A 45,865-nucleotide genomic window follows, 5' to 3' on the forward strand; every position below is an offset into this window, starting at 1 on the left:
TGCTTTAGAAGCCTTGCCTAGCAACATATTTGGAGAATTCTAGGCCGCTAGTCCACTTAAGCAGATAAGCAGTACATACTTTCGAAAATAGTCGTGCGAGAGCGGTGGTAGGAGGCTGGTCATGACTGCGGCTTTCGCCCCCGACCACCGGCAAGAAACCCGTGCTGAGCAGCTCGAATCGTTGCGCCGTCGAATGGCCGTGATCACCGGGAAGGTGCCGGGGCCCGCATCCGGCCAAGCCTCTTGTGCCGACGACCTGCTGCCGGAATCGGAATCCCAGCTGGCGCTGCCGCGGTGGCTGGCGGAGGCGCTGCCGGCGCCCCTGCCGCGCGGGACGGTGGCGGTGCTCTCGGGCGCCCGGTCGCTGCTGCTGGGCATGGTGGCCGCGGTGACGGCGGCGGGCGGCAACGTGGCAATCGTCGGCCAGCCGGATATCGGGCTGCTGGCCGCCGCGGAGATGGGGGCGGATCTGAGCCGGCTCGCGGTGATACCGGATCCCGGAACCGATCCGGTGGAGGTGGCCGCGGTGCTCGTCGACGGCATGGATCTGGTGGTCCTCGGCCTGGGCGGGCGCCGGGTGCCGCAGACCCGGGCGCGGGCGGTGGTGGCGCGGGCCCGCAACAAGGGGTGCACCGTGTTGGTCACCGACGGTGACTGGCAGGGGGCGCCAACCCGGCTGGAGGCCCGGGTCTGCGGTTATGAGCTCACTTCAGGAAGCCGCCCCGGCTTCGGCCGGATCAGCCGGGTGCGGGTACAGGTCAGCGGGGTGTGTGCGGGCCGACGGGTGACCGCCCGAGCGCGAGCCGGGTGAATTCCGTTGGCATCCCGGGTGTTGGCCATCTGGTGCATGGACTGGCCCGCGGTCGCGGCGGCCGCGGGCGCCGGCCTGTCCGCGACCGCCCCGGTGGCGGTCACGTTGGCCAATCGGGTGATCGCCTGTTCGGCGGCCGCGCGTGCGGCGGGAGTGCGGCGGGGGCTGCGGCGCCGGGAGGCGGCGGCCCGGTGCCCGCAGCTGCACGTCGGGACCGCCGACGCGGACCGCGACGCCCGCTTCTTCGAAGCAGTCATTGCGGCGGTGGACGACCTGGTGCCGCGCGCCGAGGTGCTGCGGCCCGGGCTCCTGGTGCTGCCGGTGCGCGGGGCGGCCCGCTATTTCGGTTCCGAGGCCGACGCCGCCGAGCGGCTGATCGACGCGGTGGCTGTGAGTTCAGTGGCCGGCGCCGAGTGTCAGGTCGGGATCGCCGACCGGTTGTCCACCGCGGTCTTCGCCGCGCGGGCGGGCCGGATCGTCCCGGCGGGCGGCGACGCGAAGTTCCTGTCGGCGCTGTCGATCCGCCAACTCGCCACCGAGCCGAGCCTGTGCGGTCCGGGACGGGAAGAGCTGACGGACCTGTTGTGGCGCATGGGAATTCGTACCATCGGGCAGTTCGCCGCGCTGTCGGCCACCGACGTGGCGTCCCGGTTCGGCGCCGACGGGGTGGCCGCGCACCGGATGGCCCGCGGTGAACCCGAGCGGGGGCCGTCCGGGCGGGAGCCGCCGGAGGAGCTGGAGGCCGTGCTGGACTGCGACCCACCGATCGACCGGGTCGATGCCGCGGCCTTCGCCGGGCGCTCGCTGGCCGGCGCGCTGCATTGGACGCTGATGGCCGCCGGGGTGGGCTGCACCCGGCTGGCCATCCACGCCGTCACCGCCAACGGCGAAGAGCTGCACCGGGTGTGGCGGTGCGCCGAGCCATTGACCGAGGACGCCACCGCCGACCGGGTCCGCTGGCAACTGGACGGCTGGTTGAGCAGTCGGACCGCGCGCAACCCCCGCCCGACGGCGGCGGTGACGCTGTTGCGGCTGCAGGCGGTCGAGGTGGTGTCGGCCGAGGCGCTGCAGTTGCCGCTGTGGGGTGGCTTGGGCGAGGAGGACAGGCTGCGGGCCCGGCGGGCCCTGGTGCGGGTGCAGGGCCTGCTCGGCCCGGAGGCGGTGCGGGTGCCGGTGCTGTCCGGCGGGCGCGGGCCCGCCGAACGCATCACGTTGACCCCGCTGGGTGACGAACCGGTTCCACGGGCCGACCCGGGCCTGCCGTGGCCCGGCCGGCTGCCCGAGCCGTCACCGGCGGTACTGCTCGACGATCCGGTGGAAGTGCTTGATGCCCAAGGGAACCCGGTGCGGGTGACGAACCGGGGGCTGTTCTCCGCCGACCCGGCGCGGCTGACCGTGCACGGCCAAGACGAGCGGCTGGACTGGTGGGCCGGGCCGTGGCCGGTCGACGAGCGATGGTGGGATCCCGACGTGGGAAAGGGCCGCACCGCCCGCGCGCAGGTTCTGCTGGAGGGCGAGCGGGCGTTTCTGCTGTGCTACCGCCAGCGGCGCTGGTACCTCGAGGGCAGCTACGAGTAGGCCAAACGAGCCGTCGCCTAGGCCCGCCCGGCGCGTACCGCCTGCGCCTGAGCCATCAGCCCGGCGCCCCCGGGAAGCGCGCCCACGACCGTGCGGGCCAGCCGATCGCGCCCGCGGACGCCGTCGGTCCTGGCCTGGCCGGCGCGCAGGTGGCGCCAGCCCAGGGTTGCCCACGACGCCGCGACGGCGGCGTCGGTCACCCCGCCGCGAGCCCGGCGCCGGTCGACCACGGCCAGGCCGAGCGCGGTGACCGAATGCACCGCGTCTACCCAGACGCCAGCCGCCAGCACCTCCGGGCCGGGGTTGATTCCCGACAGCAGCGCCTGGACGAGATGACGCCCGCCCAGGATCCGGGTGACGACGAGCGCCTTGCGATCGACCTGCACCCCGTGAATGTGGTCCAGCACCTCGGACGGGGCGCTCAGTAGCGCGGCGCCCCAACCCGCGCGCAGGACTTCGATGAGACGAATCTTCATGAGGTATAGGCTTACCCGCGCGCGAAGAGCCCAACCCGTTCGATGAACCGGTCGAAGAAGGCCGCCGCGTCCACGTCAATCCCGATCAGCGCGTTCGGTTCTCGCCGCCCCGACCAGTCGGTCACCGTCATGGCGCGGGTCAGGGTCCCCGTCAGCTCGATGTCCACCGTCGCCGGACGGGTGGTGACGAGCCCCGGGTCCAGCGCCACGGCGGCGGCCAGTGGATCGTGCAGATGCGCCTGGTACCCGTGGCCGACGTCGTGGTAGGCCTCCAGGTAGAACCGCATCGCATCCTCGATCACCCGAATCAACGGGTTGGACGCCGTCGACCGGGTGCCGGGCTCGTCGCCCGCGCTCATCGGTGTCGCCGTCGATTCGGCGGCGGCCGCCAACCTGGCCAGGTGGTCCGGCGTCATCGCCACCTTGCGAGTCAGGTCCAAGCCGCACAGGATCGGAAGGCGCTCTTGGCCAACGGTTTCGGGGCTCCATGCGGCCAGAACCTCGGCCGCGGCCTCGGGGTCCACGCTGATGTTCCATTCCGCCACCGCGGTGGTGTTGCCCCGGTGATCGTAGGAGCCGCCCATGACGACCAGCCGGCGCATCAGCGTCGGCAGCGCCGGTTCGGCGCGCAGCGCCAGCGCCAGATTGGTCAGCGGGCCCGTCGCCACGCCGATGAGCTCACCGGGAAGGGCGTGTGCGGCGCGCACCCAGGCGGTCGCCGAGTCGTGGCTCGTGAGCCGGCGATCGGTGGGCGGCAGGTCGGCGTAGCCCAATCCCCGGGGGCCGTGGACCTTCGATGGCAGGCGCATCGGCCCGGTCAGGGTCTCGTCGGAGCCCTTGGAGACCGGCACGCCGGTGACGCCGCACAGCTCGAGCAGGCCCAGGTTGTTCTCGCAAACCTGCTGCACCGCAACGTTCCCCCCGGTGGAGGCGATGCCGACCACGTCCGCGTCCGGGCTGGCGAACAGGTACATCAGCGCCAGCGCATCATCGACGCCGGTATCGACGTCGACGAAGACGGGCGACTTCATTGTGTCCAAGATACTCAGAACGGCGATTAGGCTGTCACGATGCCAACGACGTCGGAACCCCCCGAAGGGACTGATTTAACGCCGCACTTCGACGATGTGCAGGCCCACTACGACTTGTCGGACGACTTCTTCCGGCTGTTTCTCGACCCGACCCAGACATACAGTTGCGCCTATTTCGAGCGCGACGATATGACGCTCGAGGAAGCGCAGATCGCCAAGATCGATCTTGCGCTGGGCAAACTCGGACTGCAGCCGGGCATGACGTTGCTCGACGTCGGCTGCGGCTGGGGCGCCACCATGATGCGCGCCGTAGAAAAGTACGACGTCAACGTCGTCGGCCTCACCCTGAGCCGCAACCAGGCCAATCACGTCGAACAGCTGGTCGCCCAGTCCGAAAGCCCTCGCTCCATGCGGGTGCTACTGGAAGGCTGGGAGCAGTTCGATGAACCCGTCGACCGGATCGTCAGTATCGGCGCCTTTGAGCACTTCGGGCACGAGCGCTACGACGCGTTCTTCACGCTGGCGCATCGCCTGCTGCCCGCCGATGGGGTCATGCTGCTGCACACCATCACCGGGCTGCACCCGACAGAAATGGTCGAACGTGGCATGCCCATGTCGTTCACGTTCGCGCGGTTCGTCAAATTCATTGTCACCGAGATATTTCCGGGCGGGCGGCTGCCGTCGATACCGATGGTGCAAGAGCGCGCCACCGCAGCCGGATTCACCGTGAGCCGCGTTCAGTCGTTGCAGCCGCACTATGCGAAAACGCTCGACCTCTGGTCCGCCGCATTGCAGGCCCACAAGGATGAGGCCATTGCGCTGCAATCCGAGGAAGTCTACGAGCGGTACATGAAATACCTGACCGGTTGCGCCGAGATGTTCCGCATCGGATACATCGACGTCAATCAGTTCACGCTGCAGAAATGACTACCAGTGCACCCCGGGCACCAGGCGCACCAGACGTTTGACCGGTCGGGGGGTCCGCAGGCCGCGGGTGACGGCCCGCGCCGGGCGCCTCGGCTTGCGTCGGGGCGGGGCGGCCACCGGTTCGGTGGGCAGCCCGCGGGCGGCGGCCGAGTCGGGGTAGCCCAGGTATAGCTGGTGCAGGATGCGCCGGGACGTCCGCGGCGCGAAGTAGTTGCCGACTTCGGCGAGCGTGCCCAATGGGGTGTCGATGCGCGCCGGCTTTTCCACCAGGCCGCGCACCACCATCGCGGCCGCACGCTCCGGGCTGATCGCGGGCACCGGGTTGAGCCGGTGCGACGGCGCGATCATCGGTGTACGAACCAGTGGCATATGGATATTGGTGAACGTGACGTGGTCGGACAGCGTCTCCGAACCGACCACGTCGGCGAACGCGTCCAGCGCCGCCTTGGTGGGCAAGTACGAGCTGTACTTGGGGTTGCGCGCCTGCACGCCGGCGCTGGAGACGTTGACCACGTGACCGAAGCGGCGCTCGCGCCAGTGCGGCAGCAGCGCCAGCACCATCCGCACCGCGCCGAAGTAGTTGACCGCCATCACCCGCTCGTAGTCGTGCAGGCGGTCGGTGGAGTTGACCACCGAGCGGCGGATCGACCGCCCGGCGTTGTTCACCAGATAGTCGACGTGGTCGAAGCGGCCCAGGATGTCCTTGATGGTGTGCTCGACTGAGGTGGAATCGGTGACGTCGCAGGTGAAGGCGTGGGCGTCACCGCCACCCGCGCGGATGTCGGCGACCAGTTGGTCCAGCGCGTCGGCGTTGCGGGCCAGGGCGAACACCGTCGCCCCGCGCTCCGCGACCGCGATCGCCGCCGCCCGGCCGATGCCGCTGGACGCGCCGGTGATGATGACGTGCCGGCCGTGCAGTGGCCCCTGCGGATCGTCCCGGCGCGCCCGGTCCGGGTCGAGGTGCTCGGCCCAGTACCGCCACAGCACGGGCGCGTAGCCGGAGAACTCGGGCACGCCGATACCCGTGCCCCGCAACGCTTTCCGGGTCTGGTCGCTGATGAAGGTGGGCTTGAGGTCGACGAGGTCGAAAACCTCGGCGGGGATGCCCAGCTGGGTGGCCGCCATGTTGCGCAGCACCCTGGCCCGCCCGCGCACCTTCAGCACCGGCGCGGCCACCGAGCCGGGCAGCGACCCGCGTGCCGGCGGGAGCCCGGCCGCCTTGGCGACGCCGCGGTAGATTCCGCGCAGCCCAACGGTTTTGGGGGCGGTGAGGTGGAACGTGCGGCCGTCCGGGCCGTCCGCGTGCATGAGCGCGACGAGCGCGTCGACGACGTAGTCGACCGGCACGATGTTGGTGCGGCCGGTGTCGGGCAGCAGGATGGGCGTCAACTTGGGTAACACAGCCAGCTTGGCCAGCACGCCGAAGAAGTAGTACGGCCCGTCGATCTTGTCCATCTCGCCGGTGCGCGAGTCGCCCACCACCACGGCCGGGCGGTAGATCCGATAGCGCAGGCCGGGGGCCGACCGCACCAGCAGCTCGGCTTCGAATTTCGTCTGGTGGTAGGGGGTCGGCAGCTGCTGGCCGACGTCGAAGTCGTCCTCGGTGTACTCGCCGGGGAAGTCGCCGGCCACGGCGATCGAGGAAACATGATCCAGCGTCGCGCCCAGCCGCCGCGCCAGCTCGATGACGGCGCGGGTGCCCTCGACGTTGGTGGCCCGCTGCTCGGCTTCGCCGGCGGTGATGTCGTAGATGGCCGCGCAGTGCACGACATGGTCGACCCGGCCCAGCTCGGCGAGGGCCTCGTCGGTCAGCTCCAGCTCCGGCAGCTCCGCGACCAGCGGCTTCGCCCGCTCACCCCACTCGGCCGCGAGCCGTTCGAAGCGGCCCAGCGACTGCCGCCGGACCAGCACCCACACCTGCGCATCGGGGCGTGTTTCCAGCAGACGATCCACGACGCGACGACCAATAAACCCAGTACCGCCGGTAACGACATACCGCATGCAGCCATCGTTGCGGCTGGCAGCCGCCCGCGTCAACCGTGCCGATGGTGATAGTGGCGACCCGCCGCGCTTGCGGTCGCCACGTGATCAGCTGTGGAAGTCGCGGATGCCGTCCCAGTCCACCAGGGTCCAGCCGGTCAGTGGATTGCCGGTGATCACCACGCGCCCGATGTTGGGCAGGGGGTGGCTGCTCAGCAGCGTGTCCTTGGCGTTCTTCGTGTTCATCAGCGTCCAGTACTCGATGGCGAATTTGTGCGAGAACACCACCGGGTTGTGCTGCCCGCTGTTGTAGATCTTCTGGACGGCGGCGGTGAATTGCTCGTTGAACTGCTTGCCGCTGATCGACCCGGGGATGCTGTCTTGCACGTCACCCCTGAGCCAGTCCGCCGGCGCCAGCAGGTACGTCGCGCCCTCCTGGGCAACCGGTTTGCCCTCGAACCAGCCGGCGTTGATCTCCTGGATGCCTTGCAGCACCTCGACTTGCTTGCCCAGCTCCGAGGCCAACGGCGCGGCGGTCTGCTGGGCTCTGGCCATGGTGGAGGCGTAGATGCCGTCGTAGTCCTTGCGGCCCGCCTGGTGGGCAACCTGTTGTGCCTGCCCCTTGCCCTCGGGGCTGAGGCCGGGGCCCGGCACCGAGGTGTCGATGATCCCGCTCGCGTTGGATTCGGACTCCGCGTGCCGGATGAACGTCACCGTGATGCTGCGCGCCTGCGGTGATCCGCCACAGGCGCCAACGATTACGACCGCGGTGAGCGCCGCGACTGCCTTCGACACGTTCCGGATCAAGCTGCGCTTCGGCATGGGAGATAGCCTGCCCTGCCGACGGCACCGGTGGGAAGGGTTTGCGATGGTTAAGTGGAGAAAATACTCGCGAAGGAGACTCAGATGGCGATTGACCCGAGTGCCGTCGGCGCGGTGACCGAACCGATGTTGTTCGAGTGGACCGACCGGGACACGCTGCTGTACGCGCTGGGCGTCGGCGCCGGCCTCGACGACCTGTCGTTCACCACCGAGAACAGCCACGGCATCGACCAGCAGGTGCTGCCCACGTACGCGGTGATCTGCTGCCCGGCGTTTGGAGCGGCCGGCAAGGTCGGAACGTTCAACTGGGCCATGCTGTTACACGGCTCGCAGGAGATCCGGCTGCACGCGCCGCTGCCGCCCGCGGGGAAGCTGTCGGTGGTCACCGAGGTCGCCGACATCCAGGACAAGGGCGAGGGCAAGAACGCGATCCTGGTGTTGCGCGGCCGGGGCACCGACCCGGACTCGGAGAAGCTGATCGCCGAGACGCTCACCACCTTGGTGATCCGGGGCGAGGGCGGGTTCGGGGGTGTGCCGGGGCAGCGGCCGGTGGCCCCGGAGATCCCCGACCGCGAGCCCGACGCCCGGGTCGCGCTGCCCACCCGGGAGGACCAGGCGCTGATCTACCGGCTCTCCGGTGACCGCAACCCGCTGCACAGCGATCCATGGTTCGCCCGGGAGATGGCCGGGTTCCCCAAGCCGATCATGCACGGACTGTGCAGCTATGGGGTGACGGGCCGCGCGCTGGTCGCCGAGCTCGGCAAGGATGTCGCGGCCAACGTCACCTCGATCGCGGCGCGGTTCACCTCGCCGGTGTTTCCCGGCGAGACATTGACCACGCTGATCTGGCGCACCGAGCCGGGCAAGGCGGTCTTCCGCACCGAGGCGTCGGGGGCCGAAGGCGCCGGCACCCGGGTGGTGCTCGACGACGGCGCGGCGGAATACGTGCAGGCCTAGCGGGCCAGCTGCCGCGCCAAGCGGGCGGTGAACTCACTGGCCTGCGCGGGGTTGTCCAGCGCGAACCGCGCTGCGGTGGCGCGGTCGCCGTCGTCGTTGTGCCGCACCAGGATTGGCACGCCGCCATCGTGGACCGCGTCGAACGCGTCCTCGTCGGTGATGTCGTCGCCGAGATAGACCGGCGTCCGCGGGCCCGACTCGGCCTCGGTCAGGTGATCGAGCACCCAGCCCAGGGTTTTCCCCTTGTCCCAGTCCAGGTCCGGGCGCAGCTCGATGACCTCCCGGCCGGTGGTCACCCGCAGGCCGTCGCGCCGGCCCGCCGCACGCACTGCGGCCGCCACGTCACCGACCCGGTCGCGCTCGGCGTTGCGGTAGTGCACGGCGACCCCAAAGCGCTTGTGTTCCACCACCACGCCGGGGATGGAGCCGAGTTGCTCGCGCAGCTCGCCGGCCGCGCGCTCCAGTACCGGGATGGCCGCTGCGGCGGCGTCGTTCTGGTGGTGCGTGCCGTCGGGCGCGGTAAGCTCGAATCCGTGGCTGCCGGCGTACCAAATCCCGTGCACGCCAACGCGCTTCGTCACGTCGGCCAGATCGCGGCCCGACAGCACCGCGACGGGGCACCGTGCGGCCAGCTGGTGCAGCGCCTCGGTGGCGCCGGCGACCGGGGTGGCCGCGTCGGGGTCGTTGACGATGTCGGACAGCGTGCCGTCGAAATCGAAGAACACCGCCGGTCGCCGCGCGGCGAGGTCGTCGAGGGCTGTCAGCGCGTCGGGCAGCTGCGACATCCGGCGGTCCCCGGTGCGCACGGTGACTTCGCGAATGTCGGCGACGACCGCATCGGCGCCGGCATCGCGCAGCGCGTCGTCACGCCCCGTCCGGCTGACACCGATGACCAACGCGAATCCGCCGGCGCGCGCGGCCTTGACGCTTGCTTCGTCGGTGGTGACGACCACGCACCGGCCGGCCCGCACGCCCAGGTCGTCGGTCGCCCTCGACAGGCCATCGGGTGAGGAGAAGGCGGCGGTGCCGACCCCGATCTCGCGTAGTTGCCCATCCAGGGCAGGGTCGCGCGCGTCGAACAGCACCGCGTCATGGCGGCGCGGATCGATGATGACCGGTCCCAAGCCTGGCATGACCCAACCTTCTCACGGCGGCGGCCCGGCCGGGAGTGGGTCAGCGCCGCGCTTGTCCCGGCGCGGGCGGGCGCGGCCCCGGCGCGCGGCCGGGAAACGCGCGAGGCGAACGCTTGCGGCGTCGATCGAACAACACCACCGAGTCGTGGCTGAGCGCCACAAGCCGTGCCATGCCCAGTTCGATGCCGGCGGCCAATTGCTTGACGTCGAACGTGGCATCGGGCTCGGCGGTGATGCCGAATACGAGTTCGTCGCCGTAGCTCAGCACCGCGACCCCGGTGCTCAACTGGACGGCGGTCGGGGGGATGGGCAACAGGCGCTCCATCGTCTGGCCCATGAGGCGCAGCCGGTGGCGGGGCCCGGGCACGTTGGTCGCCAACGTCACGATGGCGCGCTGCGGGAGCCGCGACAGCAGCTGGATGACGCTGTCCCGCACCACGGTCGGCAGCGCATTGAGCGCCGACTCGACGACGCTGCCGGATTGCGGCGGGCCGGTTTGCTTTTCGTTCCACCTGGTCTGCACGGTCCGCAAGCGCTGGACCGGGTCGTCGTGTTCGACGGGCAGGTACGGCGAACGGACCGCCGCGGGCACCAGCGCGCACAGCGAGTCGGCCCGCGGCTCCTCGCCGCGCCCGAGCAGCACCGTCCGGAAGCCTTCGGTGGCGGCGGCCAGCGCGACGTCGTTGACGGTCACACCGAATCTGCGGCAGACGCGGTCGACGTCGGCGATCGGGACCCGCACCGTGGCGTAGCGCCGCAGGATGGCGGCCCGGTCATGCGTCTGCGGCACCGGCCAGATCGCGCCGACGACGGCGCTGGTGGCGGTCCAGGACACCCGCCACAGTGCATCGGCCCAGCCCTGCCGCCGCACCGGCACCCGCGGAACCTGTTTGGCCGCGGGGGTATTGGCGAAGGTGACGTCGTCGGCGTCGTCGCACAGCCTGGAGAGCAGGTGGGCGGGCGAGTTGCCGTCCAGCAGGCGGTGATGGGTTTTCATCAAGATCGCCCACCGGTTGCCCTTCAGGCCCTCGATCACCCAGCACTCCCAGGGCGGACGGTCCGGGGCCAATGGGCGTTCGAGGGCGTGGGCGATGGCCCGGGACAGCTCGGTTTCGTCGCCCGGTCGGGGAATCGCCACCCGGCGCACGTGATGGGCGAGGGCGAATTCCGGGCAGTCGACCCATTCCTGGTGCAGCGGGTGCGCCCGCAGCATCTGGGTGCAGCGCGGAAACGACCGGATACGTTCCGCCAGAAGGGCTTTGAGGCGCTGGTAATCGGGTGCGCCGCCGTCGACGATGGCCACCGCGCCCATCGCCAGGCCGGCGTGCTGATCGGGATCTCGAGCCTTCAGGAATGCCGCATCCAGTGCCCTCACCTGCGCCATGCTCACCCCCGCCGTCACTTTTTGCCCTTGTACCAGTATCTGTCGGCCTCGCGTCCCGCGGTAGGCACGCGGCGTTAAGAGCTTGTTTAGGAGTTGAAGATCGGTTTAACAACGGTTGTCCTGAACCGGAGGTAATTCGAACAAACATTCGATAGACTCGCAAGCTGTGGGCTGGTTCAACGGTCCGCCGAGCTGGGCGGAAATGGAGCGGGTGCTCGACGGCAAGCCGCGCCATGCCGGCGTGCCGGTGGTCCCCGGGGAGGACGCCCCCCTGTCGTCCAAGCGCGGTACGTACCGGCCGCCGGGCGACACCCGGCCGGCCCGCTCGTCGGTTCCATATGCCGAGCTGCACGCCCATTCGGCGTTCAGCTTTCTCGACGGGGCCAGCACGCCGGAAGAGCTGGTCGAGGAGGCCGCCCGGCTGGGGTTGCGCGCGCTGGCGTTGACCGACCACGACGGGCTGTATGGGGCGGTGCGCTTCGCCGAAGCGGCCGCCGAGCTCGAGCTGCGCACCGTGTTCGGCGCGGAGCTGTCCTTGGGGCCCGGGGCCCGCACCGAGACACCGGATCCGCCCGGCCCACACCTGCTGGTGCTGGCCCGCGGCCCGGAGGGCTACCGGCGGCTGTCGCGGCAGCTGGCCGCGGCGCACCTGGCCGGCGGGGAGAAGGGCAAGCCGCGCTACGACTTCGACGCGCTGACCGATGCCGCCGGCGGGCACTGGCACATCCTGACCGGGTGCCGCAAAGGCCATGTCCGCCAAGCGCTTTGCGACGGCGGTCCGGACGCGGCGGAGCGCGCGCTGGCCGACCTGGTGGACCGGTTCGGTGCCGGCCGGGTCAGCGTCGAGCTGACCCACCACGGCCACCCGCTCGACGACGAACGCAACGCGGTGCTGGCCGCCCTCGCGCCGCGTTTCGGCGTCGGCGTCGTCGCCACCACGGGGGCGCATTTCGCGGGGCCGTCGCGGCGCCGGCTGGCCATGGCGATGGGCGCCATCCGGGCGCGGCAGTCCCTGGACGCCGCCGCCGGATGGCTGGCCCCGCTGGGTGGTTCGCACCTGCGGTCCGGTGAGGAGATGGCCCGGCTGTTCGGGCAGCGGCCCGAGGCGGTGACCGCCGCCGCGGAGCTCGGCGAACAGTGCGCGTTCGGGCTGGCGCTGATCGCCCCGCAGCTGCCGCCCTTCGACGTGCCCGCCGGGCACACCGAGGACAGCTGGCTGCGGCAGCTGACCATGACCGGGGCGCGGGACCGTTACGGGTCCCCCGATAACGCGTCGCGCGCGTACTCCCAGATCGAGCGAGAGCTGAAAGTCATTGCCCAGCTACAGTTCCCGGGATATTTCCTGGTGGTGCACGACATCGCGCGGTTCTGCCGCCAGAACAACATCCTCTGTCAGGGCAGGGGATCGGCGGCCAATTCCGCGGTCTGTTATGCCCTCGGCGTCACCGCGGTGGATCCGGTGGCCAACGAGCTGTTGTTCGAGCGGTTTCTGTCGCCCGCCCGCGACGGGCCGCCCGACATCGACATGGACATCGAGTCCGATCAGCGTGAAAAGGTCATCCAGTACGTCTACGACAAGTACGGCCGCGACTACGCCGCCCAGGTCGCCAACGTCATCACCTACCGGGGCCGAATCGCGGTGCGTGACATGGCCCGCGCGCTGGGGTTCTCGCAGGGGCAGCAGGACGCGTGGAGTAAGCAGCTCGGCCACTGGAACGGGCTGGCCGACTCGCCCGATGTCGAGGGCATTCCGCCACAGGTGGTCGATTTGGCGAACCAGATCCGGAACCTGCCGCGGCACATGGGCATTCATTCCGGTGGCATGGTGATCTGCGACCGCCCGATCGCCGACGTGTGTCCGGTGGAGTGGGCGCGCATGGAGAACCGCAGCGTCCTACAGTGGGACAAAGACGACTGCGCGGCAATCGGTTTGGTGAAGTTCGACCTGCTCGGGCTGGGCATGCTCTCGGCGCTGCACTACGCCATCGACCTGGTGGCCGAGCACAAGGGCATCGAGGTGGACCTCGCCAGACTCGACCTCTCCGAGCCGGCGGTGTACGAGATGCTGGCCCGCGCCGATTCCGTCGGGGTGTTTCAGGTGGAGTCGCGGGCGCAGATGGCGACGTTGCCCAGGCTCAAGCCGCGGATCTTCTACGACCTGGTGGTGGAGGTCGCGCTGATCCGCCCCGGGCCCATCCAGGGCGGGTCGGTGCACCCCTACATCCGGCGGCGCAACGGCCTGGACCCGGTCGTCTATGACCACCCGTCCATGGAGCCGGCGCTGCGAAAGACGCTGGGGGTGCCGCTGTTTCAGGAGCAGCTGATGCAGCTGGCGGTCGACTGCGCCGGCTTCTCCGCCGCCGAGGCCGACCAGTTGCGGCGCGCGATGGGCTCCAAGCGCTCGACCGAACGCATGCGAAGGCTGCGCGGCCGGTTCTACGACGGCATGCGTGCGCTGCACGGTGCCCCCGACGAGGTGATCGACCGGACCTACGAAAAGCTGGAGGCCTTCGCGAATTTCGGCTTCCCGGAAAGCCACGCGCTGTCGTTCGCGTCGCTGGTGTTCTACTCGTCGTGGTTCAAGCTGCACCACCCGGCGGCGTTCTGCGCGGCGCTGCTGCGCGCCCAGCCGATGGGTTTCTATTCGCCGCAGTCGCTGGTGGCCGATGCGCGCCGGCACGGTGTGACGGTGCACGGCCCGGACGTCAACGCCAGCCTGGCGCACGCCACCTTGGAAAACTCGGGGAACGCCGTCCGTCTAGGTCTCGGCGCCGTCCGCCACATCGGCGACGACCTCGCCGAGCGGCTGGTTGAGGAGCGAAAAGCCAACGGCGCGTTCACTTCTCTGCTGGACCTGACGACCCGGCTGCAGCTGTCCGTGCCGCAGACCGAGGCGCTGGCGACGGCCGGGGCGCTGGGCTGCTTCGGCATGTCACGGCGCGAGGCGCTGTGGGCGGCGGGGGCGGCCGCCACCCAACGGCCGGACCGCTTGCCCGGCGTGGGCTCGTCGTCGCACGTCCCGGCGTTGCCCGGGATGAGCGAGCTGGAGCTGGCCGCCGCCGATGTGTGGGCCACCGGCGTATCCCCGGACAGCTATCCGACGCAGTTCCTGCGGGCGGACCTGGACGCGATGGGCGTGGTGCCCGCCGAGCGGCTGCTCGGTGTGCCCGACGGCGACCGGGTGCTGATCGCCGGTGCGGTGACCCACCGGCAGCGGCCCGGCACCGCTCAGGGGGTGACGTTTCTCAACCTCGAGGACGAGACGGGGATGGTCAATGTGCTCTGCACGCCGGCGGTTTGGGCGCGGCACCGCAAGCTGGCCAACACCGCGCCGGCGATGCTGGTGCGCGGCCAGGTCCAAAACGCCAGCGGCGCAGTCACCGTCGTCGCCGAGCGGCTGGGCCGCATCACCCTGGCGGTGGGCTCGAAGTCACGCGACTTCCGGTGAGCCCGGCGGCGACAAACCGCCTCGGTAGTCTCCAAGCATGACCCTCAACCTGTCCGTCGACGAAGTCCTCACCACCACCCGCTCGGTCCGCAAACGCCTGGACTTCGACAGGCCGGTCGGCCGCGAGGTGCTGATGGAATGCCTCGAACTGGCGCTGCAGGCGCCCACCGGATCCAACGCGCAGGGCTGGCAATGGATGTTCGTCGAGGACGCCGATAAGAAGAAGGCGATCGCCGACATCTATCTGGCCAACGCGCGCGGCTACCTCAGCCTGCCCTCGCCGGAGTACGGCGAGGGCGACACCCGGGGGGAGCGGATGCCCAAGGTCAAGGATTCGGCGCTCTACCTGGCCGAGCACATGCACGAGGCGCCGGTGCTGATGATCCCCTGCCTGGAGGGGCGGGTGGAGAAGGCGCCGCTGGGGCTGAGCGCGTCGTTCTGGGCATCGCTGTTCCCGGCCGCGTGGAGCTTCTGCCTGGCGCTGCGCTCGCGCGGGCTGGGCACCTGCTGGACGACGCTGCACCTGCTGTCCGAGGGCGAAAAGCAGGCCGCCGAGGTGCTCGGCATCCCGCACGAGAAGTACAGCCAGGGCGGGCTGTTTCCCATCGCCTACACCAAGGGCACCGACTTCCGCCCGGCCAAGCGGCTGCCCGCCGAGCAGGTCACGCACTGGAACGCCTGGTAATCAGGTCTGAAGAGGCCAAACCTCGACGACCCCGTGCGCGACCGCACACGGCGTCTGACTCACCCGCTCGACCGCCGCGTCGAGATCGTCGGCCTCCAACACGGCGAACCCTGCGATCGGCAGCGCCGATCGCAGGAAGGGGCCCGGCTCGATTCGCACCCCCGCGCCGTCCGGATTGCGCACCTGGACGGGGTCTCCGGCTCGGCCGACGAGTGCGCCGGACGCCCTGAGTTCGTCGTCGCGGGCGTGCGCGGCTCGTTTGCCGTCGTCGCTCAGCTGGTGGTATCCGGCTTCTTCGCCGTAACCGATCGTGATGAAGGTAGGCATATCAATGCTGACTCCCGGCGGGCGTGGAACTCACCGCTACACGGCCCCCGGGTAGCCGTGCTGCCGCCAGGCCTCGTAGACGGCGACGGCCGCGGCGTTGGACAGGTTCAGCGAGCGGCGGCCCGCCAGCATCGGGATGCGCACCCGCTCGGTGATGTGCGCGTCGGCCAGCGTCGCCGCGTCCAGCCCGGTGGGTTCGGGCCCGAACATCAACACGTCGCCCGGCCGGTAGCGGATGTCGGCGAACGAGGTGGGCGCGTGCGAGGTGAACGCGATCACCCGGGCCGGCGAGAGCGCCTCCCACGCGGCCGGCAGGGACGAGTGGACGGTGACCGACGCCAGGTCGTGATAGTCCAGTCCGGCCCGTCGCAGCTTGGGTTCGGACAGGTCGAAGCCCATCGGCTCGACCAGGTGCAGTTCGCAGCCGGTCGCCGCCGCAGTTCGGATGGCGTTGCCCGTGTTGGGGGCGATGCGCGGGGAGTAGAACATCAGCTTGAACACAACGCGATAATGGTCGCATGGTCGAGCAGAGCATCTGGATGCAGAAAGTTGCTGCCGATCCCGGACATTCGCACTGGTATATCGAGCGGTTTCGTGCCATGGCCCGCGCCGGTGACGATCTGGCGGGCGAGGCTCGCTTCGTGGACGCGATGGCACCGCGCGGCGCCCGGATCCTCGATGCCGGTTGCGGCCCCGGCCGGCTGGGCGGTTACCTGGCCGCGGCCGGTCACCACGTCGTCGGCGTCGACGTCGACCCGGCACTAATCGAAGCGGCCGAGCAGGATCACCCCGGCCCGTGCTGGCTCGTCGGCGACCTCGCCGAGCTGGACCTGCCCGCCCGCGGCATCGCCGAACCGTTCGACGTGATCGTCTCCGCCGGAAACGTCATGGCGTTCCTCGCCCCGAGCACCCGGGGCCGGGTGCTGAGCCGGCTGTGGGCCCACCTCGCGGACGACGGTCGGGCGGCGATCGGCTTCGGCGCCGGCCGCGACTATGAGTTCGCCGAGTTCCTCGACGACGCGGCAGCAGCCGGGTTCGCTCCCGATCTGCTGCTGTCGACCTGGGACCTGCGACCGTTCACCGATGAGTCCGATTTCCTCGTCGCGGTCCTCCGGCCGGCGTAAGACTTTGGCCCGCGTGTTTGCCAGAGTTGCCGGCCCGTGCGCCGGTCCACCTTGGAGGGGCCTGTCTGCTCAGTACGGATTCTGGTGACCTGGGCCGCGGGCTGTCATACTCGTCGGATTGCCACGTTGACGCGCTCGCGCCCATCTGGCGTGGCGCGGGTGGATAAAGCAGGAAGTCTCATGAGCCTCTCGTTTTCTCGAGCGCTGACCATCAGCGCAGCGGCCGGTCGTACGGCCGCGGCGACGTGACCATGTTCGCCCGCCCGGCCCACCTGGCCGAGGCGGCCGCCTCCGAATCCACAGCGCCCCGCGCCGCCGACGCGGCGCCGGTCAAACGCCCCCCGACCTGGTCGCTGAGCAACTGGCCGGTCGGCTGGAAAGTTCTGGCGATTGTGCTGGTCCCGCTGATTTTGGCGACGGTCTTCGGGGTGCTGCGCATCCACGGCGCCATGGCCAACTCGGCGGGTCTGCGGCTGGCCGCCACCCGCGCCGACGTGGTCCCGGTGATCACCAAGTACATGTCGGCGCTGGATGTCGCACTGCTGGCGGGCAGCACCGGACGCGACGTCGAGGGGGCCAAGAAGAACTACGAGGCGCGCAAGTACGAATTGCAGACCCGGCTGGAAGACACCGATGTCAGTGCCGATGTCCGATCGGGAGTGAACAACCTGCTCGACGGCGGTCAGATGCTGGTGAACAAGGCGACCGACAACGGCCTCGGTTTGCGGGAGCGGGTGACCCTCTACGCGCCGGTCCTGTTGACGGCCGAAGACGTCATCAACGCGTCGGTGCGCGTCGACGACGAGAAGATCCGCGCCCAGGCGCAAGGCCTGAGCCGGGCACTCGGCGCCCGCGGGCAGATGACGATGCAGAAAATCCTGGTCACCCGCGGAGCCGAACTTCCCGAGCCGCAACTGCGGACCTCGATGGCCACGCTGGCGGGCACCGAACCGTCGACGCTGTTCGGCATGAGCGAGGTCGTCGGCGCCGGTTCGCCCGAAGCCAAGACGCTGCAACAGCAGATGGTGAGCCGGATGGCGATCATGTCCGATCCGGCCAGCGTGCTCGTCGACAACGCCGACCTGCTGCGTTCGATCCAGACCACCGACGACATCGCCGAGCAGGTCATCAAGGACGCCACCGCGTCGGTGACCAAGTCCGTGCACGCCCAGGCCGCCGACAAGCGCAACGCCGCGATCCTCGACGCCGTCCTGGTGCTGTCCGCCATCGTCATCGCGCTGGTCGTCGTGCTGCTGGTCGCGCGCGCCCTGGTGCGGCCGCTGCGCGTCCTGCGCGACGGCGCCCTCAAGGTGGCCCACACCGACCTCGAGAAGGAGATCGCCCAGGTCAAGGCGGGCGGCGCCGAGCCGACGCCGCAGCCGCTGCCGGTCTACACCACCGAGGAGATCGGCCAGGTGGCGCACGCGGTCGACGAACTGCACACCCAGGCCCTGCTGCTCGCCGGCGACGAGGCCCGGTTGCGGCTGCTGGTCAACGACATGTTCGAGACCATGTCGCGGCGCAGCCGCTCGCTGGTCGACCAGCAGCTGTCGTTGATCGACCGGCTGGAGCGCAACGAGGAGGATCCCGAACGCCTGGACAGCCTGTTCCGGCTGGACCACCTCGCGGCCCGGCTGCGCCGTAACAGCGCCAACCTGCTGGTGCTGGCGGGCGCGCAGCTCGCCCGCGACCAGCGCGACCCGGTGCCGCTGTCGACCGTGCTCAACGCCGCGGTGTCCGAGGTCGAGGACTACCGCCGCGTCGAAATCGCCGGGCTGCCCGACAACAGCACGCTGATCGGCGCGGCGGCGGGCGGCGCCATCCATCTGTTCGCCGAGCTGATCGACAACGCCCTGCGCTACTCGCCGCCCTCGACGCCCGTGCGGGTTTCGGCGGCCCGCGGCGGCCCAGATCCTCAAGGGGGAGTCGTGGTGCGGATCGCCGACTCCGGCCTGGGAATGAACGACACCGATCGGCGCATGGCCAACATGCGGCTGCAGGCCGGGGGCGAGGTCAGCCCCGACAACGCCCGCCACATGGGCCTGTTCGTGGTCGGCCGGATCGCGGCCCGGCACGGCATGCGGGTGGGGCTGCGCGGCCCGGCGGCCAACGAGGCGGGATCCGGCACCACCGCCGAGATCTACCTGCCCCCGACCATCCTCGAGGGCTCGGCCGCGGCTCAGCCGGCCCGAGTTGCCCGGATCCGGGCGGTTTCGTCGCCCAAGGCGCAACTCGCCGCCGCGGTCCCCGCGCCGGAAGCCGAAGAAAGCAAGCTCGAGCCGGCGGCCCAGGACTCCGCGCCCTCGATCGCGTTGCTGCCGCGCCGCAATCCCGGCTCCAGCGGCATCACCGAGGTGCCCGCCCAACCCGTCGAAGAGCAGCCCCAGCGGCAGCGGCGCGAACTGCCCACCCCGTGGTGGGAGAGCGGGACCCCGGAGCCGGAGGCCCAGCCGGAGCCGACGAAACCCGCGCCGGCGCGGGCGGCGTCGGACACGTCGGCGTTCTTCGCCGCGCGGTCGCGGGAGGCCGACAAGCCGGCGACCCCGTCCCCGAGCGAGCCGTCGATCCCGGCCGCCACCAAGAGCGCGGCCACCCCGGACGACGACGACGTGATCTATCGGCGGATGCTGTCGGAGATGCTGGGCGATCCGCACGACTTGGTCAACAGCCCCGACCTGGACTGGCAATCGGTGTGGGACCGCGGTTGGACGCTGGCCGCCGCCGCCGAGGACAAGCCCGTCGAGTCGCGCACCGCCGAGCACGGCTTGCCGGTCCGCACGCCCGGCGCCCGGCTCGTCCCCGGCGCGGCCAACGGGACGGGCCTGCCCGAACAGGACGAGCCGGCCGAGGAGGGCCAAGGTTCCAACGGCGGCTTCCACTCCGCCCGCGAGCCGCAGCACGCGGCCGCGGCGCGCGATCCCGAGGCGGTTCGCGCCTCCTTCAGTAGTCACTTCGGCGGGGTGCGCACCGGCCGGTCGCACGCCCGCGACACGAGTCAAGGGTCCGATGAGGAATGACTTCACCTGGTAACTCGCTGGATTGGCTGGTGACGCGGTTCGCCCGCGAGGTCCCCGGCGTGGCACACGCCTTGCTGGTCTCCGTCGACGGGCTGCCCATCGCCGCCAGCGAGCATCTCCCGCGCGAGCGCGCCGACCAGCTGGCCGCGGTCGCCTCCGGCCTGGCCAGCCTCGCGACCGGCGCCGCGCAGCTGTTCGAGGGCGGCCAAGTGCTGCAGTCGGTGGTCGAGATGCAGCACGGCTATCTGCTGCTGATGCGCGTCGGCGACGGCTCCCATCTGGCCACGCTGGCCACGTCGTCGTGCGACATCGGTCAGATCGGCTACGAGATGGCCATCCTGGTCGAGCGGGTCGGGGGCGTGGTGCAGTCCACCCGCCGGTCCTCTGTCTCGTGAGCCGCGATGGACGAACGCGAACCCCGGCCGACCGCCCGTAAAGGGAACCTGGTCCGCCCGTACACCCTGACGTCCGGACGGACCGGCACCGACGTCGACCTTCCCGTGGAAGCGCCGATTCAGACGTTGCAGGCCGGCCTGGCCCACCGGTGGCCACCCGACGATGCGAAAGGCAAGATCATCCAATTGTGCGTCGGCAGTCCGTCGGTCGCGGAAATCTCTGCCCGGCTGGATCTGCCGCTCGGCGTCACGCGCGTCCTGGTCGGCGATCTGGTTTTGTCCGGCTACCTTCGGGTGCACAGGACGTTGTCCGAGCGTTCGACCTCCGATGAGCGCCACGAACTGATAGGAAGGACCCTGCGTGGCCTTAAGGCACTCTGAGGCGCAGCCCGAGGCGTCCTCCGACTCCGCCCACGCGTCGACGAAGATCGTCATCGCGGGCGGATTCGGTGCGGGCAAGACGACGTTCGTCGGGGCGGTGTCGGAAATCATGCCGTTGCGCACCGAGGCGATGCTCACCGACGCCTCGACCGCCGTCGACGCGCTGGAGGCCACCCCGGACAAGCGGACCACCACCGTCGCGATGGACTTCGGCCGGATCACGCTGGACGAGGACCTGGTGCTCTACCTGTTCGGCACGCCCGGCCAGCGGCGGTTCTGGTTCATGTGGGACGACCTGGTCCGCGGCGCCATCGGGGCGATCGTACTGGTGGACTGCCGGCGCCTGGAGGACAGCTTCGCCGCGGTCGACTTCTTCGAGCACCGCAATCTGCCGTTCCTGGTCGCGGTCAACGAGTTCGACGGCGCGCCGCGCTACCCCGTTGCGGAGGTGCGCGAGGCGCTCACCCTGCCCGCGCACATCCCGGTGATCGCCGTCGACGCCCGGGACCGCCGGTCGGCGACCGACGCACTGATCGCGGTCAGCGAATACGCCCTGGCCAGCCTGACGGCCAATTGACCACGCGGTGGGTCGATCGGGACTTTGAAGGCCACGATTACACCGACGAGGACCTCAGCCGGCTGGACACCGAACGGGTCGTGTTCGACGGGTGCATCTTCAACGGTGCCAACCTGGCTGAGTCGCAACATCGGGGGTCGGCGTTCCGCAATTGCACGTTCCAGCGGACGTCCTTGTGGCACAGCACGTTCGCGCAGTGCAGCATGCTGGGCTCGGTCTTCGTGCAGTGCCGGATGCGGCCGATCACCTTCGACGAGGTGGACTTCACGCTCGCGGTGCTCGGCGGTAACGACCTGCGCGGCGTCGACTTGAGCGGCTGCCGGTTGCGGGAGGCCTCCCTGGTGGAGGCCGACCTGCGCAAGGCGGTGTTGCGCGGCGCCGACCTGTCCGGCGCGCGGGCGACGGGCGCCCGGCTGGACGACGCCGACCTGCGCGGCGCGACAGTGGATCCCTCGTTGTGGAGAACCGCCTCGCTGGCGGGCGCCCGCGTCGACGTCGGCCAGGCGGTGGCCTTCGCGGCGGCTCAAGGCTTGCGCCTCGACGGCTGATCCCCCAGGTGCTCGGCTCAGTGCTTGAGCCGGATGCGCCACCGCACCAGGCCCGCATAGCCGATCGACAACGCCGCGAGCATGCCCATGTCGAACAACCAGGCGGCGGGCGTGTGCTGGAAGTGGCTGTCCCGCGGGCTTTGCGGGCCGGGCGCCACCGTCCACAAATCGACCGTCGACGCCTGCGCGGCGTAACCCCACCGCGAGGGCACGGCCCAGGACAGCTGGTCGAGGAAGATCCGGTTGGTGACCGGCACCATCCCGCCGGACAGCACCATCTGCATCATGAGCGACACCACCAGCAGCGGCATGATCTGCTCGCTGGAGCGCGCCAGCGCCGACAGCAGCATGCCCAGCATCGCGGCGGCCACGCACGTGGCCGCGACGGCGACGAACAGCTCGAGCGTCGCGTTGCCGAGCAGCACGGCCGGCCGCTTCGGCGTGCCCTTGCCCACGACCACGATGGCGGTGGCGATCGCCGCCTGGACCACGGCGAACACGCAGAACACGGCGATCTTGGCCAGCAGGTACGCCGTGGTCGACAGCCCGACCGCCTGTTCGCGCCGGAAGATCGGTCGCTCGCCGATGAGGTCGCGGATCGTCAGCGCGGTGCCCATGAACGCCGCGGCCATGGTGAGCAGGGTCAGGATTGTCCCGGCTTCGCCGGCCGAATCGCTCGTCGGATCGGCGTAGCCGAAACCGGCGTGACCGGGAACGGTCAGCGACAGCGCACCCATGACGAACGGCAGCAGCGCAAGGAACACGAAGTAGGCACGGTCGGAGACGACCAGGCGAACCTGGCGGCGGGCGACGGTGGAGAACTGCTGGCGCATGCTGGTGCTTGGTGCGACGCCCAGATCGGCCGGCGCCTCCGTCTCCACCGGCGGCGGGGGTTTGTTCTGCGCCAGGAAGCGGCGGTTGGCCTCGTCGGGGTCGGCGCCCACCTTCGCGAAAATCTGTGCCCAGTTGGTGGTGCCCATGACCGCCCCGATCTGGTCGGGCGGCCCCAGAAAGGCCGTCTTGCCGCCGGGCGCCATCAGCAGCACCTGGTCGCAGACGTCGAGGTAGGTCAGCGAGTGGGTGACCACCAACACCACCCGGCCGGCGTCGGCCAGCTGGCGCAGCATCGTCATCACCTGCAGGTCCAGCGCCGGGTCCAGGCCGGAGGTCGGCTCGTCGAGGATCAGTAGCGACGGCCCGGTGAGCAGCTCGAGTGCCACCGAGGCGCGCTTGCGCTGCCCGCCGGAGAGCTTGTCGACCCGGGTGTCCGCGTGCTGCGTCAGCCCCAGTTCGTCGAGCACCTGAGCGACGACCTCTTCCCGGTCGGCCTTGGATGTGTCGGGCGGCAGCCGCAGCTCGGCCGCGTAGCCGAGCGCCTGGTTGACCGTGAGCTGGCGGTGCACGACGTCGTCCTGGGGGACCATCCCGATCCGGGTGCGCAGCGACGCGTACTCGGTGTGGATGTTGTGGCCCTCGAACGTGACCGCTCCCGAGGTCGGGGTGGCGTACCCGGCGATCAGCCGCGACAGCGTGGTCTTGCCCGCGCCGGACCCGCCGATGAGGGCGGTCAGCGTGCCCGGACGGGCCGTCATCGAGATCTTCTCGAGGAGGTTCTTGCCGTTGACGCTGAAGTCGACGCCGCGCACCTCCAGGCCACCGGTGCGCGCCGCCGCCTCCTGGCGGCGGACCAGGATGCCGCCGGAGAACACCAGGTCGACGTTGCCGATGGTCACCACGTCGCCCTCGGACAGCACCGCCGACGTGGCCTTGACCCCGTTGATGAACGTGCCGTTGATGCTGTTGGCGTCGCGGATCTCCGGGCCCGCCGGCGTCGGGGTCAGGAACGCGTGATGGCGTGACGCCAGCACGTCATGGATGACGATGTCGTTGTCGAGCGCGCGACCGATCCAGGCGGGCCGTCCGGGTCGATCGGTCACCCGCTCGGAATCGGGGCCCAGGTTCTTCACCCGCGTCGTCGGGAACTCCGCCACCTGGCCGCTCACCCCGATCCGGGTCGGCGCGTTCAGTTCGGGCGGCCCGCCCGACTGCGGTACCGATCGGGTCGCGGCGTCCGGCCGGACGATCGGGACGGCGGTGGTGCGGTGCGGGCCCTCCCACGGGTGCGGGTGCGGCGGCTGGGCCGGGGGTTGCCGCGGCGGGGCCGGTGGTCGCGGGCCGATCGGCTGCGCGCGCTGGGCGTCGCTGGGCGGCGTGATGACCGGGATCGACTCCGTGGTCGGCGGGAGCATGCCCACGGTCCCGGTGTGGTGGCCGATCTCGAAGGTGATTCGGGGGCCGTCGGGCTTGCCGATGTTGATGGTCTGGCCGTCCTCGATATCGACCAGGGGCACCCGCTGGCCGTCGACGTAAACCCCGTTCAGCGAATTGTTGTCCAGCGCAATCCATTTGCCGCGATCGAAGCGCAGCAGCAGGTGCGCGCGGGCGATCAGTGGGTGCGCGACCCGCAGGTCCGCGCGCAGGTCGCTTCCGACGACCACGTCGCGGCCGGCCGCGAAACTTCCCTTCGATCGGTCGGATCGAACAGTCAGCACGGGCTCCGCTGCTTGAGTCATCGGATCGGCCGCAAGCTCAGCGTTTCAGCCGGATGTGCCACCGGACGAAGCCGGTATAGGCGACGGACAGGAACAGCAGCATTGCCATATCGAACACGAAAATGTGTTTCGAGTGCTGCCAAATCGGGTCGTTGGTCGGAATCTGTTTGACCTTCACCAGCGACGGAAAGTCGATCGACGAGGCACCCGCGGCGTAGCCCCAGCGTGCGGGTGTCAGCCAGGCGAGCTCCTCGAGGCCGAAGCGCTGGTAGACGGGGATCATCCCGCTGGAGAACACCAGCTGCGACATGATCGACACCACGAGCAGCGGCATGATCTGTTCGTTGGACTGCGCGCAGGCGGACAGCAGCAGGCCCAACATCGCCGAAGCCACACAGGTGCCGGCGACGGTGACGAACAGCGAGAAGGTGGAGTTGCCGAAGAAAGGAGGGTGTGCCGTCGGCGCACCCTTGCCCAGCCGCACGATGATGGTCGCCACCGCCGCCTGGAGCGTTGCGAAGACGCAGAACACCGTGATCTTGGCCAGCAGGTAGGCGGTGGTGGACAGGCCGACGGCCTGCTCGCGCCGGAAGATGGCGCGTTCGCCGATCAGGTCGCGGATGGTCAGCGCGGTGCCCATGAAGACGGCGCCGATGTTCAACAGCACCATGATGTACTGCGGCTGCGTTGGTGCGGGCCCGAGCGGGTCGGCCGGGCCGAGGCCGGGGTGGGGGCCCTTCACCGTCAGCGACAACGCGCCGATCAGGAACGGCAGGATCGCCAGGAAGATGGTGTAGCCGCGGTCGGAAACGACGAGGCGAACCTGACGGCGGGCGATCGTGGACAGCTGCCGCCATAGGTCGGTCCTCGGTGGTTCGCCCAGGTCGGCCGGGCTTTGGGGGGACGGCGGCTTGGAGGACTGCTGGTTGCGCTCCTTGAAGCGACGGTTGGCCTCGTCGGGATCGGCGCCCACCTTGGCGAAGATGTCGGCCCAGTTGCGGGTTCCCATCGCCGCCTCGACCTGGTCGGGTGGCCCGCAGAACGCGGTCTTGCCGCCCGGCGCGACCAGCAGGATCTGGTCGCAGACGTCCAGGTACGACACCGAGTGGGTCACCACCAACACCACGCGACCGGCGTCGGCCAGCTGGCGGAGCATCAGCATGACCTGACGGTCCAGTGCCGGGTCGAGCCCGGAGGTCGGCTCGTCGAGGAGCAGCAGCGAGGGTTGGGTGAGCAACTCCAGCGCCACCGAGGCGCGTTTGCGCTGGCCGCCCGAGAGCTTGTCGACCCGGGTTTCGGCGTGCTTGGTCATGTCGAGTTCTTCGAGGACCTGGGCGACGATCTGAGCCCGCTCCGCTTTGCTGGTGTCGGGGGGCAGCCGCAGCTCGGCGGCGTAGTTCAGGGCCTGGTTGACGGTCAGTTGGCGGTGCACGACGTCGTCCTGCGGGACCATCCCGATCCTGCTGCGCATCGACGCGTACTCGGCATGGATGTCGTGGCCCTCGAAGGTCACCGAGCCCGACGTCGGACTGGTGTAGCCCACGATCAGCCGCGACAGCGTGGTCTTGCCGGCACCCGAACCGCCGATGATGGCCGTCAGCGTGCCGGGCCGGGCGGTCAGCGAGATGTGGTCGAGCAGCTGCTTGTTGTGGTCGACGGTGTAGCAGACGGAGTTCACTTCCAGGCCGCCGGTGCGCGTCGCGGCCTCGGTGCGGCGGAGTAGCTCGCCCCGGGTGAAAACCAGGTCGACGTTTCCGATGGTGACCACGTCGCCCTCGGTCAGCACCGCGGACCCCACCCGCACGCCGTTGACGAACGTTCCGTTGACGCTGTGCGCGTCGCGGATCTCGGTGCCCAGCGGCGTCTGGGTCAGAAATGCGTGATGGCGGGACGCGAGGACATCCTGGATGACGACGTCGTTGTCGGTGGCACGGCCGATCGTCAGCGCGCCGGAAGGCTTCTGCAGCGACCCGGTTCGCGAAGGCCTGAGCGCGTGGAACATCTTCGTCGCCAGGTTCGCCACCTCGGGCGGCTTGGCGGCGCCGCGCGACATCTCGGTCTGCGGCGAGGGCACACCGGCCATCTGTGGGTGCTTCTGGAAATTCGGTGGCGGCGCGGCGGGCGGCGGCGCGGGCGCGCGCCCGCCACCCGCATACACCGGTTGAGCCGGCGGTGCGGGGCGCGGCCCGGGCGCGCCGGGGTGCGGTCGCCGCGGCGGTGGTGACGCCCAGTTGGGCGGTCGGCCCGCAGGCCCGGGCGGGGGGCCCGGTGGAGCGGCGACGGGCGGGCCCGCCGGCGCGGCGGACCACGCGGTCCCCGACGGGTGCGCAACCGCCGGGATGCCCATCGATTCCGTTTGCGGTGGGCGCCCGGCCATCCCTTGGTGGCGCCCGACCTCGAACATCAGCTGCGGCCCGTCCGGGTTCCCGATGTTGAGGCACTGACCGTCGTGGATCTCGACCACCGGCACCCGCCGGCCGTTCACGAAAGTGCCGTTGAGCGAACCGTTGTCGATCGCCAGCCACCGGCCCTGGTCGAAGCGCAGCAACAGATGCGCGCGCGAGATCAACGGGTGCGTGATGCGCATGTCGGCGCGCAGATCCCGCCCCACCACCACGTCATGGCCGGCGGCAAAGGTGCGTTCTGACCCGTCATAGCGAACCGTCAAGACGGGCGGGGCTGGTGCACTCATCGCACCAACTGTAACTCGTGGACCCAAGGCCGACCTGAGGCCCAAATGTGCGCGGGCTAGGTCCGATTGTCCGCCAAAACATCTGGGGCCCCAGTCACCACGCAGCGCGTCCGGGTGTAAATCGTGGGCATGCACCGATTGCAGTGCGTGCACGCCGAACGCACGCTGTGTTGGGCGCCGTCGGCCGCGATCCGGTTGATCAGGTCCGGCTCGGCCAGCAGCGCCCGGGCCATCGCGACGAACTCGAAACCCTCCGCCATCGCCAGGTCCATCGTTTCCCGGTTGGTGATACCGCCGAGCAGGATCAGCGGCATCGTCAGCTCGGCGCGGAACAGCTTGGCGTCGCGCAATAAATAGGCCTCGCGGTACGGGTACTCGCGCAGGAACTTCTTGCCTGTCATGCGCATGCCCCAACTCAGCGGTGGTTTGAACGCACCGGCGAACTCCTTGAGCGGTGCGTCGCCGCGGAACAAGTACATCGGGTTGACCAGCGAGCTGCCCGCGGTGAGTTCGATCGCGTCCAGGCCACCATCGTCCTGCAGCCACTTCGCGGTGGTCAGCGATTCTTCGGTGTTGATGCCGCCGCGAACGCCGTCGGCCATGTTGAGCTTCGCGGTGACCGCGATCGGCGTGCCCTCCTTTTCCACCGCGCGGCGAACGGCCATCACGATGCCGCGGGCCACCTTCGCCCGATTCTCCAGCGATCCGCCGAACTCGTCGTCGCGGCGGTTGATGAGCGGGGACAGGAACGAGCTCGCCAAGTAGTTGTGGCCCAAGTGGATTTCGACCGCGTCGAAGCCGGCCTCGATGGCCAGGCGGACCGCGTTGGCGTGCCCCTCGATCACGTCGTTGATGTCGTCACGGGTTGCCTTCTTGGCGAACCGCATCCCGATCGGGTTGAAGAACCGCACCGGCGCCAGTGCCTTGGCCTTGTTGGATTTGGCGTTGGCGACCGGGCCGGCGTGGCCGATCTGCGCGCTGACCGCCGCGCCCTCGGCGTGGATGGCGTCGGTGAGCCGGCGGAACCCTGGCACCGCCTCGGGGCGCAGCCAGATCCCATTGCCCTCGGTGCGGCCGCCGGGGGAGATGGCGCAGTAGGCGACGGTCGTCATGCCGACACCGCCCGCGGCGGGCAGCCGGTGGTATTCGATCAGGTCGTCGGTCACCAGGGCGTCGGGCGTGCGTGCCTCGAAGGTGGCTGATTTGATAGTGCGGTTGCGCAGCGTGATCGGGCCGAGCTTGGCGGGGCTGAACACGTCCGGAGGGGTAGACATATCGGGAGCGTGCCAGACTGTCAGGCGTGGGCGCAATCACACTGGACGGCAAGGCCACCCGTGACGAGATCTTCGTCGACCTCAAACAACGGGTGGCCGCACTGACCGCGTCGGGTCGCACCCCCGGACTGGGCACCATCCTGATCGGTGACGATCCCGGGTCGCAGGCCTACGTCCGGGGCAAGCATGCGGACTGCGCCAAGGTCGGCATCACGTCGATCCGCCGCGACCTGCCCGCCGACATCAGCACCGCGACGCTGGAAGACACGATCGACGAGCTGAACGCCAATCCCGACTGCACCGGTTACATCGTGCAGTTGCCGCTGCCCAAGCATCTGGATGAGAACGCGGCGCTCGAGCGTGTCGACCCCAACAAAGACGCCGACGGGCTGCACCCGACGAACCTGGGCCGGCTGGTGCTCAGCGTTCCGGCGCCGCTGCCGTGTACTGCCCGCGGGATCGTGCACCTGCTGCGGCGCTACGACGTCGAGATCGCGGGGGCGCATGTGGTCATCATCGGCCGCGGGGTGACGGTCGGTCGCCCGTTGGGGCTGCTGCTGACCCGCCGTTCCGAAAATGCCACGGTGACGTTGTGCCACACCGGAACTCGCGATCTGGCCGCGTACACCAGGCAGGCGGATATCGTCGTTGCCGCCGTCGGGGTGCCGCACATGCTGACCGCGGGCATGGTGCGTCCGGGCGCCGCGGTCGTCGACGTGGGGGTCAGCCGCACCGACAACGGGTTGGTCGGCGACGTGCACCCCGACGTGTGGGAGGTGGCCGGCCACGTGTCGCCGAATCCCGGCGGTGTCGGCCCGTTGACCCGGGCGTTCCTGCTGAGCAACGTCGTCGAGCTGGCCGAGCGGCAGTGAGCGCGAGGTCGGTCGTCAGGGCCCAGTGGCCAATCCTGTTGGTGGGCTTGACCTTCGCCACGGCGCTCGCGCTGGTGGGGGCCAACTTCTGGCGTCGCGGTTCGCTGCTGATCGGTATTGGCGTTGGCCTGGCGGCCGCGCTGCGACTGGTGCTGTCCGATGATCGGTCCGGTCTTTTGGTGGTGCGCAGCAAGGGAATTGACTTCATCACCACCGCGGCGGTCGCGACCGCGATGGTCTACATAGCGTGGACCATCGACCCGCTGGGCACCGGTTAGATCCGCGGCACCGCCGGGATCTGCCCCGGCATTCCGGGGATCTGCCCGGCCATCCCGGGCATCCCGGGGATCTGCCCGGCCATTCCGGGCATTCCGGGCATTCCGGGGATCTGCCCGGGCATCCCGGGCATTTGCGGCACCGCGCCGGATAGGTTGCCGCTGGCCAGATTCGCCATCTGCTCCGGGCAGTAGGTCTGTATCGCGATGGTGGTGAACATGCGTGCCATCATTGGCGACATGCCCCGGCCGGAGACACTGGACGCGGCCGCGGCGAAGTTGCCGCCTGGCTGGGCGAGCATCGGGCAGATGGACTGGCCCACGGACATCGCGTTTCCGGGTTCGCCGAAGTCGATGCCGGCGTGGTTGAGCGCGTCGATGAAGTTGTCGTCGGGGTTGTCCGCCCGCACCGGCGCGGCGAACGCCGATGCCGCGATGAGCAGTCCGGCGGCTGCGGCCAGCAGGCGAACGGTCAGGGGTTGATTCCGAAGCAGCCAGATCCAGTGATGCGTTCGTGCCGGTGCCTTCATGCAGCTTCCCCCTCGATCGTGGAGTGCGCCGGGGGCACTCGAATCACGTTAGGAACTCTGAGCTATCACTGTCACGTTTGCGACACGGTGGGGTAAAGGTTCGCACAATAAGCGTTTTGAGAGGGAGCCGCGGCGGAAGCGTCGATTAATAGGCGCCCTGCATCGTCGAGCCGTTTGGCGGATCGAAGCCACACTGTGATCTGACACGGGCGCCAATTCCGGGCTTTTGCGTGAGAAATGTTTAAGAATCTCCGCACATGACGACGAATCGCAGCCGTCCGCTGGACCCCTCCACGCAGAGGGGCATCTCGCGCCAGGCTTTTCTTCGCGGCGCTGTCGGAATGTTCGCAACCGGAGCGGTTTTGGGCACCGCGCGCGCCGCCGCGGATCCCGCCACCGGCTGGGGCGGGCTGGCTTCCTCCATCGGCGGCACCGTTGTGCTGCCGGCCAACGGCGCTCAATTCTCCACCAGTAAAAAGGTTTTCAATTCGTTCTACGACAGCTCCAATCCCGCGGCGGTCGTGACGGTCTCATCGCAGGCGGACGTGCAGAAGGCGATCGCGTTCGCGACGGCCAACAACCTCAAGATCGCCCCGCGCGGCGGCGGGCATTCGTACGTCGGGGCCTCCAGCGCCAACGGTACGATGGTGCTCGACCTGCGTGGGCTTCCCGGTGGCGCCAACTTCGACGGAAACAATGTCACGGTCACCCCGGCGACCACTCTGTACGCGATCCACCAGGCTTTGGCCGGCGCCGGGCGGGCGATACCCAGCGGTACCTGTCCGACCGTCGGCGTCGCGGGACTCGCGCTGGGCGGCGGGATAGGCCCCGATACGCGGCACGCAGGCCTGACGTGTGACGCCCTGCAGTCGGCCACGGTGGTGTTGCCCAGCGGTGACGTGGTGACCGCCTCCGCCAACGACAACCCGGATCTGTTCTGGGCGCTTCGCGGCGGTGGCGGCGGCAACTTCGGGGTGACGACGTCGATGACGTTCTCCACCTTCGCGACGGCCGACAGCGACGTCGTGCGGCTCGACTTCCCGCCCGCGTCGGCCACGCAGGTGCTCGTCGGTTGGCAGTCCTGGCTGAGTGCTGCGGACCGGAACACCTGGGGCATCGTCGATCTCATGGTCGGCTCCGCGCCGAATTGCCATGTGCTGGCGACCTGTCCCGCGGGCGCGGGGTCGGGAGTGGTCGACGCGATCAAGTCCGCGGTTGGGGTGGCGCCCACTTCGGTTTCGAACAAGACGATGAGCCGCACGGATTTGATGATGTTCCTGGCCGGCGGTAGTGCGACGCCTCCACCGCGCGCCTTCATTGCGGGTTCCGACGTCATCGGTCCGGTGGATTCCGCTGCGGCGCACGCCATCGCCACCGCGATAGGGCAGTGGCCGTCAGGCGCCGGACAGGCATCGGCCCTCGTCGACCCGCTCGGTGGCGCCGTCGCGGACGTGGCCGCGGGTAACACCGCGTTCCCGTGGCGTAATCAGTCGGCCGTCTTGCAGTGGTACGTCGAGCCCTCCAGCAGCCAGGTCACCGCCGCCAACAACTGGCTGAGCTCCGCGCACCAAGCGGTGCAACAAATTTCAGTCGGTGGATACGTGAACTACCTGGAGGCCAACGGCGCGCCCGCGCGCTACTTCGGCTCGAACCTGTCGCGGCTGACGACCGTGCGGCAGAAGTACGACCCGAATCGGGTCATGTTCTCCGGGCTCGACTTCTAGCGAAATTACTTGCGCGAGTGTGTATCTATGGCGATTTTTGGGGCTTTTCTGTGGCCAACGTCGCCCGGATGCACTCGGTGACGTAGGGCAGCGCCAGCCCGGTCGAATTCGCCAGCGCCGGATGGGTGGCCAGCAACTCACGCACCTGGTCCAGGGTTCTGGTCCGGACCTCGGTCGGCGAGGTGATGCAGTAGCTGCGTGATGCGACCAGGTCGATCAAGGCTTGCGGCGTAAGGTAATTCGTCCACTCGACCTGGTGGCGCTCCGGCTCGGTGAACGACTCGGACAGCGTGACGTCGAAGCGGCCGCGGTCGCCGTCGGAACCGATGATGTCGCCCAGCTCCCGTACCCAGCCCAGCCGCTCGTCGCGGGTGTTCCACACCAGGCCCAATCGTCCGCCCGGCCGCAGCACGCGGGCCACCTCGGGAATGGCACGCTCGGGATCGACCCAATGCCACGCCTGCGCGACCAGTACGACGTCAACGCTGTTGTCGGGCAACGGGATGCCTTCCGCTGTGCCCAGCAGCGCCCGCGTTTCGGGTAGGGAGCTGCGCAACACTTCCAGCATGTCGGGAATCGGGTCGACGGCCACCACGTCCAGCCCGCGTTCCACCAGCCGGGTGGTCAGCTTGCCGGTGCCCGCACCCAGGTCCAGCACCTGGCGCGCGCCTCGCGGCAACAGCCAATCGATGGCCTCCGGGGGATAGGACGGGCGCCCCCGCTCATAAGCTGCGGCCGCCGAACCGAACGACAGGGAGCGGTCGTGGCGAGAGCGGGTCACCGCCGACACGTGCCTTCGTTAGCGGCCAAATCCAACGTCTTGCGAATCAGGTCGCCGACCGCCTCGGATTCCACCAGGAAGCCGTCGTGCCCGCAGATGGAGTCGACAACCTGCAGGCCGCTGCAGCCCGGCAGCAGCTCGGCGAGTTCCTCCTGCAACCGCAGCGGGTAGAGCCGGTCGGACGTGATGCCGCCGACCACGGCCGGCACCGGGCAACCCCTCAGGGCCTTGCGCACGCCGCCGCGGCCGCGGCCGACGTCGTGGCTGTTCAGCGCCTCGGTCAGGGTCACGTAGCTGCCCGCGTCGAAGCGGGCCAGCAGCTTGTCGCCCTGATGTTCCAGGTAGCTCTGCACCGCATAGCGGCCGCCGTTGGCCGGGTCCTCGTCGCCCTGCGGGTCGTTGCCGAACCGGGTGTCGAGCTCCGCTTCCCCGCGGTAGGTCAGGTGGGCGAAGCGGCGGGCGATGGTCAGCCCGGTGTCCGGTGTGCGGCCGGTGTCGTGGTAGTCGCCGCCCTGCCAGTTCGGGTCGGCCTTGATGGCCGCGATCTGCGTGGTCTGCGTGCCGATCTGGTCCCCCGTCGCCCGCGCACCGACCGCCAGCAACAGCCCGGCCCGGACTCGGCCGGGGTGACCGACCATCCACTCCAAAGCCCTTGCGCCGCCCATGGATCCGCCGACCACGGCGGCCACCTCGTCGATCCCGAGCGCGGCCAGCGCGGCGATGTCGGCCTCCACCTGGTCGCGTATCGAGATCATCGGAAACCTTGAGCCCCAAGGTTTTCCGTTCCGGGCCAGCGAGCTGGGCCCGGTGGAACCACGGCAACCGCCCAGCACGTTGGTGGCCACGGCGCACCAGCGGTCGGTGTCGATCGGCGCGCCCGGCCCGGCCACCCCGTCCCACCAGCCGCCGGTCGGATGTCCGGGTCCGGCGGGCCCGGTGATGTGCGAGTCGCCGGTCAGCGCGTGCAACACCACCACCACGTTGTCGCGGGTCGGCGACAGCTCACCCCAGCGCTGAACGGCGATGCAGACGTCGTCGATCACTGCGCCGCTCTCGGTGGTCAGCGAGCCGATGTGCACCAGGCCGATTTCGCCTTCGGCCGGCAGCGTCTGGGTGGGGACGTCGGAGATCGTCATGGCCGGGCTCCTCAGAAAGCCGCCACGGCTTGCGGGTCGGCGCCCGAGGGTTCGGCGTCCGCACCGTACTTGCGTGCCGCGGCGAAGCCGAGCTCCAGGTCGGCCAGGATGTCGTCGATGCCCTCGATGCCGACGGCCAGCCGCACCAGCCCCGGCGTGACGCCGGTGGCCAGCTGCTCCTGCGGGCTGAGCTGGGCGTGGGTGGTCGACGCCGGGTGGATCACCAGGGAGCGCACATCGCCGATGTTGGCGACGTGGCTGTGCAGCTTCAGCGCGTTGACGAACGCCTTGCCGGCCTCGACGCCGCCGGCCAGCTCGAACGCCAGTACGGCGCCGGTTCCCTTGGGCGCCAGCTTCGTTGCCCGCTCGTGCCACGGCGAGCTGGGCAGCCCCGCGTAGTTCACCGACAGCACACCGTCGTGACCTTCGAGGAATTCGGCCACGCGCTGCGCGTTGGCGACGTGGCGTTCAATGCGTAGGCTCAGCGTTTCGATGCCCTGGGCGACCAGGAACGCGTTGAACGGCGAAGCGGCCGACCCGAGGTCACGTAGCAGCTGCACCCGCGCTTTGAGCGCGTAGGCCGGCGGTCCGAGCTCGGCGAACACCACGCCGTGGTAGCTCGGGTCGGGCGTGGTGAACCCGGGGAAGCGGCCCTGCGTCCAGTCGAAGGTGCCGCCGTCGACGATGACGCCGGCGATCGCCGAGCCGTGCCCGCCGAGGTACTTGGTGGCCGAGTGCACGACGATGTCCGCGCCGTGCTTGAACGGCTGGATCAGGTAGGGCGTGGCGATGGTGTTGTCGACGATCAGCGGTATCCCGTTGGCGTGCGCGATGCCGGCGACCCCCGGGATGTCGAGCAGGTCGATCTGCGGGTTGGAGATGGTCTCGCCGAAGAACGCCTTGGTGTTCGGCCGCACCGCGGCCTGCCAGGAATCCGGATCGTCCGGATCGTCGACGAAGCTGACCTCGATGCCGAGCTTGGCCAGCGAATAGTGGAATAGGTTGTACGTGCCGCCGTAGAGCCGCGGGCTGGAGACGATGTGATCCCCGGCACACGCGAGGTTCAATATGGCGAATGTCTCAGCGGCCTGCCCGGAGCTCAGGAAGAGCGCGGCCACGCCGCCCTCGAGCGCGGCGATGCGCTGCTCGACGACGTCGGTGGTCGGGTTGCCGATCCGGGTGTAGATGTTGCCCGGAACCTCCAGCCCGAAGAGGGCGGCGGCATGTGTGGTGTCGTCGAAGGTGTAGGACGTGGTCTGGTAGATCGGCAGGGCGCGGGCGTTGGTGGCCGGGTCCGGTTGCTGGCCGGCGTGCACCTGCTTGGTTTCGAACGACCAGTGCGCGGTCGGATCGGTGTCGTCGTTGCTCGTGGTGCTGTTGTCGGGGCTCACGTGGGTTTGCTTTCTGCTTCGAGATTGGCGAATCGGGTATCGGGTTGCGGGTTAGCAGAGACACACGATTCGACACATGAGCCGATCCGAAGGAGCTGGAGATGTGCACATCACGTTGTCCCCTCTAGTCAGGGGTCCGTTATGGCGGACCCGCGCTTGCCGCGCAGCCTGTGGCTACTAGACCTGGTCATCACCCGGGGCACCCCACCGCGGTTGGAGGGTTGCCGGCCAGCAAGCCGGGGCTTGATGCTGGCGCTCATGACCAATACGAAGACTATCTCACTGTGCCGACTCCGTGCCAATGGCAGGTCGACACCTGCCCAAACGCCCTTGATAACGTGGCAGGAAGAACGCTGAGCCCCCCAGAGATCTGACCGATATTTGAGGATTTTCCACGCCGGGAGAGGGACCGTGAGCGCCGAACAGCCGACCGTCATCTACACACTGACCGACGAAGCGCCGTTGCTGGCGACCTACGCCTTGCTGCCTATCGTGCGCGCCTTCGCCGAGCCGGCGGGCATCGAGATCAAGACCAGTGACATTTCCGTGGCCGCCCGGATCCTCGCCGAGTTCCCCGAACACCTGACCGAAGAGCAGCGGGTTCCGGACAACTTGGCAGAACTGGGCCGGCTGACGAAGCTGGCCGACACCAACATCATCAAGCTGCCGAACATCAGCGCCTCGGTGCCTCAGCTGATCGCCGCCGTCAAGGAACTGCAGGACAAGGGATTCAAGATTCCGGACTTCCCGCAGAGTCCGAAGACCGACGAGGATAGGGAAATCCGCGCCCGCTATGCCAAATGCCTGGGCAGCGCGGTCAATCCGGTACTGCGACAAGGCAACTCGGACCGGCGCGCGCCCAAGGCCGTCAAGGAATACGCGCGCAGGCACCCCCACAGCATGGGGGAGTGGTCGCCGGCCTCGCGCACCCATGTCGCGACGATGCGGCACGGCGACTTCTACCACGGCGAGAAGTCGATGACGCTGGACCGCGCGCGCAACGTGAAGATGGTGCTGGAGACCAAGAGTGGGAACACCCTCGAGCTCAAGGGAAAGGTCGAGCTGCGCGAGGGCGACGTCATCGACAGCATGTTCATGAGCAAGAAGGCTCTCTGCGAGTTCTACGAGGAACAGATGCAGGACGCCTACGAGACCGGCGTGATGTTCTCCCTGCACGTCAAGGCGACGATGATGAAGGTCTCGCATCCCATCGTCTTCGGCCACGCCGTCAAAATCTTCTACAAAGACGCCTTCGCCAAGCACCAGGAGCTCTTCGACGAACTCGGCGTCGACGTCAACAACGGATTGGTCGATCTCTACAACAAGATCGAGTCGCTGCCCGCGTCGCTGCACGAGGAGATCATCCGCGACCTGCACGCCTGCCATGAACACCGCCCCGAGTTGGCGATGGTCGACTCGGCCAAGGGCATCACCAACTTTCATTCGCCCAGCGACGTGATCGTGGACGCGTCGATGCCGGCGATGATCCGCGCGGGCGGCAAGATGTGGGGCGCCGACGGGCGGCAGAAGGACACCAAGGCCGTCAACCCCGAGTCGACTTTCTCCCGGATTTACCAAGAGATCATCAACTTCTGTAAAACCCACGGGCAGTTCGATCCGACGACGATGGGCACCGTGCCCAACGTCGGCTTGATGGCGCAGCAGGCCGAAGAGTACGGCTCACACGACAAGACGTTCGAGATCCCCGAAGACGGCGTCGCCAACATCGTCGACCTCGACACCGGCGAAGTCCTGCTGACCCAGAACGTGGAAGAAGGCGACATCTGGCGCATGCCCATCGCCACGGACGAAGCGATCCGCGACTGGGTCAAGCTGGCTGTCACCCGGGCGCGAAACTCGGGCATGACGGTGGTGTTCTGGCTGGACACCGAACGGCCGCACGAGGTCGAGCTGCGCAAGAAGGTCAAGAAGTACCTGAAGGACTACGACACCGAGGGCCTGGAGATCCAGATCATGCCGCAGGTGTGGGCCATGAGGTACACGCTGGAGCGCGCGATGCGGGGGCAGGACACCATCGCCGCGACCGGAAACATTCTGCGCGACTACCTCACCGACCTGTTCCCGATCCTGGAACTGGGCACCAGCGCGAAGATGCTCTCCATCGTGCCGTTGATGTCCGGCGGCGGAATGTACGAAACCGGGGCGGGTGGCTCGGCGCCCAAGCACGTCCACCAACTCCTCGAGGAGAATCACCTGCGCTGGGACTCCCTCGGCGAATTCCTCGCTCTGGGAGCGTGTTTCGAAGACATCGGGATCAAGACCGATAACGAGCGCGCCAAGCTTCTGGGCAAGACGCTGGATGCCGCGATCGGCAAGCTGCTGGAAAACAACAAGAGTCCGTCGCGCAAGGCCGGCGAACTCGACAACCGCGGCAGCCAGTTCTACCTGGCGCTGTACTGGGCCCAGGAACTCGCCGCGCAATCCGATGACGAAAAGTTGCGCGAGCACTTCGCCGCGCTGGCCGACTCCTTGAGCAAAAATGAGGACACCATCGTGGCCGAGCTGGCGGAGGCGCAGGGCGAGACGGTCGACATCGGTGGCTACTATCAGCCGGACAGCGAGAAGACGACTGCGGTCATGCGGCCGAGCAAGACGTTCAATGAAGCGCTAGCAGCTTCGCAAGGCCCGTAAGGTTAAGGGCCGCGAGGAGAAAGTCGATCTCGATATGTCCAACGAGCAGAAGATCAAAGTCAAAGGGCCCATAGTCGAGCTCGACGGTGACGAGATGACGCGCGTCATCTGGAAGTTCATCAAGGACCTGCTGATCCTGCCGCATCTGGACATCAATCTGGAGTACTACGACCTCGGCATCGAGAACCGCGACCGCACCAACGACCAGGTGACGATCGACGCCGCGTATGCCATCAAGAGGCACGGCGTGGGCGTCAAGTGCGCCACCATCACCCCCGACGAGGCCCGCGTCTCCGAATTCAACCTGAAGAAGATGTGGCTGTCGCCCAACGGCACGATCCGGAACATCTTGGGCGGCACCATCTTCCGCGAGCCGATCGTGATCTCCAACGTGCCGCGTCTGGTCCCGGGCTGGACCAAGCCGATCGTCATCGGCCGTCACGCATTCGGCGACCAGTACCGGGCGACGAACTTCAAGGTGGACAAGCCGGGCACCGTCACCATCACGTTCACGCCGTCGGACGGCAGCCAGCCGATGGTGCACGAGGTGGTGTCGATTCCCGAAGACGGCGGCGTCGTGATGGGCATGTACAACTTCAAGGAATCCGTCCGGGATTTCGCGCGCGCCTCGTTGGCCTACGGCCTGAACGCCAAGTGGCCGGTGTACCTGTCCACCAAGAACACCATCCTCAAGGCCTACGACGGCATGTTCAAAGACGAGTTCCAGCGCATCTACGACGCGGAATTCAAGGACAAGTTCGAGGCCGAGGGGCTGACCTACGAGCACCGGTTGATCGACGACATGGTCGCGGCCTGCCTCAAGTGGGAGGGCGGCTACGTGTGGGCCTGTAAGAACTACGACGGGGACGTCCAGTCCGACCTCGTCGCACAGGGCTACGGCTCTCTGGGGCTGATGACCTCGGTGCTGATGACCGCCGACGGCAAGACGGTCGAGGCCGAAGCCGCGCACGGCACCGTCACCCGGCACTTCCGGCAGTACCAGGCCGGCAAGCCCACCTCGACGAACCCGATCGCCTCGATCTTCGCCTGGACGCGTGGGCTGCAGCACCGCGGCAAGCTGGACAACACGCCCGAGGTGATCGAGTTCGCGCAGACGCTGGAGGACGTGGTCGTCGAGACGGTCGAGAGCGGGAAGATGACCAAGGACCTCGCCATCCTCATCGGCCCCGACCAGGAGTGGCAGCAGAGCGAGGAGTTCCTCAACTCGATCGCCGAGAACCTGGAAAAGAAACTGGCTAACTAGCCGAGGGGTTGGCGCCCCGGCTTGCCGGGTTGCACTCCTCGAGGAACTCGGTGATCAGTTCGGTGACGCGCTCCGGTGCCTCGAACATCGGGATGTGCCCCACGCCGTCGAGCTTGGTCACCTGGTGGTCGTCGGGCAGATGATTGGTGAAGTGGCGGCTGAACCTGGGTGCGGGCACAATCCGGTCCTTTTCGCAGATCACCAGGTGCGCCGGGACGGCGTTTTCGGCCAGTTCCCGCAGGCCGTGCAGCAGTAGGGACTTGCCCAGCAGTTGGAAGTAGGCGGGGCAGTGGGCGACGTCGTCGATGCAGCCCAGCAGTTGGTCGTCGGTGACCCCGTCCGGCGACGCGCTGATCGCGTAGGTGGCCAGCTGGCGGCTGAACGGCAGGCGCATCACCTTCGGGCCGAACAGCCAGGCCAGTATCAGCAGCGGGATGCCCAGGATGAACTTGGCGATCACCTCGAACTTGGCCGGGCTCCATCGCGTCCACCCGCCGGCCGGGGCGATGCCCATCACGCTGCGGGCCCGCCCGCGCCGCTCGAGTTCGAACGCGACCCAACCGCCCAGCGAGTTGCCCACGATGTGCGCCGTGTCCCAGCCCAGCTCGTCCATCTGCTGCTCCACGTGGTCGGCCAGCACCGCCGAGGACAGGAACCAGGTGCCCGCGGGCGGCCCGCCGTTGTGGCCGGCCATCGTCGGGGCGAACACCTCATAGCGCCCGGTGTCGGCCAACCGCTGGGCGACGTTCTCCCATACCGCCTGGGACAGCAGGAACGGGTGCAGCAGCAGAACCGGCTCTCCCGAACCGAGGTGGATCGGTGGCCGCGTCCCCGTGCTGCTGGTGCTCCCCATTCGAGGCGACGTCGAGTGAGCGGAGCTCACGAGTAAGGAGCCGAGACGTCTCATACCGCCGACATTAAAGGCGGTACCGCCGGTACCGCAAGCGAGCCGGGCCCGCGCGCCCCCGTCTGTGCAGGCCTGGAGGCTTCGCATGAAAAGATCGGTGCATCATGAGCACCGCTACCGGATCCCGCCGGATTTTCTCCGGCGTGCAGCCCACCTCCGATTCGCTCCACCTAGGCAACGCGTTGGGTGCCATCACCCAGTGGGTCGCGCTGCAGGAGGATCACGAGGCCTTCTTCTGCGTGGTCGACCTGCACGCCATCACCATCCCCCAGGATCCCGAGGCGCTGCGCCGCCGAACCTTGGTCACGGCCGCCCAGTACCTGGCGCTGGGTATCGACCCCGCGCGCAGCACCATCTTCGTGCAGAGCCACGTGCCCGCCCACTCCCAGCTGGCCTGGGTGCTGGGCTGCTTCACCGGCTTCGGGCAGGCCTCGCGGATGACGCAGTTCAAGGACAAGTCGGCGCGGCAGGCCGGCGACTCCACCACCGTGGGCCTGTTCACCTATCCGGTGTTGCAGGCCGCCGACGTCCTGGCCTACGACGCCGAGCTGGTCCCGGTGGGCGAGGACCAGCGCCAGCATCTCGAGCTGGCGCGCGACGTGGCGCAGCGGTTCAACAGCCGATTCCCGGACACGTTCGTGGTCCCCGACCTGCTGATCCCCAAGGCCACCGCCAAGATCTACGACCTACAGGACCCGACGTCGAAGATGAGCAAATCCGCGGCCACCGATGCCGGCTTGATCAACCTGCTCGACGATCCCGCCGCTTCCGCGAAGAAGATTCGGTCGGCCGTCACCGACAGCGAGCGTGAGATCCGTTTCGACACCGACGCCAAGGCGGGGGTGTCCAACCTGCTGACCATCCAGTCGGCGGTCACCGGCGTGGGCATCGACAAGCTCGTCGAGGGTTACGCCGGACGGGGTTACGGCGACTTGAAGAAGGACACCGCCGAGGCGGTCGTCGAATTCGTCAGCCCGATCAAGGCCCGCGTCGACGAATTGCTGGCTGACCCAGCCGAATTGGAGGGGGTGCTCGCGGCCGGAGCGGAACGGGCCGAGGATGTCGCCGGCAAAACCGTTCGGCGGGTCTACGATCGGTTAGGTTTCCTTCCGCAGCGAGGATGAGTCTCACCATGAGCGAGCCGGCGAAGGCGGGCGTCCTCGATCGCTTGCGGGCCCGGTACGGATGGCTCGACCACGTCATCCGCGCCTACCAGCGGTTCGACGACCGCAATGGCGGGTTCTTCGCGGCCGGCCTCACCTATTACACGATCTTCGCGTTATTTCCCTTGCTGATGGTCGGTTTCGCGGCCTTCGGGTTCGTCCTGTCCCGGCGGCCCGAGCTGCTGAAAACGATCGACGACCACATCCGGTCCCAGGTGACCGGAGCCCTGGGGGATCAGCTACTGGACCTGATGAACTCGGCGATCGCCGCGCGGGCGTCGGTGGGGGTCATCGGTCTGGCCACCGCGGTCTGGGCGGGCCTGGGCTGGATATCGCATCTGCGGCAGGCGCTGACGGAGATGTGGTGGGACGAGCACATCGAGTCGCCGGGCTTCGTGCGCAACAAGTTGTCCGATCTGTTGGCCATGGTGGGGACGTTCGCGGTGATCATGGCCACCATCGGCCTCACCACGGTCGGCCATGACGCACCGCTGGCCGCGCTGCTGAAATGGCTTGGCGTACCGCAGCTTTCGGTCTTGGATTGGCTCTTCTGGCTGTTGTCGATCGTGATCTCGACGGCGGTGTCGTGGTTGCTGTTCACCTGGATGATCGCCCGGCTGCCGCGCGAGAAGGTCAGCCTGGCCGATGCGGCGCGCGGCGCGCTGATGGCGGCGGTCGGGTTCGAAGTGTTCAAGCAGGTGGCTTCCATCTACCTGCGGGTGGTGCTGCGCAGCCCCGCGGGCGCTACGTTCGGCCCGGTGCTCGGTCTGATGGTGTTCGCCTACATCACCTCGTATCTCGTGCTCTTCTGTACGGCGTGGGCGGCGACGGCATCCGGTCGCCCGCGCACTCGCCATGTCGCCCCGCCCGCGCCGGCGATCATCGCCCCACGCGTGCAGCTGGACGAGGGGATCAGCACGCGACAGACGCTGACCGCGATGGCGATGGGGGCCGTTGGGGCGCTAGCCCTCTCGCGCGTCACCCGGCGGCTGCGCTAGCGCCCACCCGCCAACGGCCGGCCGCCATGACCGCGGTCACCCGCAGATCGCCGTCCAGCACAACGAGATTCGCGTCATATCCGGCGCGCAGGCTGCCCACCCGCTCGAGGCCGAGGGCCCGCGCCGGCGTCGCCGAGGTCGTCTGCGCCGCGACGGCCAGTCCCGCATCGGCATTCACGGCGCGGAACAGCCGGTCCATGGTGGCGGTGCTGCCCGCGATCGTCGACGTCCCGCGCACCCGTGCCACACCGGACACGACGTCGATGGCCACCGCGCCGAGGTGGAACGCCCCGTCGTCGCGGCCGGCCGCGGCGATGGCGTCGGTGACCACGGCGACCCGCTCGGGCCCGGCGGCCCCGATCACCGCGCGCACCACGGCCGGGTGCACGTGCACCCCGTCGGCGATCAGCTCGACGGTGACTCCCGGGTGGCGCAGCAGGGCGAGCGCCGGCCCGGGCTCGCGGTGGTGCAGCGGCGGCATCGCGTTGAACAGGTGAGTGCCGACCGTGGCGCCCAGGGCGATGGCGTGCTCGGCCTGCTCGTAGCTGGCGTCCGTATGCCCAAGCGCCACAACGACTCCGGCGTCGAGAAAGCGGCGGATCGCCTGGTCCGCCCCGGGCAGCTCGGGCGCCAGGGTGACCATCCGGATCGCGCCGCCGCCGGCGTCGAGTACGGCGTCGATCTCGGCCGGGTCCGCGTCGCGCATCTTGGCGGGATCGTGCGCTCCGCAGCGGGCCCGGCTCAGCCACGGCCCCTCCAGGTGGATGCCCGCGACGGTGCCGTGCCGGGTGGCTTCGGCGAGCGCGCGCACCCCGGTGAGTAACTCCGCGGGCGAGGTGGTCACCAGGCTGGCGAGCGTCGTCGTGGTGCCGTGCCGCAGGTGGAATTCCGCGGCGCCGGTGATGCCGTCGCATTCGGTGTAGGACGCCCCGCCGCCGCCGTGCACGTGCATGTCGATGAAGCCGGGCACTACGGTGCCATTGGGGAAGTCCGCGTCGGCCGGGCGGGGCGGAGGGCCCGCGCCGCCGGCGAGGATCCGCCCGCCGTCCGTCTCGAGCCAGCCCGGTCGGCGGACCCGCCCGTCGAGCACCATGGTGCCCGCGGCGATCACTACCATCGGCCGCCGTTCTCCCAGAAGTGCCGGATTTCCTCCAGCTGGCGGCCCTTGGTCTCCGGTGCGTACCGGTAGACGACGACGAACGCGACCACCGCGAGGGACGCGAACACCGCGAAAGTCCCCGCGCCACCCAGGGAATGCAGCATGGTCAGGAACACGGCGGCGATGATCGCGTTGGCCACCAGGCTCGAGGTGAGCATCGTGCTCGAGCCGATGGACCGCAGCCGGGACGGGAAGCTCTCGCTGGCGTACACCCAGCCCAGGGAGCCGAACCCCATGGTGAAGCCGACGATGAACAGCAGTATTCCGCCGAAGCCGAGGATCGCGCCGCCGAAGCCCCGCCCGAACACGGCCATCAGCACGACGTCGGCGGCGACCATCATGGCGATGCCGCACAACAGGATTGGGCGCCGGCCCAGCCGGTCCACCATCAGCAGCGACGCGCCCACGGCCGCCAACCCGGCGATCTGCACCAGGGCGGGCAGCGCCAGCAGTGCGAAATTGCCCGTGAAGCCCATGGCTTCGAATATCCGTGGGCTGTAATAGATGATCGCGTTGATGCCGGTGATCTGGATCAGGAAGCCGAGCGTGACGACGAAGGCGGTGGCCCGCGAATACGGCGGGCGCAGCATCTCGGACCAGGCGCCTTGGAAACCCGGGGAGCCTTCGCTCAGGGCGCGGCCGATCTCGGCGAGCTCGTCGTCGACCTGGGCGGTGGGCTCCACGCGCAGCAGCGCGCGGCGGGCGTCGTCGAGCCGGCCCTTCAGCACGTACCACCGCGCCGTGTCGGGCGCCCGAATCAACAACGGCAGCAACAGCATTGCGGGCACGGTGGCCAATCCCAGCATCCAGCGCCAGCTGTGGGTCCCGGCCAGTAGGTAACCGGTGAGGTAGCCGACGATGAGTCCGCTGACGATCGCCAGCTGATAGGCCGTCAGCAGCGAACCGCGCACCGCCGTCGGAGCAGATTCGGCGATGTATACCGGCACGACCACCACCGCCACGCCGAGCGTCAAGCCGAGCAGGAGCCGGGCCGTCAGCAGCATCGGCAGGGAGACCGAGAGCGCGCCCAGCACCGCGAACGCCGCGTAGGCGACCAGCAGTAGCACCACCGACTTCTTACGCCCGATCGCGTTGGCCAGCACGCCGGCGCCCAGCGCCCCGGCGATCTGGCCGATCACCACCATCGTCGTCAGCAGTTCCTGTTGCCGGGTGGACAGCCCGAAGTCCTCGGTGACGTACAGTTGCGCGCCGGCGATGATGGACAGGTCGTAGCCGTAGATGATGCCGATGCTGGCCGCGGTCAGCCCGACCAGCAAGCCCCGCCGCGACGGGGCGGGCGGCCTATCGGCGCTCAGTTGACGTCCCGGTCAAGGGCTTCAGTCATCTCGGTGAGTCTATTGTCCCCCGATCGGGGGACAAGGAATTCCCCCCGCCTTGTCCGATCGGGGGATGTTTCTGGCTGCTCAGCGCCCATAAGTTCTGTTCATGTCCGTCACGCTGGCGCCCACCGCCTCGGCACAGAAAAGCCCGTTCCGGCGCCTGCTGTCCCAGGGCACGCTCTACACGGCGGGGATGCAGCTCAGCAATTGTGCCGTCGTGCTGCCATTCATTTGTGCGCACCAGGGCATCACGTGGGTGGCCGGGCTGCTATTTCCGGCGTACGGCATGGGTGCCATCGCGGGAAATTCGATGGCGCCGGCGGTTCTGCAGCGAGCGGGCCAGAAGCGGCACCTGCTGATGGCGGCGATAGCGGGAACCGTGGCCGCCATGGTTTTGCTCGACGCCCTAATCCCCTGGACGGGCGTTTTGATCGCGGCGGTGTTTGTGCTGACGTGCCTGGGCAGCGGAGTTGCCGTCGGGATTTCCTGCGTCGCCTACCCCGACCTCATCTCCAACAAGCTGTCGGCATCACGGCGGGGCGAACTGTTGCTGATTCAGGGGGCCATCGGGTCGGTGCTGGCAACCGTCCTCATGCTGCTGGTTGTACCGGCGCTGGCCCATGGCGATTCGATGGCGTATCGCCGCGACCTGCTGTGGCTGGGCGCAGGCGGCCTGGCCGCGTCCGCCGTCGCGGCGCTGTTCGTCGGCCCGATAAAGAGCGCTTCGATCACCACGCGATTGTCTGTGCGAGACACCTACCGACAGGGCTTCGCGGTCGCCCGGTCCCAGTCATGGTTTCGCCGGTATGTGATCACGTACCTGTTGTTCGCTCCGATCAACCTCGGCACCGTTTTCTACACCTTGCGCACGGCCCACCACAGCGGCACTTTGCATGTGCTGGTGGTCCTGTCCAGCGTCGGACTGGTTCTTGGCTCGACGGTGTGGCGCAAGGTGTTCCGCGTATTCGGCGTGCGCGGCATGCTCCTGGGCAGTGCCCTGCTCAGCGTCGCCGCCGTCGTGCTGTGCATCGTGGCCGAGTCGAGCGGCCAGTGGTTTCACATGTGGGCGTACGGCACGGCGTTCTTCCTGGCGACAGTGGCCGGTCAGGCCATCTTCGCTTCAGCGGTATCGTGGATCAGCGTCGCCGCTCCCGAACAGCACCGCGGAACACTGATCGGCTTTGGCTCGACGGTGTACAACGTGGCATCCACCGTGTTGGGAGCCGCCCTCGGCTCAATCGCTCAGATGCACAGCACGATCTGGCCGGACGTCCTACTGCTCATACTGACCGTCGCCGCCGCCCTTGCGGCGCTGGGCGCGCCCGCGTCGGAGACACGGCGCACGGCCGCCGCGCTCGAGCGCAGCGTGGCGTTTCCGCGCCGGTCCTTCTCCACGGCCTCACCGTCGTTGAGCCTGCAGGCGGCCTAGGGGCGCGTCGCCTCCGGCGATTTATCGGCGGGCGTCAGTAACAGGGCACGCACCAAACGGCGGGGCCCGGAGGGCCGAAGCATCTGGCTGGCCGGGCGCGGGCGCACGCGTTGGGGCCACCAGAA

General features: G+C 68.9%; 38 protein-coding genes, 1 pseudogene and 1 riboswitch. Of the genes and pseudogenes, 20 read left to right on the top strand and 19 right to left on the bottom strand.

The features are described from left to right. The first annotated feature begins 121 nt into the window (after positions 1-121). Complete coding sequence (locus AWC17_RS20155; RefSeq protein WP_085165009.1) at positions 122-811, top strand: hypothetical protein; 690 nt, start codon at positions 122-124, stop codon at positions 809-811. A gap of 36 nt (positions 812-847) precedes the next feature. After that, positions 848-2,389 carry a DNA polymerase Y family protein gene (locus tag AWC17_RS20160; RefSeq protein ID WP_085165031.1) on the top strand — a complete coding sequence of 514 codons (1,542 nt, stop codon included), beginning with the start codon at positions 848-850 and terminating at the stop codon, positions 2,387-2,389. Between the two features lie 17 nt (positions 2,390-2,406). Here the strand turns inward: AWC17_RS20160 and AWC17_RS20165 are convergent, their stop codons facing one another. Both AWC17_RS20165 and AWC17_RS20170 read right to left on the bottom strand, forming a co-directional pair. Beyond that, positions 2,407-2,865 (bottom strand): hypothetical protein, encoded by a 459-nt coding sequence (locus AWC17_RS20165; protein WP_085165011.1) that lies wholly within the window; start codon positions 2,863-2,865, stop codon positions 2,407-2,409. Between the two features lie 11 nt (positions 2,866-2,876). Beyond that, a complete protein-coding gene (locus AWC17_RS20170; protein WP_046187162.1) occupies positions 2,877-3,896 on the bottom strand; it encodes a nucleoside hydrolase in 1,020 nt (339 codons plus the stop codon). A gap of 39 nt (positions 3,897-3,935) precedes the next feature. On the opposite strand from AWC17_RS20170, the gene cmaA1 reads away from it, so the two are divergent. Beyond that, positions 3,936-4,823 (top strand): cyclopropane mycolic acid synthase CmaA1, encoded by an 888-nt coding sequence (gene cmaA1 / locus AWC17_RS20175; RefSeq protein ID WP_046187163.1) that lies wholly within the window; start codon positions 3,936-3,938, stop codon positions 4,821-4,823. On the opposite strand, the gene AWC17_RS20180 is transcribed toward cmaA1, so the two are convergent. Then, positions 4,824-6,824, bottom strand: coding sequence for an SDR family oxidoreductase (locus AWC17_RS20180; RefSeq protein ID WP_085165013.1), 2,001 nt, complete (start codon positions 6,822-6,824; stop codon positions 4,824-4,826). It abuts the gene before it with no gap. Between the two features lie 87 nt (positions 6,825-6,911). Continuing rightward, positions 6,912-7,625 carry a histidine phosphatase family protein gene (locus tag AWC17_RS20185; protein WP_046186571.1) on the bottom strand — a complete coding sequence of 238 codons (714 nt, stop codon included), beginning with the start codon at positions 7,623-7,625 and terminating at the stop codon, positions 6,912-6,914. Positions 7,626-7,709: 84 nt separating this feature from the next. Here AWC17_RS20185 and AWC17_RS20190 point away from each other — a divergent pair, with 84 nt between their 5' ends. Further along, the gene (locus AWC17_RS20190) at positions 7,710-8,582 is read left to right on the top strand and encodes a MaoC family dehydratase (RefSeq protein WP_046186574.1); all 873 of its coding nucleotides are present in this window, start codon (positions 7,710-7,712) and stop codon (positions 8,580-8,582) included. Here AWC17_RS20190 and otsB read toward each other — a convergent pair. Then, positions 8,579-9,715 carry a trehalose-phosphatase gene (gene otsB, locus AWC17_RS20195; RefSeq protein ID WP_046186572.1) on the bottom strand — a complete coding sequence of 379 codons (1,137 nt, stop codon included), beginning with the start codon at positions 9,713-9,715 and terminating at the stop codon, positions 8,579-8,581. The genes AWC17_RS20190 and otsB overlap by 4 nt on opposite strands. 40 nt (positions 9,716-9,755) lie before the next feature. After that, positions 9,756-11,099: a wax ester/triacylglycerol synthase domain-containing protein gene (locus AWC17_RS20200; protein ID WP_085165015.1), complete on the bottom strand. Its 1,344-nt coding sequence runs from the start codon at positions 11,097-11,099 to the stop codon at positions 9,756-9,758. Positions 11,100-11,265: 166 nt separating this feature from the next. Here AWC17_RS20200 and AWC17_RS20205 point away from each other — a divergent pair, with 166 nt between their 5' ends. After that, positions 11,266-14,547, top strand: a complete 3,282-nt coding sequence (locus AWC17_RS20205) for an error-prone DNA polymerase (RefSeq protein WP_085165017.1) — start codon at positions 11,266-11,268, stop codon at positions 14,545-14,547. Positions 14,548-14,584: 37 nt separating this feature from the next. Next, positions 14,585-15,232, top strand: coding sequence for a nitroreductase family protein (locus AWC17_RS20210; protein ID WP_046187150.1), 648 nt, complete (start codon positions 14,585-14,587; stop codon positions 15,230-15,232). On the opposite strand, the gene AWC17_RS20215 is transcribed toward AWC17_RS20210, so the two are convergent. Together AWC17_RS20215 and AWC17_RS20220 are read right to left on the bottom strand one after the other, a co-directional pair. Beyond that, positions 15,233-15,559, bottom strand: coding sequence for a YciI family protein (locus AWC17_RS20215; RefSeq protein ID WP_046187151.1), 327 nt, complete (start codon positions 15,557-15,559; stop codon positions 15,233-15,235). Positions 15,560-15,595: 36 nt separating this feature from the next. Next, positions 15,596-16,060, bottom strand: coding sequence for a tRNA (cytidine(34)-2'-O)-methyltransferase (locus tag AWC17_RS20220; protein WP_046187152.1), 465 nt, complete (start codon positions 16,058-16,060; stop codon positions 15,596-15,598). A gap of 17 nt (positions 16,061-16,077) precedes the next feature. Between AWC17_RS20220 and AWC17_RS20225 the strand changes: the two genes are divergently transcribed. From AWC17_RS20225 to AWC17_RS20250, 6 genes are all read left to right on the top strand, one after another. Next, positions 16,078-16,683: a class I SAM-dependent methyltransferase gene (locus AWC17_RS20225; RefSeq protein WP_085165019.1), complete on the top strand. Its 606-nt coding sequence runs from the start codon at positions 16,078-16,080 to the stop codon at positions 16,681-16,683. 245 nt (positions 16,684-16,928) lie between these two features. Further along, positions 16,929-19,700: a sensor histidine kinase gene (locus AWC17_RS20230; RefSeq protein ID WP_085165021.1), complete on the top strand. Its 2,772-nt coding sequence runs from the start codon at positions 16,929-16,931 to the stop codon at positions 19,698-19,700. Continuing rightward, positions 19,697-20,095 carry a serine protease inhibitor gene (locus AWC17_RS20235; protein ID WP_046186654.1) on the top strand — a complete coding sequence of 133 codons (399 nt, stop codon included), beginning with the start codon at positions 19,697-19,699 and terminating at the stop codon, positions 20,093-20,095. The genes AWC17_RS20230 and AWC17_RS20235 overlap by 4 nt, the downstream gene beginning before the upstream one ends. A 6-nt stretch (positions 20,096-20,101) precedes the next feature. Beyond that, entirely contained in the window at positions 20,102-20,476 is a 375-nt protein-coding gene (locus AWC17_RS20240; protein ID WP_046186655.1) for a DUF742 domain-containing protein, read from the top strand. Then, a complete protein-coding gene (locus AWC17_RS20245) occupies positions 20,457-21,053 on the top strand; it encodes a GTP-binding protein (RefSeq protein WP_046186656.1) in 597 nt (198 codons plus the stop codon). The genes AWC17_RS20240 and AWC17_RS20245 overlap by 20 nt, the downstream gene beginning before the upstream one ends. Beyond that, entirely contained in the window at positions 21,050-21,601 is a 552-nt protein-coding gene (locus AWC17_RS20250) for a pentapeptide repeat-containing protein (protein WP_046186657.1), read from the top strand. Before AWC17_RS20245 ends, AWC17_RS20250 begins: the two co-directional genes overlap by 4 nt. Positions 21,602-21,618: 17 nt before the next feature. Here AWC17_RS20250 and AWC17_RS20255 read toward each other — a convergent pair whose 3' ends face one another. Genes AWC17_RS20255 through AWC17_RS20265 form a run of 3 tightly spaced genes read right to left on the bottom strand, consistent with a single transcriptional unit; the run spans position 21,619 to position 28,119 of the window. Next, complete coding sequence (locus AWC17_RS20255; RefSeq protein ID WP_085165023.1) at positions 21,619-24,174, bottom strand: ATP-binding cassette domain-containing protein; 2,556 nt, start codon at positions 24,172-24,174, stop codon at positions 21,619-21,621. Positions 24,175-24,190: 16 nt separating this feature from the next. Continuing rightward, entirely contained in the window at positions 24,191-26,845 is a 2,655-nt protein-coding gene (locus AWC17_RS20260; RefSeq protein WP_085165025.1) for an ATP-binding cassette domain-containing protein, read from the bottom strand. 56 nt (positions 26,846-26,901) lie between these two features. Next, positions 26,902-28,119, bottom strand: a complete 1,218-nt coding sequence (locus tag AWC17_RS20265; protein WP_046182888.1) for an NADH:flavin oxidoreductase — start codon at positions 28,117-28,119, stop codon at positions 26,902-26,904. Between the two features lie 26 nt (positions 28,120-28,145). Between AWC17_RS20265 and AWC17_RS20270 the strand changes: the two genes are divergently transcribed. Together AWC17_RS20270 and AWC17_RS20275 are read left to right on the top strand one after the other, a co-directional pair. Continuing rightward, positions 28,146-28,991 (top strand): bifunctional methylenetetrahydrofolate dehydrogenase/methenyltetrahydrofolate cyclohydrolase, encoded by an 846-nt coding sequence (locus AWC17_RS20270; RefSeq protein ID WP_046182889.1) that lies wholly within the window; start codon positions 28,146-28,148, stop codon positions 28,989-28,991. Further along, positions 28,988-29,269, top strand: a complete 282-nt coding sequence (locus AWC17_RS20275; RefSeq protein WP_046182890.1) for a DUF3017 domain-containing protein — start codon at positions 28,988-28,990, stop codon at positions 29,267-29,269. The genes AWC17_RS20270 and AWC17_RS20275 overlap by 4 nt, the downstream gene beginning before the upstream one ends. On the opposite strand, the gene AWC17_RS20280 is transcribed toward AWC17_RS20275, so the two are convergent. Next, complete coding sequence (locus AWC17_RS20280; protein WP_046182891.1) at positions 29,266-29,796, bottom strand: DUF732 domain-containing protein; 531 nt, start codon at positions 29,794-29,796, stop codon at positions 29,266-29,268. The genes AWC17_RS20275 and AWC17_RS20280 overlap by 4 nt on opposite strands. A gap of 257 nt (positions 29,797-30,053) precedes the next feature. Between AWC17_RS20280 and AWC17_RS20285 the strand changes: the two genes are divergently transcribed. Then, positions 30,054-31,520, top strand: coding sequence for an FAD-dependent oxidoreductase (locus AWC17_RS20285; protein WP_046182892.1), 1,467 nt, complete (start codon positions 30,054-30,056; stop codon positions 31,518-31,520). A gap of 25 nt (positions 31,521-31,545) precedes the next feature. Here AWC17_RS20285 and AWC17_RS20290 read toward each other — a convergent pair whose 3' ends face one another. Genes AWC17_RS20290 through AWC17_RS20300 form a run of 3 tightly spaced genes read right to left on the bottom strand, consistent with a single transcriptional unit; the run spans position 31,546 to position 34,828 of the window. Further along, positions 31,546-32,301: a class I SAM-dependent methyltransferase gene (locus AWC17_RS20290; protein WP_046182904.1), complete on the bottom strand. Its 756-nt coding sequence runs from the start codon at positions 32,299-32,301 to the stop codon at positions 31,546-31,548. Then, positions 32,298-33,437, bottom strand: a complete 1,140-nt coding sequence (metX, locus tag AWC17_RS20295) for a homoserine O-acetyltransferase MetX (RefSeq protein WP_085165027.1) — start codon at positions 33,435-33,437, stop codon at positions 32,298-32,300. Before metX ends, AWC17_RS20290 begins: the two co-directional genes overlap by 4 nt. An 11-nt stretch (positions 33,438-33,448) precedes the next feature. After that, positions 33,449-34,828 carry a bifunctional o-acetylhomoserine/o-acetylserine sulfhydrylase gene (locus tag AWC17_RS20300; protein ID WP_046182894.1) on the bottom strand — a complete coding sequence of 460 codons (1,380 nt, stop codon included), beginning with the start codon at positions 34,826-34,828 and terminating at the stop codon, positions 33,449-33,451. 147 nt (positions 34,829-34,975) lie between these two features. Next, positions 34,976-35,092, bottom strand: a riboswitch (SAM riboswitch). Positions 35,093-35,239: 147 nt separating this feature from the next. On the opposite strand from AWC17_RS20300, the gene AWC17_RS20305 reads away from it, so the two are divergent. Beyond that, positions 35,240-37,480 carry an NADP-dependent isocitrate dehydrogenase gene (locus AWC17_RS20305; protein WP_046182895.1) on the top strand — a complete coding sequence of 747 codons (2,241 nt, stop codon included), beginning with the start codon at positions 35,240-35,242 and terminating at the stop codon, positions 37,478-37,480. Positions 37,481-37,514: 34 nt separating this feature from the next. After that, the gene (locus tag AWC17_RS20310; protein WP_046182896.1) at positions 37,515-38,744 is read left to right on the top strand and encodes an NADP-dependent isocitrate dehydrogenase; all 1,230 of its coding nucleotides are present in this window, start codon (positions 37,515-37,517) and stop codon (positions 38,742-38,744) included. Here AWC17_RS20310 and AWC17_RS20315 read toward each other — a convergent pair. Next, a complete protein-coding gene (locus AWC17_RS20315) occupies positions 38,737-39,534 on the bottom strand; it encodes an alpha/beta fold hydrolase (protein WP_046182905.1) in 798 nt (265 codons plus the stop codon). The two genes, AWC17_RS20310 and AWC17_RS20315, sit on opposite strands and share 8 nt — an antisense overlap. 221 nt (positions 39,535-39,755) lie before the next feature. On the opposite strand from AWC17_RS20315, the gene trpS reads away from it, so the two are divergent. After that, on the top strand, positions 39,756-40,775 hold the full coding sequence (gene trpS, locus AWC17_RS20320) for a tryptophan--tRNA ligase (protein WP_046182897.1): 1,020 nt from the start codon (positions 39,756-39,758) through the stop codon (positions 40,773-40,775). A gap of 8 nt (positions 40,776-40,783) precedes the next feature. Continuing rightward, positions 40,784-41,812, top strand: coding sequence for an inner membrane protein YhjD (yhjD, locus tag AWC17_RS20325; protein ID WP_046182906.1), 1,029 nt, complete (start codon positions 40,784-40,786; stop codon positions 41,810-41,812). On the opposite strand, the gene nagA is transcribed toward yhjD, so the two are convergent. Together nagA and AWC17_RS20335 are read right to left on the bottom strand one after the other, a co-directional pair. Then, on the bottom strand, positions 41,793-42,929 hold the full coding sequence (gene nagA / locus AWC17_RS20330; protein WP_085165029.1) for an N-acetylglucosamine-6-phosphate deacetylase: 1,137 nt from the start codon (positions 42,927-42,929) through the stop codon (positions 41,793-41,795). The two genes, yhjD and nagA, sit on opposite strands and share 20 nt — an antisense overlap. Next, positions 42,923-44,287, bottom strand: a complete 1,365-nt coding sequence (locus AWC17_RS20335) for a sugar porter family MFS transporter (protein ID WP_046182899.1) — start codon at positions 44,285-44,287, stop codon at positions 42,923-42,925. Before AWC17_RS20335 ends, nagA begins: the two co-directional genes overlap by 7 nt. A 130-nt stretch (positions 44,288-44,417) precedes the next feature. Here AWC17_RS20335 and AWC17_RS20340 point away from each other — a divergent pair, with 130 nt between their 5' ends. Further along, positions 44,418-45,740, top strand: a complete 1,323-nt coding sequence (locus AWC17_RS20340; protein ID WP_052742731.1) for a hypothetical protein — start codon at positions 44,418-44,420, stop codon at positions 45,738-45,740. Here AWC17_RS20340 and AWC17_RS34230 read toward each other — a convergent pair. Then, a pseudogene (locus tag AWC17_RS34230) lies at positions 45,737-45,865 on the bottom strand (MMPL family transporter); the annotation flags it as partial. The gene AWC17_RS20340 and the pseudogene AWC17_RS34230 overlap by 4 nt on opposite strands.

Origin of the sequence: Mycobacterium nebraskense (assembly GCF_002102255.1) — a bacterium.
Lineage (GTDB): Bacteria > Actinomycetota > Actinomycetes > Mycobacteriales > Mycobacteriaceae > Mycobacterium > Mycobacterium nebraskense.

Coding starts and splice junctions, on each gene's coding strand:
- AWC17_RS20180 (WP_085165013.1), bottom strand. CDS start 6,824: ATGCGGTATGTCGTTACCGGCGGTACTGGGTTTATTGGTCGTCGCGTC.
- AWC17_RS20215 (WP_046187151.1), bottom strand. CDS start 15,559: ATGCCTACCTTCATCACGATCGGTTACGGCGAAGAAGCCGGATACCAC.
- AWC17_RS20190 (WP_046186574.1), top strand. CDS start 7,710: ATGGCGATTGACCCGAGTGCCGTCGGCGCGGTGACCGAACCGATGTTG.
- AWC17_RS20340 (WP_052742731.1), top strand. CDS start 44,418: ATGTCCGTCACGCTGGCGCCCACCGCCTCGGCACAGAAAAGCCCGTTC.
- AWC17_RS20160 (WP_085165031.1), top strand. CDS start 848: ATGGACTGGCCCGCGGTCGCGGCGGCCGCGGGCGCCGGCCTGTCCGCG.
- AWC17_RS20170 (WP_046187162.1), bottom strand. CDS start 3,896: ATGAAGTCGCCCGTCTTCGTCGACGTCGATACCGGCGTCGATGATGCG.
- AWC17_RS20280 (WP_046182891.1), bottom strand. CDS start 29,796: ATGAAGGCACCGGCACGAACGCATCACTGGATCTGGCTGCTTCGGAAT.
- AWC17_RS20240 (WP_046186655.1), top strand. CDS start 20,102: ATGGACGAACGCGAACCCCGGCCGACCGCCCGTAAAGGGAACCTGGTC.
- AWC17_RS20200 (WP_085165015.1), bottom strand. CDS start 11,099: ATGGCGCAGGTGAGGGCACTGGATGCGGCATTCCTGAAGGCTCGAGAT.
- AWC17_RS20285 (WP_046182892.1), top strand. CDS start 30,054: ATGACGACGAATCGCAGCCGTCCGCTGGACCCCTCCACGCAGAGGGGC.
- AWC17_RS20155 (WP_085165009.1), top strand. CDS start 122: ATGACTGCGGCTTTCGCCCCCGACCACCGGCAAGAAACCCGTGCTGAG.
- cmaA1 (WP_046187163.1), top strand. CDS start 3,936: ATGCCAACGACGTCGGAACCCCCCGAAGGGACTGATTTAACGCCGCAC.
- nagA (WP_085165029.1), bottom strand. CDS start 42,929: ATGGTAGTGATCGCCGCGGGCACCATGGTGCTCGACGGGCGGGTCCGC.
- AWC17_RS20165 (WP_085165011.1), bottom strand. CDS start 2,865: ATGAAGATTCGTCTCATCGAAGTCCTGCGCGCGGGTTGGGGCGCCGCG.
- otsB (WP_046186572.1), bottom strand. CDS start 9,715: ATGCCAGGCTTGGGACCGGTCATCATCGATCCGCGCCGCCATGACGCG.
- AWC17_RS20265 (WP_046182888.1), bottom strand. CDS start 28,119: ATGTCTACCCCTCCGGACGTGTTCAGCCCCGCCAAGCTCGGCCCGATC.
- AWC17_RS20310 (WP_046182896.1), top strand. CDS start 37,515: ATGTCCAACGAGCAGAAGATCAAAGTCAAAGGGCCCATAGTCGAGCTC.
- AWC17_RS20260 (WP_085165025.1), bottom strand. CDS start 26,845: ATGAGTGCACCAGCCCCGCCCGTCTTGACGGTTCGCTATGACGGGTCA.
- AWC17_RS20255 (WP_085165023.1), bottom strand. CDS start 24,174: ATGACTCAAGCAGCGGAGCCCGTGCTGACTGTTCGATCCGACCGATCG.
- AWC17_RS20235 (WP_046186654.1), top strand. CDS start 19,697: ATGACTTCACCTGGTAACTCGCTGGATTGGCTGGTGACGCGGTTCGCC.
- trpS (WP_046182897.1), top strand. CDS start 39,756: ATGAGCACCGCTACCGGATCCCGCCGGATTTTCTCCGGCGTGCAGCCC.
- AWC17_RS20210 (WP_046187150.1), top strand. CDS start 14,585: ATGACCCTCAACCTGTCCGTCGACGAAGTCCTCACCACCACCCGCTCG.
- AWC17_RS20185 (WP_046186571.1), bottom strand. CDS start 7,625: ATGCCGAAGCGCAGCTTGATCCGGAACGTGTCGAAGGCAGTCGCGGCG.
- metX (WP_085165027.1), bottom strand. CDS start 33,437: ATGACGATCTCCGACGTCCCCACCCAGACGCTGCCGGCCGAAGGCGAA.
- yhjD (WP_046182906.1), top strand. CDS start 40,784: ATGAGCGAGCCGGCGAAGGCGGGCGTCCTCGATCGCTTGCGGGCCCGG.
- AWC17_RS20225 (WP_085165019.1), top strand. CDS start 16,078: ATGGTCGAGCAGAGCATCTGGATGCAGAAAGTTGCTGCCGATCCCGGA.